This is a genomic window from Photobacterium sp. 270122K, from assembly GCF_059941365.1.
Genome location: NZ_JBPOEN010000001.1, coordinates 634,385 through 692,055 on the forward strand (window position 1 = coordinate 634,385; position 57,671 = coordinate 692,055).

At 50.1% G+C, this 57,671-nt stretch carries 43 protein-coding genes and 2 pseudogenes (2 of these 45 running past the window's edge); 25 read left to right on the plus strand and 20 right to left on the minus strand.

Features of this window, described 5'->3' with window-relative positions; translation table 11 throughout:
• Positions 1–200: the final stretch of an RluA family pseudouridine synthase gene (locus ACSF8W_RS02810; protein WP_500844834.1), read on the plus strand. Its footprint begins 559 nt before the window's first position; the window shows 200 of its 759 coding nt (coding positions 560–759); its start codon lies off the left edge, out of view; its stop codon occupies positions 198–200.
• Positions 201–401: 201 nt separating this feature from the next.
• Here ACSF8W_RS02810 and ACSF8W_RS02815 read toward each other — a convergent pair whose 3' ends face one another.
• Positions 402–1,607 carry a hypothetical protein gene (locus ACSF8W_RS02815; RefSeq protein WP_500844836.1) on the minus strand — a complete coding sequence of 402 codons (1,206 nt, stop codon included), beginning with the start codon at positions 1,605–1,607 and terminating at the stop codon, positions 402–404.
• A gap of 447 nt (positions 1,608–2,054) precedes the next feature.
• Between ACSF8W_RS02815 and ACSF8W_RS02820 the strand changes: the two are divergent.
• Positions 2,055–2,195 (plus strand): annotated as a pseudogene (locus ACSF8W_RS02820) (alpha/beta hydrolase); the annotation flags it as partial.
• Between the two features lie 113 nt (positions 2,196–2,308).
• Here the strand turns inward: ACSF8W_RS02820 and ACSF8W_RS02825 are convergent.
• Genes ACSF8W_RS02825 through ACSF8W_RS02835 form a run of 3 tightly spaced genes read right to left on the minus strand, consistent with a single transcriptional unit; the run spans position 2,309 to position 6,213 of the window.
• On the minus strand, positions 2,309–3,250 hold the full coding sequence (locus ACSF8W_RS02825; RefSeq protein ID WP_500844837.1) for a carbohydrate kinase family protein: 942 nt from the start codon (positions 3,248–3,250) through the stop codon (positions 2,309–2,311).
• A 22-nt stretch (positions 3,251–3,272) separates the two neighbouring features.
• Positions 3,273–4,649: a PTS transporter subunit EIIC gene (locus tag ACSF8W_RS02830; RefSeq protein WP_500844839.1), complete on the minus strand. Its 1,377-nt coding sequence runs from the start codon at positions 4,647–4,649 to the stop codon at positions 3,273–3,275.
• Between the two features lie 10 nt (positions 4,650–4,659).
• Positions 4,660–6,213 carry a glycoside hydrolase family 32 protein gene (locus ACSF8W_RS02835; RefSeq protein WP_500844840.1) on the minus strand — a complete coding sequence of 518 codons (1,554 nt, stop codon included), beginning with the start codon at positions 6,211–6,213 and terminating at the stop codon, positions 4,660–4,662.
• A 214-nt stretch (positions 6,214–6,427) separates the two neighbouring features.
• On the opposite strand from ACSF8W_RS02835, the gene ACSF8W_RS02840 reads away from it, so the two are divergent.
• Positions 6,428–7,495 (plus strand): LacI family DNA-binding transcriptional regulator, encoded by a 1,068-nt coding sequence (locus ACSF8W_RS02840; RefSeq protein ID WP_500844842.1) that lies wholly within the window; start codon positions 6,428–6,430, stop codon positions 7,493–7,495.
• Positions 7,496–7,612: 117 nt separating this feature from the next.
• Here ACSF8W_RS02840 and ACSF8W_RS02845 read toward each other — a convergent pair whose 3' ends face one another.
• From ACSF8W_RS02845 to ACSF8W_RS02855, 3 genes are all read right to left on the minus strand, one after another.
• Positions 7,613–8,794 carry a YgeY family selenium metabolism-linked hydrolase gene (locus ACSF8W_RS02845; protein ID WP_500844844.1) on the minus strand — a complete coding sequence of 394 codons (1,182 nt, stop codon included), beginning with the start codon at positions 8,792–8,794 and terminating at the stop codon, positions 7,613–7,615.
• A 455-nt stretch (positions 8,795–9,249) separates the two neighbouring features.
• A complete protein-coding gene (locus tag ACSF8W_RS02850) occupies positions 9,250–9,795 on the minus strand; it encodes a GNAT family N-acetyltransferase (RefSeq protein ID WP_500844845.1) in 546 nt (181 codons plus the stop codon).
• A 207-nt stretch (positions 9,796–10,002) separates the two neighbouring features.
• Positions 10,003–11,478, minus strand: a complete 1,476-nt coding sequence (locus tag ACSF8W_RS02855) for a glutathione synthase (RefSeq protein WP_500845001.1) — start codon at positions 11,476–11,478, stop codon at positions 10,003–10,005.
• A 543-nt stretch (positions 11,479–12,021) separates the two neighbouring features.
• Between ACSF8W_RS02855 and ACSF8W_RS02860 the strand changes: the two genes are divergently transcribed.
• The 3 genes from ACSF8W_RS02860 (at position 12,022) to ACSF8W_RS02870 (ending at position 15,562) form a co-directional block, all read left to right on the plus strand.
• Positions 12,022–13,179 carry a cystathionine beta-lyase gene (locus ACSF8W_RS02860; protein ID WP_500844847.1) on the plus strand — a complete coding sequence of 386 codons (1,158 nt, stop codon included), beginning with the start codon at positions 12,022–12,024 and terminating at the stop codon, positions 13,177–13,179.
• A 178-nt stretch (positions 13,180–13,357) separates the two neighbouring features.
• The gene (locus tag ACSF8W_RS02865) at positions 13,358–14,524 is read left to right on the plus strand and encodes a M24 family metallopeptidase (protein ID WP_500844849.1); all 1,167 of its coding nucleotides are present in this window, start codon (positions 13,358–13,360) and stop codon (positions 14,522–14,524) included.
• A 63-nt stretch (positions 14,525–14,587) separates the two neighbouring features.
• A complete protein-coding gene (locus tag ACSF8W_RS02870) occupies positions 14,588–15,562 on the plus strand; it encodes a DMT family transporter (RefSeq protein WP_500844851.1) in 975 nt (324 codons plus the stop codon).
• 555 nt (positions 15,563–16,117) lie between these two features.
• Here the strand turns inward: ACSF8W_RS02870 and ACSF8W_RS02875 are convergent.
• A complete protein-coding gene (locus ACSF8W_RS02875) occupies positions 16,118–16,600 on the minus strand; it encodes an Lrp/AsnC family transcriptional regulator (RefSeq protein ID WP_500844853.1) in 483 nt (160 codons plus the stop codon).
• Positions 16,601–16,703: 103 nt separating this feature from the next.
• On the opposite strand from ACSF8W_RS02875, the gene ACSF8W_RS02880 reads away from it, so the two are divergent.
• The 6 genes from ACSF8W_RS02880 (at position 16,704) to rarD (ending at position 23,272) form a co-directional block, all read left to right on the plus strand.
• On the plus strand, positions 16,704–17,861 hold the full coding sequence (locus tag ACSF8W_RS02880; protein WP_500844855.1) for a cystathionine beta-lyase: 1,158 nt from the start codon (positions 16,704–16,706) through the stop codon (positions 17,859–17,861).
• Between the two features lie 165 nt (positions 17,862–18,026).
• Positions 18,027–19,190 carry a M24 family metallopeptidase gene (locus tag ACSF8W_RS02885; protein ID WP_500844857.1) on the plus strand — a complete coding sequence of 388 codons (1,164 nt, stop codon included), beginning with the start codon at positions 18,027–18,029 and terminating at the stop codon, positions 19,188–19,190.
• A 70-nt stretch (positions 19,191–19,260) separates the two neighbouring features.
• Positions 19,261–20,037 (plus strand): maleate cis-trans isomerase family protein, encoded by a 777-nt coding sequence (locus tag ACSF8W_RS02890; protein ID WP_500844859.1) that lies wholly within the window; start codon positions 19,261–19,263, stop codon positions 20,035–20,037.
• A 24-nt stretch (positions 20,038–20,061) separates the two neighbouring features.
• A complete protein-coding gene (locus ACSF8W_RS02895; RefSeq protein WP_500844861.1) occupies positions 20,062–21,045 on the plus strand; it encodes a DMT family transporter in 984 nt (327 codons plus the stop codon).
• A 76-nt stretch (positions 21,046–21,121) separates the two neighbouring features.
• Positions 21,122–22,288 (plus strand): M20 aminoacylase family protein, encoded by a 1,167-nt coding sequence (locus tag ACSF8W_RS02900; RefSeq protein WP_500844862.1) that lies wholly within the window; start codon positions 21,122–21,124, stop codon positions 22,286–22,288.
• Between the two features lie 87 nt (positions 22,289–22,375).
• The gene (gene rarD, locus ACSF8W_RS02905) at positions 22,376–23,272 is read left to right on the plus strand and encodes an EamA family transporter RarD (protein WP_500844863.1); all 897 of its coding nucleotides are present in this window, start codon (positions 22,376–22,378) and stop codon (positions 23,270–23,272) included.
• Positions 23,273–23,339: 67 nt separating this feature from the next.
• Here the strand turns inward: rarD and ACSF8W_RS02910 are convergent, their stop codons facing one another.
• Positions 23,340–23,804, minus strand: a complete 465-nt coding sequence (locus ACSF8W_RS02910; protein WP_500844865.1) for a nuclear transport factor 2 family protein — start codon at positions 23,802–23,804, stop codon at positions 23,340–23,342.
• Positions 23,805–23,986: 182 nt separating this feature from the next.
• Between ACSF8W_RS02910 and ACSF8W_RS02915 the strand changes: the two genes are divergently transcribed.
• On the plus strand, positions 23,987–24,904 hold the full coding sequence (locus ACSF8W_RS02915) for a LysR family transcriptional regulator (RefSeq protein WP_500844867.1): 918 nt from the start codon (positions 23,987–23,989) through the stop codon (positions 24,902–24,904).
• Positions 24,905–25,042: 138 nt separating this feature from the next.
• On the opposite strand, the gene melB is transcribed toward ACSF8W_RS02915, so the two are convergent.
• The gene (gene melB, locus ACSF8W_RS02920) at positions 25,043–26,416 is read right to left on the minus strand and encodes a melibiose:sodium transporter MelB (protein ID WP_500844869.1); all 1,374 of its coding nucleotides are present in this window, start codon (positions 26,414–26,416) and stop codon (positions 25,043–25,045) included.
• 503 nt (positions 26,417–26,919) lie between these two features.
• Positions 26,920–29,037 (minus strand): alpha-galactosidase, encoded by a 2,118-nt coding sequence (locus ACSF8W_RS02925; RefSeq protein WP_500844871.1) that lies wholly within the window; start codon positions 29,035–29,037, stop codon positions 26,920–26,922.
• A gap of 527 nt (positions 29,038–29,564) precedes the next feature.
• Here ACSF8W_RS02925 and ACSF8W_RS02930 point away from each other — a divergent pair.
• Together ACSF8W_RS02930 and ACSF8W_RS02935 are read left to right on the plus strand one after the other, a co-directional pair.
• Positions 29,565–32,729, plus strand: a complete 3,165-nt coding sequence (locus ACSF8W_RS02930; RefSeq protein WP_500844873.1) for a beta-galactosidase — start codon at positions 29,565–29,567, stop codon at positions 32,727–32,729.
• Between the two features lie 242 nt (positions 32,730–32,971).
• On the plus strand, positions 32,972–33,976 hold the full coding sequence (locus ACSF8W_RS02935; RefSeq protein ID WP_500844874.1) for a substrate-binding domain-containing protein: 1,005 nt from the start codon (positions 32,972–32,974) through the stop codon (positions 33,974–33,976).
• Positions 33,977–34,019: 43 nt separating this feature from the next.
• On the opposite strand, the gene ACSF8W_RS02940 is transcribed toward ACSF8W_RS02935, so the two are convergent.
• A complete protein-coding gene (locus ACSF8W_RS02940) occupies positions 34,020–34,841 on the minus strand; it encodes a hypothetical protein (protein WP_500844875.1) in 822 nt (273 codons plus the stop codon).
• Between the two features lie 278 nt (positions 34,842–35,119).
• Here ACSF8W_RS02940 and ACSF8W_RS02945 point away from each other — a divergent pair, with 278 nt between their 5' ends.
• Both ACSF8W_RS02945 and ACSF8W_RS02950 read left to right on the plus strand, forming a co-directional pair.
• Positions 35,120–35,908 (plus strand): SDR family NAD(P)-dependent oxidoreductase, encoded by a 789-nt coding sequence (locus ACSF8W_RS02945; RefSeq protein ID WP_500844876.1) that lies wholly within the window; start codon positions 35,120–35,122, stop codon positions 35,906–35,908.
• Between the two features lie 103 nt (positions 35,909–36,011).
• On the plus strand, positions 36,012–36,740 hold the full coding sequence (locus ACSF8W_RS02950; RefSeq protein ID WP_500844877.1) for a MipA/OmpV family protein: 729 nt from the start codon (positions 36,012–36,014) through the stop codon (positions 36,738–36,740).
• A gap of 41 nt (positions 36,741–36,781) precedes the next feature.
• Here the strand turns inward: ACSF8W_RS02950 and ACSF8W_RS02955 are convergent.
• Positions 36,782–36,982 (minus strand): annotated as a pseudogene (locus ACSF8W_RS02955) (YibE/F family protein); the annotation flags it as partial.
• A 250-nt stretch (positions 36,983–37,232) separates the two neighbouring features.
• Between ACSF8W_RS02955 and ACSF8W_RS02960 the strand changes: the two are divergent.
• Together ACSF8W_RS02960 and ACSF8W_RS02965 are read left to right on the plus strand one after the other, a co-directional pair.
• Positions 37,233–39,068: a hypothetical protein gene (locus tag ACSF8W_RS02960; RefSeq protein ID WP_500844879.1), complete on the plus strand. Its 1,836-nt coding sequence runs from the start codon at positions 37,233–37,235 to the stop codon at positions 39,066–39,068.
• Positions 39,069–39,253: 185 nt separating this feature from the next.
• Positions 39,254–39,649: a hypothetical protein gene (locus ACSF8W_RS02965; RefSeq protein ID WP_500844881.1), complete on the plus strand. Its 396-nt coding sequence runs from the start codon at positions 39,254–39,256 to the stop codon at positions 39,647–39,649.
• A 103-nt stretch (positions 39,650–39,752) separates the two neighbouring features.
• On the opposite strand, the gene ACSF8W_RS02970 is transcribed toward ACSF8W_RS02965, so the two are convergent.
• Positions 39,753–40,634, minus strand: a complete 882-nt coding sequence (locus ACSF8W_RS02970) for a LysR substrate-binding domain-containing protein (protein ID WP_047874033.1) — start codon at positions 40,632–40,634, stop codon at positions 39,753–39,755.
• A gap of 208 nt (positions 40,635–40,842) precedes the next feature.
• Between ACSF8W_RS02970 and ACSF8W_RS02975 the strand changes: the two genes are divergently transcribed.
• Positions 40,843–42,036 (plus strand): MFS transporter, encoded by a 1,194-nt coding sequence (locus ACSF8W_RS02975; RefSeq protein WP_500844883.1) that lies wholly within the window; start codon positions 40,843–40,845, stop codon positions 42,034–42,036.
• Positions 42,037–42,167: 131 nt separating this feature from the next.
• Here ACSF8W_RS02975 and ACSF8W_RS02980 read toward each other — a convergent pair whose 3' ends face one another.
• Complete coding sequence (locus ACSF8W_RS02980) at positions 42,168–43,238, minus strand: LacI family DNA-binding transcriptional regulator (RefSeq protein ID WP_500844885.1); 1,071 nt, start codon at positions 43,236–43,238, stop codon at positions 42,168–42,170.
• Positions 43,239–43,464: 226 nt separating this feature from the next.
• On the opposite strand from ACSF8W_RS02980, the gene ACSF8W_RS02985 reads away from it, so the two are divergent.
• Positions 43,465–45,570, plus strand: a complete 2,106-nt coding sequence (locus tag ACSF8W_RS02985) for an alpha-galactosidase (protein ID WP_500844887.1) — start codon at positions 43,465–43,467, stop codon at positions 45,568–45,570.
• A 137-nt stretch (positions 45,571–45,707) separates the two neighbouring features.
• Positions 45,708–47,417, plus strand: a complete 1,710-nt coding sequence (locus ACSF8W_RS02990) for a solute:sodium symporter family transporter (RefSeq protein WP_500844889.1) — start codon at positions 45,708–45,710, stop codon at positions 47,415–47,417.
• A 145-nt stretch (positions 47,418–47,562) separates the two neighbouring features.
• Here the strand turns inward: ACSF8W_RS02990 and ACSF8W_RS02995 are convergent, their stop codons facing one another.
• Entirely contained in the window at positions 47,563–48,507 is a 945-nt protein-coding gene (locus ACSF8W_RS02995) for an FAD:protein FMN transferase (RefSeq protein WP_500844891.1), read from the minus strand.
• A gap of 126 nt (positions 48,508–48,633) precedes the next feature.
• Complete coding sequence (locus ACSF8W_RS03000) at positions 48,634–51,648, minus strand: flavocytochrome c (RefSeq protein WP_500844893.1); 3,015 nt, start codon at positions 51,646–51,648, stop codon at positions 48,634–48,636.
• A 1,016-nt stretch (positions 51,649–52,664) separates the two neighbouring features.
• Here ACSF8W_RS03000 and galE point away from each other — a divergent pair.
• From galE to galK, 3 genes are all read left to right on the plus strand, one after another.
• Positions 52,665–53,675 (plus strand): UDP-glucose 4-epimerase GalE, encoded by a 1,011-nt coding sequence (galE, locus tag ACSF8W_RS03005; RefSeq protein ID WP_500844895.1) that lies wholly within the window; start codon positions 52,665–52,667, stop codon positions 53,673–53,675.
• A 76-nt stretch (positions 53,676–53,751) separates the two neighbouring features.
• A complete protein-coding gene (locus tag ACSF8W_RS03010) occupies positions 53,752–54,807 on the plus strand; it encodes a UDP-glucose--hexose-1-phosphate uridylyltransferase (protein ID WP_500844897.1) in 1,056 nt (351 codons plus the stop codon).
• A gap of 104 nt (positions 54,808–54,911) precedes the next feature.
• The gene (gene galK, locus ACSF8W_RS03015) at positions 54,912–56,075 is read left to right on the plus strand and encodes a galactokinase (protein ID WP_500844898.1); all 1,164 of its coding nucleotides are present in this window, start codon (positions 54,912–54,914) and stop codon (positions 56,073–56,075) included.
• Between the two features lie 106 nt (positions 56,076–56,181).
• On the opposite strand, the gene ACSF8W_RS03020 is transcribed toward galK, so the two are convergent.
• From ACSF8W_RS03020 to ACSF8W_RS03030, 3 genes are all read right to left on the minus strand, one after another.
• Positions 56,182–56,949 (minus strand): hypothetical protein, encoded by a 768-nt coding sequence (locus tag ACSF8W_RS03020; protein ID WP_500844900.1) that lies wholly within the window; start codon positions 56,947–56,949, stop codon positions 56,182–56,184.
• The gene (locus ACSF8W_RS03025; RefSeq protein WP_500844902.1) at positions 56,946–57,083 is read right to left on the minus strand and encodes a hypothetical protein; all 138 of its coding nucleotides are present in this window, start codon (positions 57,081–57,083) and stop codon (positions 56,946–56,948) included. Before ACSF8W_RS03025 ends, ACSF8W_RS03020 begins: the two co-directional genes overlap by 4 nt.
• 287 nt (positions 57,084–57,370) lie before the next feature.
• Positions 57,371–57,671 carry the final stretch of a LysR substrate-binding domain-containing protein gene (locus ACSF8W_RS03030; RefSeq protein ID WP_500844904.1) on the minus strand. Its footprint extends 638 nt past the window's final position, so the window shows 301 of its 939 coding nt (coding positions 639–939); the start codon falls outside the window, past its right edge; its stop codon occupies positions 57,371–57,373.

Below are 57,671 nucleotides of genomic sequence, written 5' to 3' on the forward strand. Positions count from 1 at the left end.
AACTGCGGATCCACAGCCTTGAGTTTGGCCATCCTATTTTAGGCTGCGATCTTTATAACACCCCAGAATCGCGTACCTACTTGGATGCGGATAACACACTTTTCCATACCACGCGGTTAATGCTGCATGCCAGTGAGATTGACTTTATTCATCCGGCGACCGGCGAGCCTATGCATGGGCATTGTCCGAGTCCGTTTTGAATGATCGGCAATGTGATTTAACCTACAACCGACATGCACCCACGCATTTCAACCTTGATGATATGCTGGGTGGGATGTCGGAACATCAACACTACGTGGCCGCAAGGTGTACCTGTCATAAAAGAAGAGGGGTTGGTCGCTGGCTTCATTTAGAGTGACAGGCAAAAGGCAAGATGCGACCCTATTGCTTGTTGTTGAATGTTAAGGTAATTGTGGCAAAAAACAATCTCTGAAACTAACATCAATTACTTCTTCCTTAGTGCAAAGCTCATAACGTTTTTCTAATAATAAAGCGAAGTTTTCGATGCATGAACATGACAATTTCATTGTGTAAATCAGTTCAGAAATGGTCACAATATTGATGATAATATTGTGTTTCTCACTAACTTCTTTTAAATATTTAATAATGTCCCCCCAATCATTAGAGTGACGATATTCATCAATTAAAACGATGCCATAACACTTAGATTGAGCATTGAAAGTAAGAGTTTCACTTTTATCAGTATAAACGTTTTCACCACGTTTTATAGCCTTATAACTCCCTTCAATCTGACCAATTGCTTTCTTACAATGCTTGATTAAATTTGACGAGGTCTTTACTAGGTTTTTAGATAAGCTATCAAAATTCATTTGAAGACATTTAGACTCTAAAACAATCACACCACCGTTATCCATAATAGTTAAGACATCAGTCAATTCACGTTCTTTCGAACCAATTTTCACCAAAGGAGAAAGATATGTCTGCGAATTTCTCATCAAACAAAGAGCCTGATAAGTCTGTCGCTCTTGACGTGTACCATCGATATCCGACATTACATCATAGCTAGTAAACCCTTGTTCATTTAAATGATATGTAAGCATAGATTTTATTTGTGATAGAGAAACTTTAAATTTAAACGTTGTAATAGCTGTTGGGGAATTATCAGTAATTGTTGAACAAATTAAATCCATAAAACGATTCGTTTGCGTGAAATTATCTGACGACTCAAGTTGAAAACTTTCTAATAAATGTAACAAACGCTTATTCTTGAAATTTGTCTCTATCCGAATATTGCCATTTAGCACAGAAGCGTCAGTATCGTCAAAAATGGATATTTCTAATTCTTTGTTAAAAAAACCAGAAGTGAACATGTTGTTCTTATTTTCCCACCTTAACGGTAAAATCGCATGAAATGGATTGCCTACCACATCGTATACCTTCAGGGCTAAGGCAATATATCGTGAATTCATAGTATATTCGCTAAGAAAGACCAAAAACTCCACCTTGGCGCCTAGAGCTATAGCTTTGATTGTTGATGTAGGCAATTTAGCAATAATCGCTTTATCTCCAATAGAATTTGACTCACAAAATACACCCACTTTTTCCGATACTATTTGTTGGAACAGAAACCTTGAAGGAATGTACATATTGTCTCCATGACGATAATCGAATCTGAGTAAGAAGATGCAAGTGTATATCGTAAATTAGCTAGTTCAAAATTTTAGCATGTGTTTATATTTATAAAGTCACGAGCAGGGAAGGAAGTTTGCAAAAGATTGATAATTTAGTGGATAGTCCCCCTTCCCCGAAATACAACACGTGGATTCACAACGAGCTACATTAGAAAAATGGATAACTTTTAGTAATGTAAAAGCTCATAAACCAGGTGTGAATGAGTAAAAAGTCTAGCTTACAACGGAGCAAAAACCACGTAGCACCCTCCATCACCTACCATCAAATTCGGCGTACTGGTGACTCGCGCCTCCTGACTCTGTTTTCTGCTCACAGACATCACTCTTTTTTTACTGTGTTTATATACAAGGATTACCGTTGCTATACCCTACGCGGCGAAAAATAGTCCTTAGAGCAAACGAATGATCAATCACTTAGAAGCGGGTATTCGACCATTGGTCGAAGGGTTCATTGCCGATGGTAAGCCTTGTCCATCAAACCAGAGCATTGCGGATCGACGTGCCGGATATCTTGGCAGTACCGTACTGGCCGGCGTGAGCCCTACCGCACAACGCTGTGTTTCGTCGATTGCACGACAGCTGATTAAATAAAAACCCGCCTCACGGAACATGAGGCGGGTTGTCTTTTTCATGTTAGCGGGGGAACACCAACATCGTTATAAGTGTGCGAGCAATGCCAATTGCGTTGGCAAGGCGGTCATTGCGCCTTTTTGGGTGGTCGCTAACGCACCGCAAATGTTGCCCCACTGAATGGCGCGAGTAATGATTGCCGCCTGCTGCCAATCGCGGTGTTGCGCAAGATACGCCAGCACACCGCACACGAACGCATCACCGGCACCGGTGGTGTCCACCACATCCACCGAAATCCCCTGAATCACGGTTTGTGATTCTTTACGTTCGGCAATGGCATCACTCATCACCACCAAGGCTCCTTCCGCACCCAAAGTGATCATCACCAAGGGGATCGCCAATGGTGCTAAGGCAGCAAGGCCCGCTTCTCGGCTGTCCGTCTCGGTCAAAAACAGCAGCTCTTCTTCAGAGAACTTCACCACATCGGCCTGCGCCACGCCTTGCATGACCACGTCGCGAAGATCCGCAGGTTGCTGCCACACTTCTTCGCGCAAGTTAGGGTCAAAACTCACAAAGCCCCCTGCCGCTTTCATGGAAGCCAAGGCCGCTAAAGTGGTACTGCGGCTTGGCTCATTCGCCAATGAAATCGAACAGGTGTGTAACCACTCACCGTGTTTAAATGTCGGTGTGTCTTGGGGTTGCATGAACTGATCCGCGCTCGGTTTCACCATGAAGGTAAAGGTGCGCTCGCCGCTTTCATCCAAATCCACCAACACGGTCGAAGTGCGTTGCTGCGCATCCAATATCAGGTGATCGACATTGACGTTTTCACCCGCCAAAGTATCACGCATAAAGCGACCAAAAGGATCATTGCCAACACGCCCGAAAAACCCACACTCCCCTTGCAGACGAGCGATACCGACTGCCACGTTCGCGGGTGCACCACCCGCACACTTTAAGTACGTGTCACTGTTATGGGCAGGGATCAAATCCACAACGGCATCGCCGGTTAACCATACTTTTGCCATGATTTTGTCCTCGTTATGCGTCTTACTGCGCGACATTTTTGACTGGGTTAAACAGGCGCGTCAGTACAAACGCGGTCATAAAGGCACTGATAATCACGGCCAAATAACCCGCCGCAGCGCTCAACGACTGTGAGTACAACAAGATACCCGGCAGGAAGGTAATACCCATGCCTGATGCCGTCACGTTCAGCAGGTAAGTTACCAAGCCGCCGACCGCACCACCAACCATGCCGTACACGAAGACTTTGCCGTATTGCAGGTTGACACCAAACAGTAGCGGTTCAGTGATACCAAACAGCGACGACATTGATGCACTGTAAGCATTACTCTTCTTCACTTTGTTTTTCAGCAAAGTCGCCACTGCAATCGCTGCACCAAACTGACCGGCCATTGAAGCAGTCAACAACGGTTGTAGCGGGTTCACGCCTGTGTCATTCAACAAGCCGATTTCAACCACACCCAATGCGTGATGCAAACCGGTGATCACAATCAACTGCTGCACTGCACCAAACAACATGTAGCCCACGCCCAGTGGCAGATCCAACGCGGCACGGACCAGTAAAGTACAACCGTGTTCGATGCTTTGTAACAGTGGACCAAAAGCAAACAAAATCACCGCAATCGCAATGGTGATGGTCACAAACGGGGTGACGATTAAGTCCATGCTGGTTGGCACAAATCGGCGCAAGTTACGCTCAAGGTACGACACAAACCAACCGGCAAAAATCGCGGGTAACACCGTGCCCTGATAGCCAATTAACGGGAAATTAAACCCTAACAGCGATACCATCATCGGCTCTGCGGCACCACTGGCCACCGCCCAGGCATTCGGCAATTGTGGCGCCACCATCATCAAACCGACAACGATGGCAATAATGGCATTCCCGCCAAACTTCTTTGCGGCAGAATAGGCAATCAACACCGGCAAGAAAGCAAATGCGGTGTCAGTCAACATGCTGAATAACGCCAACGTCTGCGGCGAGAATTCCACGCCCGAGTGCAGCAACATGCCACGCAGACCCATCAACAGACCGGTGGTCACCAATGCCGGGATCAGTGGGATCAGAATATCTGCCAAGGTGCGCACCACTTTCTGACCGAGATTCAGGTCAGCAAAGGCGTCTTGTTTGAAATCCTGATTGTCTAACTGGCCGCCCAATGCTTGTTTCATTGCCTCGAATACGTGGCTGACTTTGCCCGTGCCGATAATGAACTGGTGCTGGCCCGACTGATAAAAGTACCCACTCACCTTATCGATGTTTTTGGCTTTCGCCACATCAACAAGTTCATTGTCATTAAGGATGATGCGCAAACGGGTCGCACAGTGTTCCGCATTTTTGATATTGCTTACGCCGCCGATACTCTCAAGAATATCTTTTGTAATTTGGATATAGTTCATGCCATGTCGCCTAACGAGATTGATGTAAATAGTGCAGATTCAAGGTGATTGCTGTATCGGATGCCATATTCACCGACAAGTGATGCGCACAATCCTGCGGGAAGAAAAGCGCGGTAAACACCGCTTCACCGTCATTAATAAAGACTTCAAGAATGCTTTGGTCACACATAATCAGCACCTGATCACAAGGACGCTCCAACACCGTGCTGCGCACGTGGCCAAAAGTCCAATCCGCTTCATGGTGAGCGTATTCCAGGCGATCCAGCGTCACCGTCTGAGTGGCGTTATCCACTGTCAGCACCAACTGACGCCCCTCGGCATCCTCTAACGCTAAGCTCATTCGCCCCGACAGAGCGTGACAATCCACATCCAGTAAGAAAGACAGACTGTCCAACGGCAGTGTTTCTGTATCTGTCACTGTTTTTGTTACCATCTCAGTGACATAGCGATCCACATTGACCAGACGCTGGCATAAACGACCATTTTCTACCCGCAGCGTGCGCGGGGCGGTCAGGCAGTTAATCCATCCATATTGCGCCGAGGGCAAATCGTCATCCGTCCCCGCCCACGCCATCAAGGTTGGGTGCTCCGGTGCGTTCGCCATCGTCTGAGGTGCGTAAAAATCAAAACCGCGATCCAATTCATCCCAGTGACCGACGCTGAAGGTCAGGCTGTCCCAATCCATCACACCGGTGCAATACACCACATGGTAACGGTTGTGGAAACGGTGGCCGTCTTTCTCCATCCCTTGCGGTGAGAAAATCAGCACGTCATGGCCATCAACCTGCACGAAATCCGGGCATTCAAACATGTAGGCTTGTGAAAATGACGCTTGGGTCGGGCGCAACACACTGGCCTGATCGGCAATGGTCAGCTCGCCTTTAAACGTCCAGTCGAGCAAATTCTCCGAGAAATACACCACAATGGTACCGCTCAGATCCGCTGCGCGCTGGGCACCCAGCAACATGTAATACCCGCCATCGACCTTCACCACTTTCGGATCACGCACATGGCCGGTGTAACCGTCCGGCACCGCTGGGATCAGCGGGTTCAGTCCATGCTTTTGCACCTGATTATCCGCACCAAGCAGCGCCATACACTGGCTGGCTTCACGCGTGGCATCGGGCTCTGGGCCACTTTTGATATTGCCGGTATAGAACAGATACGCCTGATCGTTTTCCACCAGCGCCGCCCCTGAATAAGCACCGTGCGATTCATAGGCTTCGGTTGGGGTAATTTTGCATCCCTGCTCCTGCCACTGATACAAGTCGGTGGAGGTCACATGCATCCAATGCTTCATACCGTGGAAGGTATCGAACGGAAACCATTGGTAGAACAAATGGTACGTCTGATTGAAATAACAGAACCCGTTAGGATCATTCAATAAACCGTGCGGCGGCGTGATATGTAAGCGCGGGCGCAGGGTGTCAATGTGGCGAATCGCATCGAACTGCAACTTGTCTTCTGTGGTTGCGCGATTCAGCGTTTTATATTTATCGATGGGCACAAGATCACTCTCTGTTTTGGCCTTCATTGCGGCAAATACTAATTCGCCACTTGGCAATGTACAGACTCCCTCCAGGAGCAAATGCCATAACTTGAAAGTATTCCTACGCGATTAACAACAAACTGTGATGTAACACAGAATCTTGTTACATAACTTCAGGGTATGATGGCGCGCAACGTGTGATGCCCTTTTCTGAAGCAGATCAGAACGAAAAATCACTGACGCTGACAGTTCTCCACACACTTTTGCCCACGACACAGGAAAACAAGGAATGACGATTCGGGATGTTGCCAAACAGGCGGGTGTGTCTATCGCGACCGTATCACGGGTCATGAATGGCAGTGATAAGGTGTCTGACACGGTAAAACAGCAGGTAGAAGCGGCTATCGAGGCGCTCAACTACCAAAAGCCTGCACCAAAAAAGAAAAAAGCGACCAAGTTGTTTGCTGTGATCGTGCGTAATCTGAGTAATCCGTTCTTCACTCAGTTGTTAGATGTGCTGGAAGAAGAAGCCTTTAAACACGGGCGCAGCATTTTGCTGTTCAATAGCCGCAACAACCTGCAACTGGAAAAGCTCTTCCTGAAAGAATGTGAAAACCACCATGTGGATGGCGTATTTTTGGTGCCGCGCTCCATCAAAGAGCAGCACATTCAATCGTTGCACGAACTGCCTTTTCCGGTAGTCTTGCTGACCGTCACGACACCGGCAATGTTAAGTGTCGGCACCGATCACCACTTGGGTGGCGAACTGGTCGCCCAACACTTTTTACACCACGGCCACCGCCGCATTGGCTACTTGGGTGCCAGTGATTTACGCTCGGATCGCTTTATCGGCTTTCAAACCACGCTCGCCAAAAACGGTATCATGCTTGATAGTGACCATATCCTGACCGGTTATGATGAATCTGCGCTCGATCGCTATATTTCACAGCATATTATCGACAACAGTGATAAGCCGCTGACGGCGATCTTCTGCTCCGATGATATCGCAGCCAGCCAGTTGCACACGCAATTACAGGCCCAGCTACAAGCTCATTTACAAACACAATCAAAGGCACACGCGCCACAACACACACGCTCTCTACCTATCACCATCATGGGGTTTGATGACACCTATCTGGCTCGTACGCTGGGCTTTTCCAGTGTGCATCAACCTATGCGTGATATCGCTCTGCAAGGCTTTGAACTGATGCTGCGTCAATTGCGCGAACCCACGACCACGGCGCCCCCTGACAACCGTGCGAACAATCATGCGATCAGTCTGGCGCCAAACTTAGTGATCCGCCACGCGCCCCATCAGGGGATTACTGTGCGTCAGGCGGAGATATTAAAAGAATAAAAGAAATGTCATAGGCGGTGCTACCCGTTACAGCACCATCCAATTTACGTCAGTCGCTTCCCCCTAAAACGCAAAAACCCCTCACAAGAGGGGTTTTGTTTTCGTGCCTATCGGCAATCAGATATTGCGTGCAATGTGGGCGTAAATTTTCGCCGCTGCTACGATTTCTGCTGTGTCACAACGCTCATCTTTCTGGTGCGCTAGACGCAAATCACCCGGGCCAATACCGATGGTTGGCACTTGGTATTTGTCGTTGGTTGCGAAACCATTGGTGCTGAATTCCCACTTGAATACTTCACCGTCACGCTGCAACGTTTCTTTCATTGCCACCTGACCGGCTTCCACCAATGGGTGAGAACGATCCGTTTCCCATGCAGGCAGGAAGGTGTGCAACACGACTTCTTTACCGGTGTAAGCGTGGCCCACTGCATCATAGATTTCCCATGTTGCATCGGTGCCTTCAACGATACGATCCATCTCTTTTGCGACGATGTCTTCGGTTTCACCCAGTGCCAAGCGACGATCAAGGTAAATCGTACAACGGTCAGGAACGGCATTCAGTGACGCTGAACGGCATTCGATATTCGACAATACCACAGAGCCTTTTTCGCTCACGCCTACTAGTGCATCAAACTCTTGCTGCTGACGTTCAACGTTCGCAATAATTTGGTTCATCTTGTAGATGGCATTCACCCCGTTCTGCGGCTGAGAGCCGTGGGCAGATTTACCGGTAGTGGTCACTTTGTACATCGCACGACCACGGTGACCCACAGCAAGGCGCAAGCTGCTTGGCTCACCAATGATGCAGTACGTTGGGTTAAGATCGTTTTCTTTCAGTGCTTGGTAAAGCAACTCACCATCAAAATCTTCTTCCATTACAGAAGCCGACACCAACAGGGTTTTGCCTTCCAGCAGACCGCAATGCTTCATCGCATGCGCACCGTACACCATCGCACAAACCGATGATTTGGTGTCAACACTGCCGCGCCCCCACAGTACGCCATCTTCAATGTGGCCACTGAATGGTGGGTGCGTCCAATCGGCTTCATCCTTCGCATCAACGATATCAATGTGTGCATCGTACATGAATACCGATTCACCATTACCGATACGACCAAGCACGCTGCCGTAAGAATCCACACGGATTTCATCGAAACCCAGTTTTTCCATTTCACGGATCACACACTCGGCGGCTTCACGCTCATCACCCGTCAAGGTTTTGCATTGAATGAGACGGCTGGTGAAGTCAATTAAATCGTCTTGAATACTATCCAGATATTCGTTGATAGGATTTGTCATTTCTGTTTTTCCATTACATAAAACTGGCGCTAATGTAGTGGGAAATTCAAAACTAAAACGTGATTTCTCTCACGACTATTTGAAAGCAATCAAGAAAACCTTAAAAATATTTTAAATCATCAACTTGTATGTTAATCCATCAACATGAAGCGCCCTTACTCACACGCCACGCAAACGATTGATTTTCATTGCAATAAGAAAAAATCGCCCCCACTCACGCCGTGATATACTGCACAATTTTGGGATGTTCCCTCTCTGTGATGACTTTTCGCGAACGCGAGTTTGAAATAAAAACAAAATACCTATTTGGAATAAATATCACGGTATTTCCAACCGTGTGATTCCGACCCCTTAATAACGACAACACTATTTCAGTGTCATAAAGAAGGGCTGCCCTTTTCAGCGACAGCCCTATCATGGACATGCGATTATTATGTGCTTTGTCAGTGTTTATATTAAAACGGCACGCCCACCAACTGTACGTCACCGGTTGGCCACGTCTGGTTCAGCTCGGTATACATGCCATAGCTGATCGGCACCCACTCCCCTTGCCGGTTGATCATCTGTAACCGGTCGGCGCTGCGATAACCACTGCCTTGGTAAAATTGTGCGTCGCCAAACAGGAAGGCAAAGGCATCTCCCGCCGCCTGTCGGTCATGGTGGATCCGCTGCAGCATCTGTTTCACCCACCCTTGCTGGCGGTACGCCGGTAGCACGCACACTTCGGCGATCCCACCGATGGCATACGGCACCCCGTCACTGACCACAGTTTTTTCATATACTGCGGCTTGGCCGACTAACTGATTGTCGGTACTCCACAATAAATAGCGGTGCTGCGGTATATCGCGAACGTAACGCTGCGTTTTGAAGATTTTATCTTCCTCGCCGGTAAAACACGTACTGAGCAAGATGCGCAGTTTTTTATCCAGCACTTCATCTATGTCTTCATCACGCTTGTATTCAATAAACAACGATTCCACATCCATACACGCTACGTACATCGCCAGTTTTCCTTCTCTCCAGCCATTATGACTCAGCGATATCACATTATTCTCCGCCTACTCAATGGGCAGTCAGTCATTCACTGGCCAGCGTCACAATTTTCAGCTCAGTAATAGAAAAGAGAGAAAAAAGCAGCGTGTGAGTGTCCTCATACACGCTGCTGTCTGTGACGCGCTTGAGAGGCCAATACGCCCCATCAGGCCAAATTAATCAATCAAGGTTAGCGAGTCTAAAATGCCTTTGCCGCTATGGATGCCGCCTTCGTTTTCACTGGCCGGTTTACTGCGGATCAAATAGCCCGCATAGCCGTCCAGTTCAGTGACGGCCTCACCGTTGTAATACGCGGTGAACAAGCCGATTTCACTGACCAAATCGGTCACCAAGCTTGGCTGGCTATCACGGACAGCAACCGTCGGGACGTCACGCTCGTGTGGGTATAAACGTTGCATCAGCGCCCATGCGTCATGATCTTCAACGGGTAACTGACGGAGTGTGTCCGCAATATCCGCTCCAAACACGCAATGGCCACCGCCTTCCCCTTGGTTTTTCAGCACCCACTCCGCTTGGTTGGCCTGCGTGGTAAACCAGTGGATCGTGTCGGCATTCACCGGCTTCATCTCGGCCAACACGCTTTTGATCAACACCGCGTCTTCCAAGCTGATATCCCAACGGGCATAGTCGGCGGCAGGCATCATGGTCAACTGCATTTGCATTGACTTACTGGTGGCCAATTGCTGGCTGATGGTCGCGTTCACCGCCACGTGATGCTGCTCAATGAACAGGCGTGTTTGGCTCAACGTGTGACAGCAAACCGGCTCATTCAATTCCGGCGCGCAATAGTCGCTGTACTGATAACCGGCGCGAAGATACACCACGTCTATCGGGCCGATATCTGCCAACAACAACCGCTGATTTTCGCCCGTGGCTAATTGGCTGCTTAATTGTTCAAAGGTACGACGCACCGTGCGCACACCCAATTGCTGCAACGCCACTTCCAGCAAATGCTGGTCATACACATTGTCTTCGTTCTTTTGTACCACCATCAAGAACGTGGGCTTGCCCTCGCCATTAAAATCGGCCTGCACCTGTTTCGCCGCCGTGGCAATCGCAAATGCCAATTGGGTTAAGCCTTGGTTTTCAGCCGGAGTCGCCGTTTTATCTTCCAACCAGTTTTGATACACCTGCGGCCATTGGTCTTGCAAGTACGCGTGAAATTCCGTGGCGCGCTGGCCGAACGGCCCCATGCCTGCTGCGATGCCGTTAAATTCAATCACTTTCGCCCCGTGCTGGCGATCATCCATAAAATCGGTACGCATCAGCAACAGCGGTTGACGCGCAGGATGCAAACGCGCCGTGGCGTTCCCGTGCGCTTGCTGATGCAGCGCCATTAAACGGCCAAAAAACGGATCCGCCTTGGCCATGTCGCCCAAGGTGGCTTGCAGAAAATCATGATCGTCTGACACGCGGCTGATCAGTTTGGTGATCAGGGGCGTCACGCGGCGCAGATGATCGAACACGTCGCGCTCCATCGTCATCGGCGCCAAACTGAACGGACAGTGGCGCGCGGTATTGTCGGCCTGGCGAAATGCCACCCCATGCATGATGGCCCACTCACAGGCGTCTTCAATCATGGACGCAGCCGGCAGTGATATCGTCTCGTTATTCGTTGTGTTGTTTTTCATCATCGTACTATTCGTTATGTCGTTATGTCTTTACCTATCAAGACGCCTCGCGAGAGAAAAAGACGAAAAATAATTCTGCTTTTTTGGAAATAATAGTCCGAGAGGGCGAAAACACGATCAATGACGAAGGCCTCCCCAAACAAAACGTGATGCAGGTTTGTCGCCACGTCTAAAAAGCCACGCGTCTTCCATGAAGTTGAAAAAAATATCGCCATGGGGTGAGAATTTTTCTCGCACCCTACTCACACTTCTCTGTCGAAAAATGGCCTTGATGGCTCCCTCTTTCAGCACGCGTATTCTTATGCCCTCTTTGGCGACAAGCCCCAGCCAGCGTGGTCTGGCACCTGTTTTATACCCGCGAGCACCCACGAATTCAGACAATCACGCCACTGTGATCCAGGCCGCTATTTCTCTTCGACACACCAGAAGGCTGGCGATAAATTTTCTCAAAATCACGCCCTTTTTCGAGCGCCATTCTCACGTTAAGCCAAATAGTATAGTCAGCATATTCACTATTCAGCATGACCGATTTGGAGCAAACACATGCATTGGCAGAGCAGACTTGTACAACCACAAACGTTAGCCGCACCGGGATTTGAATCGCTAGCGACCCCAACGTACCGCGGTTCAACGGTCTTGTTTAATAAACAAGCCGATGTGGTTGATGCTTGGGACCAAGCAAAAGGCGGTTACAGCTACGGCCTGTACGGCACCCCTACCACACTGGAACTGTCTGGTCGTATTGCACAGCTGGAAGGCGCATTGCACAGCTTCGTGGTACCTGGCGGCCAAGCCGCGATTGCACTGGTGTATTTCGCACTCTGTAAAGCAGGCAGCCACGCACTGGTTCCTCACAACGCTTATGGCCCGAACAAAGAAATGGCACAAGGCTTATTGAAAGGTCTGGGCATTGACGTTGAACCGTACGACCCACTGATCGGCGCAGGCATTGCTGATCTTATCCGTGACAACACCGCGTTGATCTGGGTGGAAAGTCCGGGCTCTGTGACCATGGAAATTCAAGACGTACCGGCAATCTGTGCGGCGGCGCATGAGAAAGGCGTAATGGTCGCGATTGATAACACTTACGCCGCAGGCGTGCTGTTTGATGCGTTCGCCCACGGCGTCGACATCAACATGCAGGCACTGACCAAATACGTAGGCGGTCATAGCGACCTGCTACTCGGTACGGTATCGGTGAACACTGAAGCAATGAAAGCCAAAGTGGGTGACACCTTCAAACAGCTTGGCCTCGCCGTTTCTCCGGACGATTGCAACCTTGCCCTACGCGGCCTGCAAACTCTGGCAATTCGTCTTGCACACCTAGAGAAATCAACGTTGGAAGTGGCGGAGTGGCTATCTAATCACCCAGCTGTGGCAGATGTATTCCACCCAGCATTCCCGTCTTGCCCAGGCCATGAAATTTGGAAACGTGATTTCACCGGCTCCAGCAGCGTGTTCTCTTTCATGTTCACCGAAGACTACAGCGCCGAACAAGTGGAAGCCTTCATCAACACCCTTGAGATGTTCAAGATCGGCATGAGTTGGGGCGGCGTCACCAGTCTTGCGCTGGTGTACCCAAACATTGAACGTCCGGGCAAAGATTACGCGGGTCGTTTAGTGCGCTTGAACATCGGCCTTGAGCACACGCCAGAACTGATTGCGGATCTGGAACGCGCCATGGTCGCTATCACCCAGTAACCGCAGGTTACAGCCATACCGATACACCGCCTTGGTGACGCCACTCCCTCAATCGGCGTCATCAAGGTCCCCCTCTCCATTTCAAATCGACACGAATTCAAATGGGGTCAGCGGGGCAAATAGCATCAAAGCAAAATAATTATAAAAAACCAAAAAATCCATTTTTATAAGGTAGAAGATGATGACAACACCAATGCGTGGTTTTACCCAACAAGAATTTGAACACCGTACCGAGCGTGCGCAGAAAGTGATGCATGAGATGAAACTCGATGCGATGATTTTCACCACGGAACCAAACGTACGTTACTTCACCGGCTTCCTCTCGCAGTTCTGGCACAGCCCGACGCGCCCTTGGTTCGTGATTGTACCCGCTGAAGGCAAACCCATTGCGGTCGTGCCGGAAATCGGCGCCAAAGGCATGGGTAACACATGGCTTGATGAGGTCATTACCTGGCCAGCACCACGCCCAGAAGACGACGGCATCAGCTTGGTTGCTAACGTACTGAATACCCTGCCAAGCCGCCATGGCCGTGTGGGTGCCACACTGGGCATCGAATCGCACCTGCGTATGCCCGTAAATAACTACCTGAAACTCACCACCATGGTGAACAAAGAATTCGTTGACGTCGCGCTTGCCATGCATGGTCTGCGTCAAATCAAATCCCAAGCGGAAATCGCCAAAACCCGCGAAGTCTGCCGCATCACGAATATCGGTTTCAAACGCATTCCTGAGTACGCCCGTGTTGGCATGACAGAGCGTGAGATTTGTAAGCAGTTCGGCATCGACATGCTGCAAGCCGGTGCGGATGCGTGTCCGTTCATCATCGCGGGTTCAGGCCCAGACGCGTACGACGACATCCTGATGGGGCCAACGGATCGTGTAATTGAACACGGTGACGTGCTGCTGATTGATACGGGCGCAGTATGGGATGGCTATTTCTCTGACTTCGACCGTAACTGGGCCTTCGGTACCGCGAGCGAGCAAACCAAAGCAGCCTACCGCGCGACGTATGAAGCCACCACCAAAGGCTTTGAAGCGGCTCGTCCGGGTGCCACGACTACCGACATCTATAACGCGATGTGGAAAGTGCTGGAAGCCAATGGCGCACTGGGCAATGACATTGGCCGTGTCGGCCACGGCCTAGGTATGGAGCTAACAGAGCGTCCGTCTAATACCGCTACCGACAACACCGTCTTGAAGCCAGGCATGGTGATGACGCTTGAGCCGGGCATGGTGTACGCGCAAGGCAAAACCATGCTGCATGAAGAGAACATCGTGATCACTGAAGATGGCGCGGAATGGCTGTCTGAGCGTGCGGAACCAGAGCTGATCATTATCAACTAATTTAACACAACCTACCTGCCCCTACGCCCATGTAGGGGTATTGTGATGCAAAGGAATTATGTCATGAACAATACGAATAAAGATGTCGTTTTAGGGTGGATTGCAGCTATCTCGGTCGCGGTGATTTGGGGTGTAACGGGCGTGGTGTCGAAACCGCTCTCTATGGCGGTTGACCCAATGACGTTGGTATTTTTCCGCTATGTGACCGCCGTTATCGGCTTGTCGGTCATTTTTATGCTGACCTACAAAAACACCAAGGTAAATAAAGAACTGGGCACATCACTGAAAATTGATAAATCCGATATTTTCAAAATCGCCATGTGTGGCATTGTCGGCCAAGGGCTATTTTCACTGTTTAACTTCCTGTCACTGGGGCATATCGGCGCGACAGAAAATGGCGTGGTACAGGGAATGAACCCGTTCGTGACCGTCTTCTTTGGCATGATGTTCATGAACTTCCGCATGAACAAGATCCAATGGGGGGCGTTCATTGTCTCTGCGCTGTGTATTTACGTCATGAGCGTCGGACCAACGAATGATGTCGAAGGTGGCACACCGTGGTTAGGTTTCTTGTTTGTGACCTGTTCTGTGTTGTCTATCGCATGTACCGCTCACCTACGTGCCAGCCTTGCGGACAAATACGGTTCGGTTGTATCGATGCTGATGCAGTACATTTCCGTGGCCATTTTTGGCCTCGTCATGGTTATCGCGATGGGGCTGGATCTGTCTCAAATCACCATCATCCTGTCTGATCCGCTATTGCTGAGCCTACTGGTTTTCTTGGGTACCGGGATCTCAGGCCTGAGCTACGTGATTCAGCTGTATTCGTTTAAGAAAATTGGCGTAGAAAAGTCGTCATTGTCACTGAACCTGATGCCATTGGTGGGTTATGTGGTCGCCGTTGTGGCGCTGGGCGAAGACTTGTCCTTCTTCAAGACAGCGATTGTTTCCACCATCGTTGTGGCACTGTATGTCTTTAATGCGTACGAAACCAAAGATGAAAAGCCGGTTATTGATGCCAAACCTGTTAATGCGTAATACCGCTTTGAGGCTCACTGACGGTCACTTCCCGTCAGCCTAAGCCTGAGTGTGCCTAAACGATAAGACATTCCCTTGCTTATTTGGCACCTGCCGCAAGCAACGCCGCTCTCCCATTTGGTGAGCGGCGTTTTTTATCTGTCGTTCACTCCCGCTGATACTCTGCCTTCTCATGCCGCCCACGCTGCCACGATCATTTAGCGACAGGTCTCAGTCTCAAGCCCCTTTCCTTCAACCGCAGCCTCGCAACGACCGTATAACGATGAGAGAGTGCCTTCCCAACACATCGTTCGGCGGCATTTTTTCTCATCGTGAAGCAGTAAGCGCCCCTCTTTTTTTCGTCCTTTTAGGCATTCAGCGAGACGTAAAGCCACCAGCGTCGATGATCGCCAGAAGTAGTGTGATAGAGGTTTGCGGCAACCTCAAAGAAATCAGACTTTCTTACAGTGGGAGGGAAAAATGATGTCTTTCGGTGAGAAATTTTCTCGCGGGTGAATCGGGAGGAAGGTCACTAAAGCCCGTCAAACGGGCTTTTTGTGCATATGCCGAGTGCGCTTAACTTTCTTGTTCAAGCAGTGGGATCGGGGTGTCCAGTGTGGCTTTGACACGATCCATCACCACGATGGTACGGAACCATTTCACGTTCGGATTGTTGTAAAACAAACGCCCACTGATCGCTTCATATTCCGCCATGTTGGCGACAGTTAATACCAGGATAAAGTCCGCTTCCCCTGTGACGTAATAACACTGTTGGATTTCCGGCCCTGAGAACGAACGCTTAAGGTCTTCCATATCAGATGCTTGCGTACGCACCGCGTGCACCTCGACCAAGATGGTGATGATTTGCCCCACTTTTTCCGGCGCAATCACGGCGGTATTGGCCTGAATCACCCCGTTTTCTTCTAACCGCTTAATCCGGCGCTGTACCGATGCGGTCGACAAGTGCACTTGCTCGGCGACAATGCGCAGCGGGGTGGTGTTGTCTTTTTGTAACAGAGAAAGAATGGCGCGATCAAAGCTATCAACTAACTGGTTCATGTGAAAAATTTTCTCAAAAGCGCCCGTGAATACGAGCGCAATTATCAAGGTCAACGGAATAAAATTGCCAGCATATTCAGCTCACTACCTATTTGGAGCACACATGCATTGGCAGAGCAGACTCGTACAACCACAAACATTGGCAGCGCCAGGGTTTGAATCATTAGCTACCCCAACTTACCGCGGTTCGACGGTACTGTTTAATAAGCAAGCCGATGTGGTGGATGCGTGGGACCAAGCAAAAGGCGGTTACAGCTACGGCCTGTACGGTACACCAACCACGTTGGAATTATCGGGACGTATTGCACAATTAGAAGGCGCACTTCACAGTTTTGTCGTCCCTGGCGGCCAAGCAGCCATCGCATTGGTGTATTTCGCCCTTTGTCAGGCAGGCAGCCACGCGTTAGTGCCACACAGTGCTTACGGGCCAAACAAAGAAATGGCGCAAGGCCTATTAAAAGGTCTAGGCATTGACGTTGAACCGTACGACCCACTGATCGGCGCAGGCATTGCTGATCTTATCCGTGACAACACCGCGTTGATCTGGGTAGAAAGCCCGGGCTCTGTGACCATGGAAATTCAAGATGTGCCAGCCATTTGTGCGGCAGCACATGAAAAAGGCGCATTGGTCGCCATCGATAACACTTACGCGGCCGGCGTACTGTTTGATGCATTCGCCCACGGCGTCGACATCAACATGCAAGCACTAACCAAATACGTAGGCGGTCACAGCGACCTGCTACTGGGGACGGTATCGGTAAACACCGAAGCCCTGAAAGAGAAAGTCGGAGCCACTTACAAGCAACTTGGCCTTGCGGTTTCGCCGGACGATTGCAACCTTGCCCTACGCGGCCTGCAAACCCTTGGGCTGCGCTTAGCACACCTCGAAAAATCGACACTGGAAGTGGCGGAGTGGCTATCCACCCACCCTGCTGTGTCGCAAGTCTTCCACCCTGCATTCCCGTCTTGCCCGGGCCATGAGATCTGGAAACGTGATTTCACCGGTTCAAGCAGCGTGTTCTCTTTCTTGTTCAGCGACGACTACACCGCCGAGCAAGTGGAAGCCTTCATCGACACCCTTGAGATGTTCAAGATCGGCATGAGCTGGGGCGGCGTGACCAGTCTTGCGCTGGTGTACCCAAACATTGAACGTCCGGGCAAAGATTACGCGGGTCGCTTGGTGCGCCTGAACATCGGCCTTGAGCACACGCCAGAGCTGATTGCCGATTTGGATCGTGCGATGACGGCCACCCTGCGTTAATTCGCCGACGTGACAAATAAAAAAACCAAAACCAGCAACACCAAGCGTCAAGCGCCAAACAAACAAAATAACAAGGGTGATGCCGCCCCTCATTCGGCATCCCCCTTGTGCAACGCACAACCTAATAAAAACAACATCATACAATGTGATACAAGGTAAAAGACAATGACAACACCAATGCGTGGTTTTACCCAACAAGAATTTGAACACCGTACCGAGCGTGCACAGAAAGTGATGCATGAGATGAAACTCGATGCGATGATTTTCACCACGGAACCAAACGTACGTTACTTCACTGGCTTCCTCTCGCAATTCTGGCACAGCCCGACGCGCCCTTGGTTCGTGATTGTACCCGCTGAAGGCAAACCCATTGCGGTCGTGCCGGAAATCGGCGCCAAAGGCATGGGTAACACGTGGCTTGATGAGGTCATTACATGGCCGGCCCCTCGTCCGGAAGATGACGGTATCAGTTTGGTCGCTAACGTCTTAAACACCCTGCCAAGCCGCCATGGCCGTGTGGGTGCCACACTGGGCATCGAATCGCACCTGCGTATGCCCGTGAATAACTACCTGAAACTCACCACCATGGTGAACAAAGAATTCGTTGATGTTGCCCTTGCCATGCATGGCCTACGTCAAATCAAATCCCAAGCGGAAATCGCGAAAACCCGCGAAGTCTGCCGCATCACCAACCTCGGTTTCAAACGCATTCCTGAGTACGCCCGTGTTGGCATGACAGAGCGTGAGATTTGTAAGCAGTTCGGCATCGACATGCTGCAAGCCGGTGCGGATGCGTGTCCATTCATCATTGCGGGTTCAGGCCCAGACGCGTACGACGACATCCTGATGGGGCCAACGGATCGTGTCATTGAACACGGTGACGTGCTGCTGATTGATACCGGTGCGGTGTGGGATGGCTACTTCTCTGACTTCGACCGTAACTGGGCCTTCGGCACCGCAAGCGAGCAAACCAAAGCGGCCTACCGCGCGACGTATGAAGCCACCACCAAAGGCTTTGAAGCGGCTCGTCCGGGTGCCACGACCACCGACATCTATAACGCGATGTGGAAAGTGCTGGAAGCCAATGGCGCACTGGGCAATGACATTGGCCGTGTCGGCCACGGTCTGGGTATGGAACTGACGGAGCGTCCTTCTAATACCGCGACCGACAACACCGTTTTGAAGCCAGGCATGGTGATGACGCTTGAGCCGGGCATGGTGTACGCGCAAGGCAAAACCATGCTGCATGAAGAGAACATCGTGATCACCGAAGACGGCGCGGAATGGCTGTCTGAGCGTGCCGAACCTGAACTGATCATCATTAAATAACGTGAAAAAAATGCCCCCGCGTCTTCCCTCGCGCGGGGGCAAAAAAAAGAATAACAACAAGGAAAGAAAGATGAACTTTGAACAATTTGATGCTTTTGAAGTAAAACTGGATTTTGAACCTGCCCCTCGCCCTGAACGTGTCCACATTGGTTTGGTGCAACTGGCGAACGACCACACCCTTGAAACCGATTGGTCTCACCTGTTACGTGAACAAGCAGCCCTGTTCAGTACCCGTATTTTTAAAGAAAACGGCATGACACCGGAAGCCTTGGATGCGGTTGCGGCCAGCATCAGCGACGGTGCAGTACTGGTGGGTGATGGCCTGCCAATGGATGTGATGGCGTTTGCCTGCACATCGGCGTCGATTGTGATCGGTGAAGATAAAGTGGCAAAGCTGATGACCAAAGGCCGTGGTGACATTCCATCGACCAACCCATGGACAGCCGCCCAAGCCGCGTTCAAGCACCTTGGTGCGAAACGCATCGCGGTCTTATCACCGTACCCAACCGATGTGAACTTCCCACTGCGTGAACAACTGATTGATGCCGGTTTTGATGTGGTGTCCCTTGCCGCTTTCGGCATTCTTGATGACAACATCATCCACAAAGTCCCTCTGCAATCGTTCGAAGAAGGGATTGAAATCCTCCTGAAAGACAACAATGTCGACGTCATTTTCATGTCGTGCACCAGTTTGCGTGCCGTCGAGAAGATCCAGCACCTAGAAGACAAATTCGGCGTGCCAATTGTCTCTAGCAACTCAGCATTATTCTGGCATTCCATGCACCTGTGCGGCAAAACAGCGGTTTGCCCAGGTTACGGAAAACTACTTTCAGGCACTGATATTTAATCTCATTCAAAGGACGGATTCATCATGTTAGAAAAACAAAAAGGTTGGGCGGCAGCCATCTTCATCGGTTTCTTATGGGGTACACCGTGGGTTGTAGGCACACCACTAATGGAAGTCATGGACTCCAAAATGCTGGTTTGGCTGCGCTATGTCGTGGCGTCAATTACCCTGTTCGTGATTTTGCAGGTTATGCGCAAGTCGATTGCCGCTGAAGGCTACAAAAAATTCAGCTACTCGTGGGATAACCGCGTCGATGTCGTCAAAACGTTCGCGTGTGGTTTTATCGGGCAAGCGTTGTTCAGTTACTTTGCTTTCTTGTCACTGGACTACATCACCGCGTCTGAAAACGGCGTGATCATGGGCCTGATCCCGATTCAAATTCTGGCCGTGGGTTTTGTGACCCGTGGTGAGCGTTTCACCCTGATGCAAATGGGCGCAGCCTGTTTGGCGTTCGCCGGCGTTACCATGCTGGTTTACGATCCAGCGTTGAACTCTGACGGCTTTAGCATCGGTCACTTGATTGCCTTCATGAGTGCGTTTGCCTTTGCTTCAACGGCCTACACCCGTGCAGATTTGGCGAAGAAATACGGTTCTATTTCTACCATGTACCACCAGTTCATCTTTGCGGCAGTGGGCTTCACTTTCGTCGTGATGTTCTACGGTCTGGATTTCACCACAGCACTGGGCGCATTTACTGCACCATCACGTATCCTGAGCATCTTCATTCTGGGTGTGTTCATCTCAGGTATCAGCTACTTGATCTACATCTACGGCATCACCAAAGTCGGTGTAGACGGTACGGGTATGGCACTGAACCTGATGCCTTTGGCCTCGTTCGTGCTGGCAGCCATCGTCTTGTCTGAGCCAGTAACGCTGTGGAAGTGTGCGGCTATCGCTATCGTTGTGGCGGCATTGATGGTCTTCGTGAAAGCGACCGCAAACCGCAACAAAGCCGCATCGGCGCAACAAGCGGCAAATGCCGCTGTCGCGACTGACATGGCGAACTAATTTTTCCTTCTTCTATCAACAGAGCAAGGTCATCCCGTGATCTTGCTCTTTTTTTGCCTAAGTGAATGTGATGACTATGAATACGCAAACTATTAGCACCAAAGATATGATCGAATGGCGTCAATTCCTGCATACCACCCCAGAAATTGGCTTTGAAGAAACCGTCACCTCGGATTTCATTGCCGACAAATTGAACAGCTTTGGCATTGAGGTCCACCGTAATATCGGTAAAACCGGCATGGTCGGCATCTTAAAACGTGGCACGTCCGATCGCTCAATTGCCTTGCGTGCCGACTTTGATGCGATTCCTGTACAAGAACAAAACACCTTTGGTTATGCCTCTCAACATGCTGGCATGATGCACGGCTGTGGTCACGATGGGCACGTCGCCATGCTGCTGGGTGCGGCATACCAACTGTCACAAGATACCGCGTTTGACGGCACGGTGTACTTTGTATTCCAGCCCGCAGAAGAGCAAGGCACTGGTGCCAAAGCCATGATTGAAGATGGCCTGTTTACCCGCTGGAAGATGGATGCCATTTACGCCATGCACAACCTGCCGGGGCTGGACGTGGGCAGCTTCCTGATCAGCCCGAACTCGGTCATGGCCAGTGAAAACCACTTTTCGATTGAGATCCACGCAGCAGGGGGGCATGCCGCCATGCCACATCTGGGCAGTGATCCGGTACTGGTCGCCTGTAATGTGGTGTCTACCCTGCAAGGCATCATCACCCGCAACTTGGATGCCATCCATGAGCCTGCGGTGTTGTCGGTCACCGACATTAAAACCAATGGCGGTGCCAATGTGATCCCGACTGTGGTGACGTTGTCTGGCGATACCCGTTGTTTCTCTGATGAGACTCAAGCCTACATCAAACAAGCGATGGAACGCGTAGTCGCGGGGGTCACGGCAGCGGCTGGGCTGGACTACCGCTTTACGTTTGAAAACTGCGTGCTATCTACCGTCAACGACAGTGAAAAATCAGACATCGCCGTGCGTGTGGCGAAGAAAGTCGTGGGCGACGCCAAGGTAAACGACAAGTGCAAACCCTTCTGTATCTCGGAAGATTTCTCGTTCATGCAGCGTGAAATCCCAAGCAGCTACATTCTGGTCGGCAATGGCGCCACGGGCGAAAAAGGCGGCGTGCCTTTACACCTGCCGCATTACGACTTTAACGACGATCTCTTGATGATCGGCGTCGATTTCTGGGTGGAATTGGTGCGCGATCAGCTCGCTGACTAACCCAAACGCAACATCTCATTGATGGGACTTTTACTATCAGGCAGACGCTTTTCATGGTCTGCCTCTCTGTGTGCTGAGGGACGTAATATGATGTTATCCGGTAATGGCCTGGCGGTGGTTGCCTTCTTAGTGTGGGGCTTACTGCCGCTGTATTTTCAATACATTCCCAATGCGAATGTGCTCGAAATTCTCTCTATTCGTGTCCTGTTTTCGATCCCCTGTGTGTACTTTCTACTGAAAGCCTTACGCATACCTATGGGGAAAATATGGGCCGCCATGCGCAACAAAAAAACCGTCTTACTGTGTTTTCTCGCAGGCATGTTTAACTTCCTGTCGCTGTACAGTTTCACGTGGGCGGTCACTCACGAGCAGGTGCTTGCCGCCAGCTTGGGGTATTTCATTAACCCGATTTTTTCCATTATTTTGGGTGTGCTGTTCCTCAAAGATAAGCTCTCCACTTATCAATCCATTGCCGTGGTCTTGTCAATTGCGGGCATTGGTTGCCAAGTCTATTACTACGGGGAATTGCCATGGCTGTCGCTGATCATGGGCGGGGCGTTTGCGCTTTACGGCTTAATGAAGAAGTTTGTCCATCTCGATGCGCTCAGCATCATGATGATCGAGCTCATCACGATTCTGCCGATTGCGCTGTGCTTTTTGTTTGGGGATTTATGGCAGCAAACATCCGTCTTCCAATCCGGCGATAGCAGCAAAATCATGCTGTATTTACTCTCGGCGCCGGTTACGTTAATTCCCTTGGTGCTCTTCTCGATGGCCGTGGAACGCACGAACTTGGTGATGATTGGTTTCATTCAATACATTGAACCAAGCATCCAGTTTTTACTGGCAGTCTTAGTATTTGGCGAGGTGCTGCTACAAGTGAAAGTGATGAGCTTTGGTTTGATCTGGCTCGGCTTGCTGTTGTGCATCATCGAAATGACGTTCAGAAAAAAACAGCCACCGATGGAAAAAGCATTGGGATAATCCCTTCTTCCTTTTACCAACAGCCATCAGCCCAGTCTGCACAACATGGGCTGATGGCACCGTGTTATTACTCGGTATCCTGAGTAAATGGCACGACGAGATATTCATGGATCAACACCTCCCCCGCTTCATTCACGCTCACACGCCACGTTTCATTCAGTAAAAAATCCACCGGCTCGCCACCCATTGGAGACGTTGAATGGGTCTGCGCTTGCAAGCGAATACGCATGGTCACGTCATACGCAGTGCGCCCCGCTGAAGGTGCCGTGACTGCTGGCTGTACTTCCACCCGCTCAAGCTGATGCTGGCAGTCTGATTTAAATAGGCTCAGCGCGATGGCATACCAATCACGGAAACCGTCATGCCCATGAAACGTCCCTTCCGGCATGCTGATCACCACATCGTCGGCTAAGAACGGCGTAAAAAAGCCACTCTCTTCACTCAAGCGGTCAAACGAACCAAACCAATGCGATACAAACTGACGGATATGACTTTCTGAACCGTCATTCACACTCTCTAGCACATGATTCATAATGTTTCCTTTGCTAATACTTAACATGCTGTTTCTATTAATAGCGCTAGCATACATTGCCCGACTCGTTACGTTTAGCTGCTGTTCACTTAAATCATTATTAGGCAGAGCTTAACAATATACCTATACTGCCTCCCAGATACTGGGCGTTATCACATCCCCGCTTTAACGGAGACCGTCTCATGAACGGCACCACCTATAACCAATTAACGATATTTCACGCCATTGTGCAAGCCGGTAGCCTCGCGCAAGCCGCTCGCCAATTAGAAATCACCCCCGCTTCGGTCAGTCAGGCACTGAAAGCACTTGAAAAGCAACTCGGTTTACCGCTGTTTACCCGTTCCACCCGCCATATCGAGCTGACTGAAGCAGGACAATTGCTGCATGAACGCACCCTGACGTCCATGTCAGCACTGAATCTGGCGGTGGAAAGCATCAGCGATCTCAGCACCCAGCCATCAGGCAAAGTGCGTATCACCATGCCACATTTTGTCTACCAACTGCTGATCAAACCGGTGTATGTGGAATTCTGCCAACGCTATCCGGCGATTGAATTAGAAATTTCGTTATCAGACGCAACGGTCGATATCCTACGGGAAGGGTTTGACATGGGGATCCGTTTTGGTGAGAAAGTGGAGGCGGGTATGGTGGCGCATCCGTTAACACCGCCGATGGACAGAGCATTGGCCGTCTCGCCAGCCTATGTGGCGCAATGGGGCCTACCGCAGACTCCAGATGATCTGAAACACCATCGCTTGGTGCAATACCGTTATATCACCTCCAACCAACTGGCGCCGGTTGAAGTGATCCAAGATGGCACACCAATGACGGTGGAAATACCACGCGCTCTGGTGGTCAACGACACTTATCTGGTCGTTGACGGAACATTGAATGGATTGGGGATAGGACAATTGATGGCCCCAGTGTTTGAGCCTTATTTTGCGTCGGGTGAGCTGATCCCGGTGTTACCTGACTACTGGTCAACCATGTCAGGCGTGCATGTCTATTTCCACCAGCACAGCCAAAAGGCCAAGCGGGTGCGCGCCTTGGTGGATTTTTTATTGGAAAAGCGGGATGAAAAAAAGAGCCAGACCGCATGATCTGACTCCAAGTGACTTGAGAGAATGTTATTTGTATTTTTGAGGTGTTGAGATACTGACTGTTTAGATATGAAATATTGACGCCGGGCGGCCAGAGAACACCGCACGGCTTTTTACCTATTTCAATATTCTAAAAGATTACGCGTCAACCGGTGTGCCTTGCGTGTTTTCGCTACGCTCAGCGGCTGCTTTATCAAAGCCATCATGCAAGTGATAGTAACGACGGTATACCAAGCCACTCACTGTCATCAAAATCGCTGGCAGGCCAACCATCATGAACTGTAGACCCATAATCGTACTGTCAGATTGCTCTACGTTTGGCACATAACCCACTACAGACAGGCCCACACCCACGATGAAGCCACCGGCTGCGCCCGCAAATTTCACCAGCATGGTTTGTACTGAGAAAATCACACTCTCGCTGCGACGACCGGTTTTGTATTCCCCGTAGTCCACCACATCTGCCAGCATGACCGTTTGCAGTGCGTTCGCAATGCCCACACCAAATTTAATGGCCGCACCCGCTGCGCCAATCAATAGTGCATTACCCGGTGCAATCACACCCATCACCAGCAGGATCACACAAGACAGCACCGGGAAACCACTCGCCATCAACCACAGGTACTTACGAGGCAGCAACGCCGCGATACGAGGGAACAGGAACACACCCGCCACTTCCGCAATACCCGCCACCATCATATACACTGGGAACAAATCGGCGTTACCCAACGCGTAAGAGAAGTAGTAAATCGCAAAGCCACCGACCAACAGGTTCGCAATCTGGAATGACAGCACAGTACCGATCAGTGCTTTTAGCTGGTCGTTCTGACCGATAATCACCAATACATCTTTAAAGCTGAATTTTTCTGCCGGTTTGGCATTGGCAGGCGCGGCTTTTTCTTTCACGTTACGGGCGATAAGGAACGCACTCATCACAAACAGTACCGCAATCAGCATCGCGACATTGAAGAAGCCGTCACCTTGATCACCGTTACCCAGTTTGCCGACAATGTGCAGGCCGTAGGTACCGGTAATGAACCATGCCAAGCTCGCAAACAAACGCGGCCATACCACCAACTTTTCACGCTCCTGACGTGAGCTCGATAGCGCAGGGATCATTGACCAATAAGGGATATCCATAATGGTGTAGGTTAAACCCCACAGGATGTACGCCGCCGCCGCGTAAATGTACAGCGCCGTGCCTTCAAACATGTGCGTACTGAACAAGCCCACCAGCACGATGGCATTGAGTAGCGTACCAATCACAATCCAAGGGCGGAATTTACCGAATTTTGAACGGGTGTTGTCCACCACCACACCCATCATCGGGTCAGTAATGGCATCAATAATACGAGCGGCAAGGAAAATGGTACCAACGAACGCGGCTGACAAACCCGCCACATCCGTGAAATAGAACATTAAGAAAATGTAGATAGGCGCACAGGCAAAGTCTTTGCCCAGCGCACCTAACCCGTACGATAACTTGGTTTGTAGCGTAATTTGATCAGACATATTCTATCCTTCCGGTCCGTTCCTGCTTTTCCCTCGCACGGGTTTGCAACACTGACCTTGTGTTTTTAATGGTTATGTCCAGTGTTGCTGCGTTCACCTAACGATCGCGCATTGCCGTCACTGCACCTTCAGTCCGACGACAAATGTACCCACTCTTCCCCGTAGATTCTGTGATCCACCACCTCCTTATGGAAACGTTTACAATCAGATCGGTAAAGTGAGATCTTGGGCATCTTTTTTATGCAGTTACTACATGAAATAAGCGTATTTTCTTATTTTGATGCTATTTTAAGCACGAAATGCATTGAAAACGATTTCATAGCACATTCCCTCACCGCTGCTTATCGAATAAGGCACCGCAACCAGACATAAGCACCACATAAAAAACGCATAAAAAAAACGCACCGGCTTAACACCGGTGCGGTCGTAAAATACAAACTGAGGATGAAAGAGAAATAATGGGCCCGCTTATCACGATAAGCGGGAAAATAATGAGGGGTCTATCAATTAACCTTTTCGCACTTGATCAACATGGCGGTTTCCGCATCCAAAATCGGCATGGTTAAGCCCACAGATTCACACCATTCACCGGTCAGCTCACAGCCCGATTCTGTCCACGGCGGCTGGTAATTAACGATATCATCGTAATTACTTGGCTTATCCAACACCGTAATGCGGTAGGTCGCTTGCGGATCCAGCCCCGGAATGCGCAGATGCCCACTCAAGGCATGGGTCGGCATCGCCAATTGCGCCACCAGCACCACCGCTTCGCTTTGATCGTTCGCCACCACAGCATGAATTTGATGGGCAAGATCATCGGTCGGCACACGCCAGGTACGGCCACCGTGCAGCAACGGGCGCAGCATTTTGTGCAGCTTGATGTAATGCTCAAACCCTTGTTTTTCTTCGGCCGATTCTTTAACCGGATCCAGCTCAATGCCCATGTGGCCGCACAATGCCGTCAAACCACGGAAGGCAATGCTGTGCTGGCGACGGGTGCTGTGACAATGGCTGGCACCAATGTGGCTGCCCATCACTTCCGGCGGGAAGAAGTAGCTCATGCCGCGCTGAATGGCCTGGCGTTCCAGTGCATCATTGTTGTCTGACGCCCAGAAACGATGGGTACGTTTGAGCACCTCAAAATCGATGCGACCGCCGCCTGCCGCGCACGATTCAATCTCGACCTGCGGGTGCTTGGCACGCACTTTATCGACCAATTGATAATAGCGTTGGGTTTGCTGATGCGCGGCCGCTTGGCCGAGGTGTCCCGGCTGCACCACCTCGCGGTTCATGTCCCACTTGATATAGGCAATGTTGTACTGGCTCAGGAAATGATCCAGACGCTCAAACAGGTAGTTGAACGCTGCATCATTTTGTAAATCAATTACATACTGATTACGCCCCGTCGGCTGCTCATAACCGTCAACGGCCAATAACCAATCGGGATGGGTTCGGTACAAATCAGAATCTTTATTGATCATCTCCGGCTCAAACCACAAGCCAAACTCCATTCCCAGCGCATTCACGTGTGCCACCACAGGCGCTAAACCTTGTGGGTATTTTTCACGATCCAAGAACCAATCGCCCAGCCCTGCTTTATCGCCGTTACGGCCATTGAACCAACCATCATCAATGATGAAACGCTCAACCCCCATGTCGGCAGCTTGGGTCGCCATCGCCATGATGTAGTCAGGATCATGGTCAAAATAGATCCCTTCCCACGTATTCAGATGGATAGGACGCGGCTTCTGCGCAAACTCTCGCGGCAAAATAGAACGGCGCACGTGTGAGTGGAATTGGTGGCTCATGCCATTGAGGCCCTGATGGCTGTAACTGGCGTACAACCACGGCGTCGTCAGGCTTTCACCCTGCTGAAGACTCACTTCGCCCGGCAGGTAAATCACTTCTGCCTGCATCAAACGGCGACCGTCCGCTTTAACGTCTACGCGCAAACGGTGGTTGCCGCTCCATGCAAAGTGGAAACCCCACACATCACCCTGCATTTCATTGAAATGTGCGGTACCGACGACTAACGCCGGATAATGCTCATGAGAGGTACGGCCACGGCGGTTTTCCTGCTGGTAACCCCCTTGTGGCAGCGCTTGACGCTCGGTTTGAAATTCTTTGACCCAACGCCCGTAGTAAGTCATTAACTCGTTCGCACGAGCAGGCAGCGGCAAGGTGTTCGCCAAGCGGTTGACCTGATAAGCACCGGCTTTGAGGTTAGTCAGCGTATGGCGAGTTTTCACCACATCAAACGCATCCAAAAACAGCTCAGTGGTTAAACGCAGGCCCGCTTGCGCATCTTCACTGACAATCACGGTGCCTTCTTCGTGTGACGTGATCGCCGTGATCACAAACACCGGCGCCCAATCTTGTCCGTCACGATGCCCTTCTAAGCCCGGGCTGCTGAACACACCACGCCCTAACTCTGGGCTTAACGTCATCGCCACATCGTTGTCTAAACGGCCATACGGTACCGGACGGTGCAAAGCAAGACGACTGCGGGCCATATCACCACTAACAGGCAGACCCCAATAAAAAATTTCTGCAAAATCACCCGTTTCAATCATCAATTGGGTTTGGGTTCCGACTAACTCAATCAGGGCTTTTTCCGTCATCTTACTTTACCTTACGCTGTCTCTTGCATGCGCTTCACTGCCTTAATAGAAGGGGAAGTCGCCACGCCATGGGGTCATGTTATGGGGCGTATCATAGAAGAATCCAACAGAATTACTGTGAACTACACCGTATTAATGAAAACGTTTTCACTCGATGCGTAATTTTTGATGCTTTCTACTCATCATCTCAACGGGCACATACACAATTGCCCTGAAAATCTCCCATAAAATCGGCTTCACTCACAGCATTCATACCTATTCATCATAAAACCGCGCATCCGTCGCCCAATTTTACGGGGTCACCCTCACAGAGCATGCGCCCCTAACACCTAAAACCCACCTAAAACCGCCCAAAACGCGAGTTAACCGTAAAAATGCCAACTTCGTCATGAAAACGTTTCCAGTTTTATTTTACACTCCAGAAAAAGGTCGGCGGGCGAACGTGACAATCACCATCAACGCCAGACCCAACAAAAAGAGTGCACCCACACTGCCCCTCACAACAAAGAGAACAGAAGTAGGAAACCATGACGGCATTTCTAAGCATTATTCAGCGACGCGACTGGGAAAACCCACAATCAGTGAACATTCACTGTTTAAAAGCACACAGCCCACTGGCGAGTTACCGCCAACCTGAACACGCCCGCGATGGCCGTCATGCCCAACGCCGCTCTCTTAACGGGCAATGGGCGTTCAAATTGTTTGATGCGCCAGAGCAGGTCGACGGTACCTTCATCGACCCGCACTTTGATGACAGCACGTGGGATCGCATGACGGTACCGGCTAACTGGCAGTTACAAGGTTATGACAAGCCGATTTACGCCAACGTGAAGTACCCGTTTGACGTGAATCCGCCATTCGTGCCGGCAGACAACCCAACCGGCTGTTACCGCACAGAAATCACGTTAACCGACGCCGATCTGACGCAAACCCAACGCATCATTTTTGATGGCGTGAACTCAGCGTTTCACTTGTGGTGTAACGGCCAGTGGATCGGTTACAGCCAAGACAGCCGCTTACCGGCAGAGTTTGATCTGACGCCACACCTGAACGTCGGCACCAACAGCTTGACCGTGATGGTGATCCGCTGGTGTGACGGCAGTTACTTGGAAGATCAGGACATGTGGTGGATGAGCGGTATTTTCCGCGACGTCACCCTGTTGAGCAAACCGCAACACTGCATTGAAGATGTGTTCATCACGCCAGATTTAGACGCCTGTTACCGTGACGGCTCCCTGTCGATTGTGACGCACTTGAACGCGCCAGATTCGTACCATGTACAAGTGCAGTTGTTTGACGGAGAAAATGCGGTCAGCGAGCCGCGTATCGACCGTCCACACAACCGCCGCATTGACGAGCGTGGCACGTATGACGATGTGGTGTTCCAGACGCTACACATTCGTGAGCCGAAACAGTGGAGCGCCGAAACCCCGAACCTGTATCGCTTGGTCGTATCGCTGCTGGATGCTGACGGTAACCACATTGAAAGCGAAGCCTACCCAGTCGGTTTCCGTAAAGTGGAAATCAAAGACGGTCAGTTGACACTGAATGGCAAGCCGCTGTTGATCCGTGGCGTGAACCGTCACGAGCATCACCCAGAATTAGGGCATGTGATGACAGATGCCGATATGATCCGCGATATCTGCCTGATGAAGCAGTACAACTTCAATGCGGTGCGTACTGCCCACTACCCGAACCACCCACGTTGGTATGAATTGTGTGATCAATACGGCTTGTATGTGTGTGATGAGGCCAATATTGAAACCCACGGCATGCAGCCAATGAATCGTCTGTCGGCGGATCCGCAGTGGGCGCACGCTTACATGAGCCGCTATACCCAAATGGTGCTGCGTGATAAGAACCACCCGTCGATCATCATTTGGTCACTGGGTAATGAATCCGGCCACGGCAGCAACCACAATGCGATGTATGCATGGTCAAAACAATTCGACCCATCCCGTCCGGTTCAGTACGAAGGCGGCGGTGCCAACAGCACGGCCACCGACATCATTGCGCCGATGTACGCGCGCGTGAACAGCACCATTGACGATGAAGCCGTACCAAAATGGCCGATCAAAAAATGGATTTCACTTCCTAACGAGCACCGTCCGCTGATTTTGTGTGAATACGCCCACGCCATGGGTAACAGTCTGGGCAGCTTTGATCAGTACTGGAACGCGTTCCGTGAGTTCCCACGCCTGCAAGGCGGCTTTATTTGGGACTGGGTTGACCAAGGCTTGAGCCAGAAGGATGCCAACGGCACGCATTTCTGGGCCTACGGTGGCGACTTCGGCGATGAAATCAATGACCGTCAGTTCTGTATTAACGGCTTGGTCTTCCCGGATCGCACCCCGCACCCGACACTGGAAGAAGCCAAGTTCTGCCAACGTATGATCACGGTTGCACTCGCTGAGCACATTCAGGTATCGCCATCACAGGCTACCTGCCAGTTAACCGTGCATAACGAGTACCTATTCCGCGCGACCGATAACGAAATGCTGCATTGGTCGCTATTGGAAAATGGCGTGGTGATCCAAACCGGTCAGTACCCGCTGGATATTGCCGCTGAGAGTGCGCAAACCCTGACACTCACTTTGGACTTCACACCGAAGGTCGATGCGCAGTACCACCTGAACACTGACATTCGCCTGATCTCGGCAACTGCATGGGCAGACGCCGAACACTGCTGTGCCAGCGAACAGTTTGCGCTGCGTAACCACTCTGGCTTGGTGTTACCGACACTGAACACGCAAGCGGCACCGCAATTGCTGGTTGAGAACGACACCCTGACCGTCACCAGTGACGATGCGCGTCACCAGTGGCAGTGGAACACCACCACAGGCCAGCTGACGCAATGGACGGTGGACGGCAACGCACAATGTGTCCGCGCCCCTGAAGATAACTTCTTCCGTGCGCCGCTGGATAATGACATCGGAGTGAGCGAAGTGGATAACGTCGACCCGAATGCTTGGGTGTGCCGTTGGGACATGGCCGGTATAGGCCGCTGGGAACGTCAATGCGTACAGTGTGACAGCCAAACCCAACGTCAGGCTGTATTGGTCACCGCCATGTTTGCTTACCATTTTGGTGGCGAGATCCAAGCCATCACCACATGGAGCTACACCCTGCATAATGACGGTAAGATGGATATCGATGTGGATGTGAAACTGGCGGATCACCTGCCGCCAATGCCACGCATCGGGATGGAAATGGTGCTGCCGCTAGCAGCGAATGCGCATACACCATCAGATACACAGCAGCCGGAACATGAAGACTGCCTGATCACCTGGCAAGGTCTAGGCCCGTTTGAGAACTATCCTGACCGTCTGGCTGCAGCGCGCGTTGGCCGTTACACCCAACCGCTGAGCGCCATGCATACGCCATACATTTTCCCGACTGACAGTGGGCTACGTTGTGGGACGAAATGGCTGCAACTGGGCAACCTTGAAGCCTTAGGCCAGTTCATGTTTAACGTGAGTCGCTACAGCCAGCAGCAACTGGCTGATGCCAAGCATACCAATGAACTGACAGCGGAAGACGTGGTGTATCTGCGCCTTGACCACCAGCACATGGGTGTAGGCGGCGATGACTCTTGGAGCCCTAGCGTGCATGCTGAATACCAATTGACGGATAAAGCCTATCAATACCGCGTCACCTTGCACCCGCAGCCCGCTAATGCACTAATGCACTAATGCACTAATGCACTAATGCACACCGTTAACTGACCGATAAACATCCCCAAGCTTCCTTCGCGAAGACTTGGGGATTTTTTCATCGCTTGCGCTTCACGCCTTTATCAAATGAATTAAAAACCATCAAAAATCACTTAAAACCTTGAAACCGTACACTTAACGCCCGTTTTCCGTTTGAGTTATCACGCTAACTATTGTTAGATGCAGGCTGTTACCAAAAACACATCAACCACGAGGGCTCTATGGCTACCATTAAAGACGTTGCGAAAGAAGCAGGGGTTTCCATCGCCACGACTTCCCGGGTGATCAACAATGCCCCGAACACCAGCCAGACAGCCATTGCCGCCGTACAAGCCGCGATGAAAAAGCTGGGCTATCGTCCGAATGCCAATGCCCGCGCGCTGGTGAGCAAGTCCTCCAACACCATTGGTGTGCTGGTCAATGATGTGTCCGCCCCTTTCTTCGGCACTATGGTCAAAGCCATCGATACCATCGCCAGTGAGCAGGAAAAACAACTGCTGATTGGCAGCGGTTACCACGATGCCAACAAAGAACGTAATGCCATTAACCTGCTGATCAACAGCCGTTGTGAATCCCTGGTGGTACACAGTAAAGGTTTGAGTGATGACGAGCTCACCACGCTGGCGCAAGAAATCCCCGGCATGGTGATCATCAACCGCACCGTGCCAACCATTGCTGATCGCTGTATTGCCCTCGACAACCATCGCGGCGCGTATCTGGCGACTGATTATCTGATCCGAAACGGCCACCGCGACATCGGCTATATCTGCTCAAGCCATGATATTGAAGATGCGCACGACCGCCTTGCCGGTTACCTTGATGCACTGCGCGATAACGGCATTGAACCCAAAGATCACTACATTGAATACGGGGAGCCGGATGAGTGCGGCGGCGAACAAGCCATGGTGAACCTGATTGCCAAGAACACCCCAATCACCGCGGTCGCCACCTACAACGATGACATGGCCGCCGGTTGCTTGGCATTACTGCAAGAAAACGGCATTCGCATACCGGAAGAAATGTCGGTGATCGGTTTTGATGATAGCCACATTGCGCGCTATATCTACCCGCGCCTCACCACCATTCGCTACCCGATCCAAGTCATGGCCAGTGAAGCAGTGAAGCTCTCGTTGATGCTGGCGAACAATGTGCCTGTCGAGCGCGGCGAGCAAAAACTGTTTATGCCGACACTGGTGCGTCGCGCCTCGGTTTGCCAGCGGCAATAAGCGCGGATAGCGAGATCAACGCATAAAAAAGAAAGCGCCGAATTTACGGCGCTTTCCCATTCGTAAAGTGATCCAACAATCCCTGCCTGATCGTGATCACCGGATCCGTATCCGAAAACACCCTTGTCATGCGTTTACCGTCATGCATAAAGGTTGCCTCACATACCTGCCTGTATTTCACCTCTCCCCTGAAATTGTATTTTTCGGACTGACACGGGCTAAACGTGACCTCCCTAATCTCTGTTTTAGGGTAAGGAAATGTCGCCTCAACCAAGGCAAAAATAAACAAGCCAGCGACCCACTTACTGCATCGCGGCAAATTGCAAGACAACCACGCATCAATAGTGGGTGGTGAAGCCACCACCACATAGCACACACTCACGAAATACAGGCCATAAAACACCTTCATTGCCAACATGTACGCATCTGAATAGACGGTATGTAACATCGCAAACATCAAGGCTATTGGAAGCGGGATGAGTATAAACATCAAGGTACAAAGAACCCGATCTTCCCGTATCGCGCCAAACAACATCACCAGAAAACCGCCGACGCCAAACCAAAGCAACACGAAAAGAAGTGGAGAAAACAGAATTGCCAAGCCCCACCACTCTGCCGCACCACCCAATAAGAACAAGCACACACTCAAAATGGCGTATGCCCATGGGAATACACGCCAAATAACACGGTTTACGACATGCGTCAGTCGCCCCAACCACCCACTAATCGGCATTTTCATCAACAGACGTTGTTTCACATTGCCTTGTACTTCGAGGTTGTCGGTTTCCAGCTCGTGTTTGGCTGGAAATGGCTGTTTTATACGGTTCGATTGCATTTGGCGGGATTTTTTGCGACCTCGTGTCATGCCTTATCCTTGGTATTTGCTTCGTGCTTTCTGAATGTTGCTTGGTTTGATCACAAGCGTATTAAAGTCACCACCGAGAAAAAAGGAATGGACTTTCAATTAGTTTGTGGTGCTTCGCATTCCCTTCAAAAAGCCAATCTGTGCACCTTGGCGCAATTTGCATATCACCCGTCATCATTGAGTCTCTCATGTCGCTATCAGTAGGCATATACTGTCCCTGTCAGCAAAACAACGCAGCATTCCGACGCGGAAAAACAAAAAAATCAAGGACCGTTATCATGGCAGCGACTCTCAACAGCACCGCATTAATCACGGGTGCATCAAGCGGTATTGGTATGGAATTAGCAAAAATTCATGCCAGCAAAGGGGGCGATGTCGTTTTGGTCGCCCGCTCTGAAGACAAGCTCAATACTTTGAAAGCAGAGTTAGAAGGCCGATATCCGATTAAGGCAACCGTCATCACCGCCGATTTATCTCAACCTGATGCCGCCCACACCGTCTACAAGACGACATTGGATTTAGGCATTCATATCGACACGCTGATCAACAATGCAGGCTTTGGTGGGCACGGGAAATTCTACGAACGCGCACTGCGTGATGAACAAGCCATGATGCAAGTGAACATGGTGACATTAACAAACCTGACCCACCTTTACCTCAAAGAGATGGTGGAACGCCAACACGGACGCATCCTGAATGTTTCATCCACTGCCTCTTTTCTGCCGGGGCCGCTGCAAGCGGTGTACTACGCAACCAAAGCGTATGTGACCTCTTTCAGCCAAGCCATTGCCGAAGAGGTGAAAGACCAAGGCATTACCGTCACTGTGTTATGTCCGGGTACCGTGGCAACAGGTTTTGTGGAAGCGGGAAATTTAGAGGGGGTGGATATCTGGAAGCTGGCAAAGTCTGCGGAATCCGTCGCGGCCTGTGGCTATCAGGCGATGGAAAAAGGCACATTGGTGGCCTTTAATGAACGTCCATTACAATTTTTACTGAACTGGGTAGTGCCTTTGCTCCCACGTAAATGGGTATTGGCTATTTCCCGTAAAACCATGGAAAAAGCCTGATTGCCGTTCAGCTTACTACTGGTCATATCACTGCCCGTCACCGATCCCTTGCAATAAATCCGGGCGCGTCCCGTTCTTCTTTGGGTAACAAAGGAGAATAAAAATGAAAAATCAGCCTTCACACGTTTTGATCGGATTGGGGATGGGCTTTGCTACCCTTGGTGTTCATGCTGAAGATACCTTCAAACACACCACCTTTGTGGGTGCTGGCCTCTCCACCGGTCAATCTGTTTTTTCCGATAACGGGGCTCATCTTGGTCTGGAACCTTACCTGTTCCATCACAGCGAATATGGATTTATCGACGGCAGTTTAGCCAATCTGACGCTTCTGCCCTGGGTGGGTATTTCTGGGAATGTGCGTATTGCAGAAGTCTCTGATGATTTTGATGACATTCCTGCTGGCATCAATAATCGAGACAGTAATGGGGAACTCGGCGTCACGATCGGCACGTTGGGCGCGCGCCTCACCTACTTACATGACGTCACTGACCAGCACAATGGGTATGAGATTCAACTTCATCTCGGTCAGGTTTATGACACACCCTTCGATCGCTGGTACCTCTCTCCCTATGTACAGATCAATTACCGTGATGCCAAGCTCTCTGATTACCTCTACTCGATTTCTCCCAGCGAATCAGAGGCATCGGGTTTACCTGCTTTTTCTTCCGGCGATACATGGGTTTATCAAGCAGGCATCATTAACCTCTATGACTTTACTGATTCGCTTTTAGGCATCGCCAAACTGGAATTTGAACACCATGACAATGACAGTCCGCTGGTTCAACATGATCTCAGTTGGAAGGTCAGTATGGGGGCTGCCTATCGATTTTAGGAGGCATCTCTCGATTTAAAGAAGCGGCGAATCCAACAATGTTAGCCCGAAAAAAAGAGGAAATTTTCACTTAAAAGTCTACCGCCATTTTTGGGCGGTTCTGTGAGCACTTGGATCCGACTATTTCCTCGAATCACAAAGAGCATAATAAGCGTTAAGAACCCACTCGCATTGGTGAGCAACAAAGTGGTCGTCATGGTACCAATCATGCCATGACCGACTTTAAACCCCGAGACCAGTAACTCATCACGACTCTCGACTGTCTGTTAAGCAAATGCTAACAGTGAAACACTTTGAAATACTTCGACCCTGCATCAGGAAACAATCCTAATGTACAATCCACCAGCTTCATATGTAATTAATTTCAATAGATTTCACCTTCTTATGAAAAAGCTATTTTCACAATCTTTTCAAGTCTCGTGATTTCAAATAAGCCTATTCAAACACTCGTTTTCGACTCCCCCTCTCGCGGGGAGCGCAGTAGACATAACAATGAAAAAATCTTTAATTTCCACGATCCTTATTGCTAGTTTCTCGTTAATAGGGTGTGGCAGTGACTCCAGTTCATCCACTCAACCAGACGTAAAACCTGTACCTCAAGACACAATTCAAGGGCTCGCCTCATTAGGTGGCGCTATCAAAGGACAGATCTCGCTACATCAAGCGACCGCCGACAATAGCAAGAACAACACTCACTCAGCGACTGCATTACTTGAAACTAATAGTGGTGAATTCACCGTTACCCATGCGGACACATTGCACTACCCTGTTCTGCTAAAAATTAATGGTGTGCACGGCATAAAAGCCACTGAAGAATTCTCGCTGCTCTTAGATAATACGGACTCGCGCATTAACTTATCGCCACTTACTCGTCTAATCATTGGTCGTGTTGCGGGTGTTGATGCGAATGAGGTCTTTGACAACTTCGATGCCTATCAGGCGAAGTTCACTCAACATGCGCTTGATAATGCCCAGCAAGAACTGAAATCGGTTATTGAACCGCTACTCATTGCGGCTAATTTACCTGAAAATATCGATGTGTTTTCAGCCAAGTATTCAGCTAATGCTACGGATTTAGATAGCGTACTTTCGACACTGCATGTTGAATACAAACATGACAAAGCAATTATCCGCTATCTGCCTAACAGCCTGTATCGTGTAGAGTTGCCATATGGTGAAAATTGGCAAAACAAATCGCTACTACCTCATGGCAGCGATCAAGAGCAGCTTAAACAAGAACTATCCTTGATCCACAAAGCAAGTGCATTACTTGAAACAATGATTTTGCTCCGCGACGATCATGATGCATTCAATGCACTTATTGCACCCGATGCACATTGGTTTGGTTCACCTACACAAGCATTGCATGAAACCTACTTTACTATTTTGCCAGCAGAAAATGATCCAACGTTACAACGCTACCGAGACGTCGTGCTTCTAGACAGTCAGCCTGAAAAAAACCGTTACTTGGTCGGCTACACCACCGCGTTTGAAGCCAGTAAAACATCAAGCGTTTCGCGTGATCAGGCATGGTTTGAATATGTCGATGGTGAGCTTAAATTCTTAGGGGACGATCAGCCATTCCCGACGTCGTTCTACGCGCTGTATAAGCTCAATGCCGCCGAGGCCGACTACAACTGGTACCAAGCAGAAGAGTTTCAATGGATTTTCGAAACCACCGGTTTTCTTGCTGCCAAAGATTGTGCAAAAGTGCCAGAAAAAGGCGATTGGCAATGGGGAGAGGATGGCTTTATTGATGGGCTGACACCGGTGAGTGATATCTTTACCGGACTTCAACATGTTTCCGTCACGTCACCCACTCAGCAAGCAATCAAATTCGATAAGGTGTTTCGTGATGCAAAGGATAACACCTGTCACCTTGTCGATAGCCAAAACCAAGTGAGCGGCATGCTGGATGGATATCGTATTGATCCTAAAACGGATGTTATCAAACCCAACCAAGCGTATACCGTGAGCTTTGTGTACACTGATCATCAACTCGATAAAACCCTTTACCTGACGCAACCACCAGAAGCGAAACCGCTCGTCGCCCCATACATGGCAAAGATGTCGGTAATTAATGGTGCACAAGAAGACTTTTTCTATCAGTGGCAGCGTGACTCTCATTTGGTCGAGGAAGGGGATCTGTATGTGTACTTTGCTGATGATTCAGCGAGTCAGCGTATTACTATTAAGAAAGGCCAAACGCAGGTATCCGAGCATTTAGGTAAAGATGTGGTGCGCGTTTTCCACAATGCCTTTGACCCTTATGGCCGAATCATCACGAATTACTATGTTTCTCGTGATGGCATCACGCCACTGAAGTAACGCAGCACAACCATTAATATCATGCCCCTAACCATTACGTTAGGGGCCTTCTGTCTACCCGATAACATGGCTACAAAAGAGGAAATTTTCACTTAAAAGTCTACCGCCATTTTTGGGCGGTTCTGTGGTTACAATGGAAAAAGAACAAACGCCATTAACCCAGATAGCCCCCCAACGAGGCCGTGATGAATGACGAAGCGAAACACCTTTTTCATTACTTGTGTGCGCAATATGATCAGATATCAGAAAATCTCGACACGCGCCCCTTTCCTGAGTTTTCAGAAACCATCCACCACCCGCTAGGGAGCTGCTTTGTGCGTTGCCCGGTTGGCAGTCAGCGTTTTTCCATTGTGTCTGTCCACTTTGATCCCTCGGTAAGAGGACAAGGGGTTTTCACTCAGTTCCTTGATTATGTCAAAAACCATCCGCACCACTACCAAGGCCTCGAAGTGGCGATCATTGAAAATAAGCACCTAGCCCATCGCCTGTTACATCGCGGATGGCAATACAAATCACTGTTCAGCAAGATCTTCTTTTCCGAAAAACCGACGCTCATTAGCGATTTTCAGTCTTCCTCTTGATAAGAAAAATCATAGGAAGTGAGCGTGGCTGTACCCATTACAGCTCTACCTGTTCTTGAGACGCTTTCTTTTCAAACGGCATAAAAGCACTGGCATTTACTGGCTACAACGTTAATTGCGGTTGAATAAAATCAATAAACGCGGAAATGCGTTTCGCCACATTGGAGGATTTGTAATACACCGCATTGACTTGCTCTCGGCCCGTGTTCGTCAGTTTGTCATGCTCAAACAACGGGATTAGCCGCCCTTCTTCGATATCTTTTTTCACCATGAAACCGGAGAGACACGCAATGCCATTCCCCGCTAACGCTAACTGCCTGACTGTCTCTCCGTTACTGGATGTCAGCACAGGTTGTAGCGCTTGAAACCCTTTCAATGGCCAGTGATTAAGCACTTTAGGGCCTGAAAAACCGATAGTTTCATGCTGCGTTAAGTCTGTCACTTTTTCCGGGACACCCCGTTTTGTCAGGTAATTCGGCGAGGCGACGATATACAACAGGCTGCTCCCGAGAGGCCTTGCATGCAACGTAGAATCACTCAATTGACCAATGCGGATCGCCAAATCGGTCTTCTTTTCCAGCAAATCCACAAACCCTTCATTCGACGTCAGTTCCAATTCAATGTCAGGGTATGCCTGCTTAAACGCTTTCACTAACGGAATGAGCTGATGAAACACAAATGGACTCGCCGCATCCACCCGTAGCCGTCCCTTCGGTAATTCTCCCCGAGCGATGATGTCTTCTTCAGCCCGTTGAATGTGCTGCAAGCCTTCTCGCACCGATTCAATAAACTGACGCCCTTCATCCGTCAATTCTATTCGGCGCGTGGTGCGATTTAATATCGAGACACCTAGCTGCTTTTCGACTTTGCTTACCGCACGAGAGACACGAGCTACTTGCACATCTAACAACTCTGCCGCCGCAGAAAACCCACCGCTATCCACCACCGCCAGTAACATTTCTAAATCATCCGACCGTGTCAACATGTCATATTCCTCACACAACGTCATTCAAATGGGCTAATGATACCGCCACTGTCAATTATTGCATTTATAACAAATATCATTTGTTAAATAGCCCGTTTTTCACAATAAACGAACTGCGCATAATGCCTCCCAACGAAACGCAGACGGTATGGCGCACTCAACGCGACCGTGATGCAAACCTAATAACCTGACAACAGTGAGTCATCGTATGCCTGTCGCCCTTCTTGCATTGACGCTCAGCGCCTTTGCTATCGGAACCACAGAGTTTGTCATCGTGGGATTAATCCCCACAATGGCGGCCGATTTACACGTATCTTTACCTTCCGCAGGCTTGTTAGTGAGCCTTTATGCGCTTGGCGTTGCCATTGGCGCCCCCGTTTTAACGGCGCTGACCGGTCAATGGAACCGCAAACATGTCTTGCTTGCCGTGATGTCATTATTTGTCATCGGCAACGTATTAGCGTGGCAAGCGCCGGGGTACAACACCTTGATTGTGGCCCGCATTTTAACGGGCCTTGCACACGGTGTGTTTTTCTCCATTGGCTCCACCATTGCCACAGGCTTGGTGTCCAAAGAAAAAGCCGCCAGCGCGATTGCGATCATGTTTACCGGCTTAACCGTTGCACTGGTGACTGGCGTGCCGCTAGGAACCTACATCGGTCAATCTTTTGGTTGGGAAGCCACCTTCTTAACCGTTGCGATTCTGGGTTTAATAGCCTTAATTGGCAGCGCATTTTTGGTGCCCAGTAACCTCAAACAGCCACCTGCAGCAAAACTCTCTGCCCAGCTAAAAGTATTAACACAACCCCGTTTATTGCTGGTTTATGCCATTACTGCACTGGGTTACGGCGGCACCTTTACCGCGTTTACCTTTTTAGCCCCCATCTTAGAACAAGTGGCCGGCTTCAATGCTAATGCCATCAGCCTGATCATGTTGGTGTATGGTGCGTCAGTGACCGTCGGTAATATCTGGGGCGGTAAAATGGCCGATAAAATGGGGCCGATTAAAGCACTCACCATTATCTTTTCCGGTCTCGCAGCGGTGTTGCTGGTGTTTAACGTGACAGCCGTTCACCCTGTCGCAGCGGTAGCCACCATTCTGGTATGGGGCGCCTTTGCATTCGGCAACGTTCCGGGGCTGCAGGTCTATGTGGTGAAACTGGCAGAAAAATATACACCAGATGCTGTCGATGTCGCTTCCGGCTTGAACATTGCCGCCTTTAACGTCGGTATCGCACTGGGATCTTGGGGAGGCGGTATGATTGTCGCCAAAGCTGGGTTGATGAATACGCCTTGGGCTGGTGCGGTTATTGTGCTGATTGCGTTAGGTTTAACCCGCTTCAGTGGTCGATTAGATAAACACGAAGATACCGTAGACGCCCTGTCGTCTAACGCGATGTAATCCACAACAGAGTCACAATCTACGTAACAATTTACGTAACAATTTACGTAACAACAAAGAGGCCAATGTTTGCATAAACATTGGCCTTTCTTTGATGACTCTCGCCTTATGATGTCACCGTGATGCTTGTGCTACAACAACCGCATGGCTTGTTCGAGCAATTGCTTGGCTTGGACCACGTTATCGCTATTAGCGACATTCACAGAAGGTGCAGCGCTGTTCATCGAACTCACGCGGGTGATCAACGCCACATCCAATTCCACATCCAACGGCTGACCATCATCGACCAAGTGCAATACCTGATCGACCGCGATACGGCCATGTTCAGTGAAGTTTTGTTTCACCGTCGTCAATGGCGGCAAGAAAAATTCACTGTCTTCAGTGCCATCAAACCCGACCACGGCCACCGTATTGGGCACATCAATGCCGTGTTCGTGTAACGCGCGTAAAACGCCCAACGCCATCTGATCGTTCGCCACCAGCACCGCATCAAAAAAGCGGGTTTGCGCCAATGCTGCACACATGGCTTGATAGCCGCCTGCCGCCAACCAATTCCCTTGCTGAATGCCCACAATGGTCGCATTCGCCGCCGTCAGTACCGCTTGCCAGGTTTCGCAACGTGCACTGGAGGCATAGGACTCAGCCGGGCCGGTGATCAGCAGAAAACGCTGGCGGCCTTGTGCCAATAAATGCTCCGCCCCTAACGTTGCTCCTGCACGGTTCGCACTGCACACACGGTGTACGTTGGCTTGTTTAGGCACGTCAATAAACAACAAATCATACTGGCTGTATTTTTGTGTCAGTAGCTCGGCAAACGCGGCAGATACCGGTATGTTCAATACAACTGACGACACTTTCTGACCAATCAATTCCCTGACGGCAGATTCAATTTCCTGCTCGCACACATTATCAACCGCTGCAATGGCCGTGGCATAGCCCAATTCATGGGCGCGTAAACGGATACCGTTGTTGATCATCCCCGCGCCGTGGAATGACATATTCAACGACACCACCCCAATCAGGTTTTGATTGGCTTTCAACGACTGCGCCGCCTTGTTGGGTACATACCCCAACTGCTCAATGGCTGCCATCACTCTGATTTTTGTCTTTTCAGACACATTGTCCGACCCATTGGTCACACGCGACACGGTTTGTGTCGATACCCCCGCCAAATCAGCAACGTCTTTAAACGTAACGGTCATGCACACTCCACCATGCACTCATAACATTCTTGTCGCGCAGTGTAACACGACATGGGAATTGTTTTCGGTTGACATAAATGTTTTTGAAAACATTTGGTGATCACACGCACAAAAACCCATCAAAACGCTGTATTAGATCACATTTAGTACAGATTTCGCTATTTGATACACGAATATTTCCGATACCGTAATGATCAAATGTTATCGAAAACAATTTAGGATCATCATGGCTACTTCATTACTGCACCTACACAGCAAAAACCTGAGCGTTGTGTTCAAGTTGGGTCGGATCCCAGAGATCATCCACTGGGGCAATAAGATCACCCATATCGACGAAGACTTACTGCTGGCAACCGAACGTCCTATCAGTCAGGCGCGTTTGGATGTGGATGTCCCACTGAGCATTTGTCCTGAATTGGGCGCGGGTCACTTCAACGCCCCTGGGTTAGAGGGTCACCGTAATGGCAAAGATTTTGCGCCGGTCTTCCAGCTAGAAAAGCACACCGTCACCGACAACAGCGTGACCTTTGAGTTGGCCGACCGCATCGCCCAATTGGCACTGACGGTCACCTTCACCTTGGATCACGACAGCGACGTACTGCAACAGCAATTGCATATCGAAAACATCGGCGACACGCCTTACCAGTTAGACAAACTGGCGTGCACCATTCCACTGCCTTACCACGCAAAAGAGTTAATGACGTTCCACGGCCGCTGGTGTCAGGAGTTTCAAACCCAGCGTTTGGGCTTTGAACACGGTGGCTTCGTGCAGGAAAACCGTCGTGGCCGTACCTCTCACGAAAACTTCCCGGGCTTGTTTGCCGGCGCGAAAGGCTTTAGCGAGCAAAGCGGTCAGGTATGGGGTTTCCATTTAGGTTGGAGTGGTAACCACCGCTTGCGTGCTGATGTGCGCAGTGACGGTCGCCGTTTCATTCAGGCCAGCGAATTGTTGCTGTCCGGCGAAATGCTGCTTGAGCCAAACGCCACCTACACCACACCTGTGCTGTACAGCACCTTCAGCGCAGAAGGCTTGAACGGTATTTCAACTCGCTTCCACCAGTTTGTCCGCCAGCAGATTGTCACGTTCCCGAACAACAAAGTACGTCCGGTGCATTTGAATACCTGGGAAGGGATCTACTTTGAGCATAACCCTGAGTACATCATGCAAATGGCGACAGAAGCCGCCAAGATGGGTGTAGAACGCTTCATTATCGATGACGGTTGGTTTATCGGCCGCGATGGCGAACGTACCGCACTGGGTGACTGGTACTTGGATGAAAACAAATACCCGAACGGCCTCGAACCTGTAATTGCCCACGTGAACGCACAAGGCATGGAATTTGGTCTGTGGGTAGAACCTGAAATGGTCAGCCAAGATTCTCGTCTGTTCCGCCAGCATCCGGATTGGGTTCTGGGTGTGGATGGCTATCAGCAGCCTTCTGGTCGCTGGCAGTACGTGTTGAACCTGCAACATGAAGACTGCTTCAACTACCTGTTTGAGCGCTTGGATGATCTGCTGAGCCGCTACGACATCGGCTACCTGAAGTGGGACATGAACCGCGAACTCGTGCAGCCTGCCCACCAAGACAAAGCCGCCGTGCACGGTCAAACCAAGGCGCTTTACCGTCTGTTGGATACCCTGCGCGCCAAACACCCTGACGTGGAAATCGAGTCGTGCTCTTCCGGTGGTGGTCGCATCGACTTTGAAATTCTCAAGCGTACCCACCGCTTCTGGGCGTCTGACTGTAATGATGCCCTTGAGCGTCAGACCATTCAGCGCGGCATGAGCTACTTCTTCCCGCCGGAAGTGATGGGCGCGCACATTGGTCCGGCAGAGTGCCATTCCACCAACCGTAAGCACCACATCAACATGCGTGGTGTAACCGCCCTACAAGGTCACATGGGGGTAGAACTGGATCCGGTGAAAGAGTCGGATGAAGAAAAACAAGCGTTTGCCAAGTACATCACCCTGCACAAAGCGCACCGTGACTTGATCCACAGCGGTCGCAGCTTCCGTCTGGATGCCGCTGACGAACGCCAGTTCATCTATGGGGTGGAAAATCACGATGAAATGCTGATCACCGTGTGTCAGTTAGCCATGCCATCACACGCTTTGCCTGCACCCGTTCGCATCAGCTGCGTGGAACCCGATGCGACCTACGCCGTACGCATTCTGGAAATGCCACAAACATCGTTCCAGCTGATGAAACAACGCCCGGCATGGTTGGATAAAACCATTGTACTGACTGGCGACAACCTGCGCGAAATCGGCCTGACCCTGCCGATCCTCGACCCGGAAAGCGCCCTGATCCTGCTCCTGAAAAAGCAATAACTGCACCATTTTTCCTCGCCGTGTTACACCCAGCGGCGAGGTAAACGACACAAGAAAAAGAAACAAAAACAGCGCCATAGTAAGTGATCCATAACCCGGTGGTACCGCTCGGTGCCACCGACTACAAGGAACGAAAGATGGAAATGACAATAATTACATTCTTGCTGTTCACCGGATTTGTCATCTGGTTTACCTACAACAAAGTCAAAAATTCGAATAACGATTCACACGATGGTTTCTTCTTAGGCGGTCGCTCGCTGACTGGCCCGATGATTGCTTCGTCCCTGATCTTAACCAACCTCAGTGCCACCAGCTTTGTTGGCATGTCAGCACAGTCTTACACCCACAACATGTCGGTGATGGGCTGGGAAGTAGCCAGTGGTGTCACGCTGGTGATGATCGCCCTGTTTCTGGTGCCTCGCTATCTCAAACAAGGGATCACCACCGTGCCGGACTTTCTGGAAAGCCGCTACGATTTGGGCGTGAAGAAGTTCGTGACCCTGTTGTTCCTGTGCCAGTACATCATCAACATTTTGCCAACCACCCTTTATGCGGGCGCGGTCGTACTAACTGGTATCTTTGATATTCAAGGCATTCTGGGCATCACGGAATTCCAAGCTATCGCCCTGATCAGCGCCACCATTGGTCTGCTGGGCTTCTTCTACGCCATTTACGGTGGCCTGAAAGCGGTGGTGATTGCCGATACCATTAACGGTGTAGGCTTGATCATCGGCGGGATGATGATCCCGGTATTTGGCCTGTTTGCACTGGGTAACGGCAGCTTCATGGCGGGTCTGGATACCCTGCTATACGCTGCGCCAGAGAAACTGCAATCAGTCGGTACTGACAGCGATCCCCTACCGTTCTCGACCCTGTTTACTGGTCTGCTACTGGTGAACCTGTACTACTGGGGCACAGATCAATCGATCATCCAGCGTGCACTGGGCGCGAAGAACCTGAAAGAAGGCCAGAAAGGCGTAATTTGGGCAGGCGCGATTAAAGTAATTTCACCACTGTTCCTGATCATTCCGGGCATCATTGCCTTCCACATGTTCGGTGCCAATGCCGGTAACCCAGATGTGATGTACACCCGTTTGGTGAATGAAGTACTGCCTAAGCCGTTGGTGGGCTTCTTCGTAGCGGTTATGTTTGGTGCGATTCTGTCTACGTTTAACGGCGTACTGAACAGCTCTACCACGCTGTTTGCCCTGAACGTCTACAAACCAATTTTCGCCAAAGAAGGCCTGAGTGACCAAGCATTGGTCGCGAAAGGTCAGGTATTTGGTGTGGTGATTGCGATTATTGCGATTTGTATTGCCCCATTCATCATGTACGCCCCAGAAGGCTTGTTCCAATACCTACAGATGGTTGCGGGCTTCTTCAGTGTGCCAATCTTCACTATCGTGTTTGTGGGTTACATTTCTAAGCGTGTACCGGCTATTGCAGCCAAAGTTGCTCTGGTGGTGTTCGTGAGCTCTTATGCGTCAATGCAGTTGATTTTCGACACCCCTATTCACTTCCTGCACCAACTGGCGATTCTGTTTGTGGTATGTACCACGCTGATGTTCATCATTGGTCACTTTGCGCCACGCGAGTCTGACTACGTGATGCCGGTGAATGAAAGCATGGACGTGACACCGTGGGAATTCCGCTTTGAAGCCTCTGCTGTGATCCTGTACATGGTGCTGGGCGCTTACGTGATGTTCAGTAATGTAGGCTTTGTGTCTGACGACCCAACCTTCATGCAGGTATACGGTCTGTGTGGCTTGGTGATGCTTGTGGGTATCATTCACCAATACAAAAAGAAGAAAGGCACCCAAGCGCTGGCTACGGCCAACGCGCAGTAAGTCATAGGCGATAAGCCATACGCGGTAATTTATCCGCAATAGACAAATCAGTCCTTTCAGTTGGCTCATTTCACGGCCTCGCCTTTCGGTGAGGCCGTTTTTTATTTGTGAAATAAGCGAGCATCACATCTACATCACACCTACATCAGACCAAGACAATTGCCCCGCCGTGATCCACCAGCCCGTGGGTAACATGCACTTCTTTTTGTTTCGACACGGCCACCGCCTCGATGCCCGGTTGCTGATTGATGTACTCAATCGCTTGTGTGATGGAAGGTAAGAAGCCTGCCGTACTCCAAATTTCCCCGTCCACGGAGTGCTGAGAGATGATCGTCAAACTCGCCATGTCTGTTTCAATCGGCATGCCGGTTTGCGCATCCAGCAGGTGATGATAGCGCTGTCCGTTAGCGTGAAAGAACCGCTCATTAATACCAGAAGTCACCATCGACATGCCTGTTAATGGCACCACGCGCAGGATTTCACCACGCGTCCCGAAAGGATCCTGAATGCCAACATTCCATGCCTGATTGTCGTTCTTCGGAGAATGGCCAATGGTCAATACGTTGCCGCCTAAACTGATGAAGCCGTTTTCGACACCGGCTGCGACCAGACGCTGTTTCACTTGATCCGCAAAATAGCCTTTGGCAATCGCGCCCAAATCAATCTCCATCCCCGCTTGTGCGAGATAGACCGTGTGATGCTGCGCATCAAGAATGATGTTTTGCGGATCAACCAGTGTGAGCTTTTCCGTGATCGTCGCGACACTTGGCACGTGAGCATCTTTAAAGCCAATGCGCCACGCTTTCACCAACGGGCCAATGGCGATATTGAACGGATTGCGCTGATCGGCACTGTGCTGTTGGGCAAGGTAGATCAGGTTAAACAGATCCGGTTGCACCTTTACCGGGGCGATCCCCGCTTGCTGATTCACCCGCATCAATTCAGAGTCCGGCTGATTGACGGTAAAGCGCTGTGTATACTGAGCCAATTGCTGATAAGCCTGTTTGATCAGCTGCTCACCATCCGGGTGATACACCACCAGATCAATGAAAGTGCCCATCATATCAAACCGCGCGCGATAGTTGGTCATGTTCATGCTGTTGATTGTCCGGTTTTCAATACGAAAAAAGAGGGAAGCATGGCTCCCCTCTCTCACCTTTTCCTATTCAGAACGTTAGTTCATGCCCCTTGTTCATGACAGGAGCTATCACCGACATTAATGACGCTCAGCGGCACTGTTACCGGCAATACGGCCGTAAGTGAAGATATCAATCAAGGCATTACCGCCCAGGCGGTTACCGGCGTGGATACCGCCCGTCACTTCACCCGCAGCGTACAGACCTTGAATGATGTTGCCATCTTTGCCGATCACGCGCGCTTGGGTATCAATCTTCAAGCCGCCCATGGTGTGGTGAACCGAAGGCTGACGCGGTGTCGCGTAGAACGGTGCTTGATCCACTTTCAAACCAAATGCGCTCTTACGGAATTCCGGATCGTGGCCTTGGTCAACATAACCGTTGTACTGCTCGATGGTGTCCATCAGTACGTCTGCCGGCACGCCGATTTTCTCTGCCAGTGCTTCCAGCGTGTCTGCCTGAATGATGATACCTTCTTTGATTTCTCGCTCGATGGTTTCATCGGAAGTATTCGCCGCTGTTTGACGGATCTTCTCATCGGCAATCATGTAGATCAGGCCGCCGTTATCAAAGAACGCATCAGACAACACATCGCGGCTACCGCATTCATCCACAAAGCGTTTGCCTTGCTGGTTCACGAAAACAAAGTTCTCTGGCGGCACAATCAAGCCGGTCAGCAATGCACCCGATTTCGGATCGCCCACTGGCATTAACTGCACAAAGCCCATCCCCACCAGTTCCGCACCGGCTTTTTCACCGATTTCAATACCGTCACCCACCAAGGCTGGCGAGTTCGTGGTTTTGATGTCGTCCGCGATTTCTTTCCAGTACGTGTTGTACTTTTTGATCATCTGCGTATTGGCACCGAAGCCGCCAGAGGCCATAACCACACCGTGATTCACGCGCAACACCAGCTTGGTGCCGTTCGCTTGTACCGCGTTGATGCCGACCACTTTGCCGTCTTCCACGATCAGATCGGTCGCACGGGTATCGGTAATGATACGGCCATTTTGCTCTTTAATGCGCTGTTGCAGTTTGTCGACAAACTCCACGCCTTTCGGACGTTTTGGTTTGTGGGCACGACGCCACAGGGCACCGACCGGAATTTCCACCACGCTGCGGTCAAAGTCGATGCCTTTTTCGCTCAACCAATCGACTGACTCCATCGCACGGGATGTCAGTGTTTCCACCAAGTCATACTGACCGTAAATCGACTCACCATTCAGATCGGTACGCTTACCGCCCAAGTAGGTTTGAATGCGGTGCAGCTCGACAGAATCAAACAGGTACTGTTTACCTGCCGCCATATCGGTGAAGTAATTGTCTAGCTGAGATTTTAGTACGTTGAAATCATTGAGGTATTCACCCACAAACTCAGATACCGGCGTTTTCGCCAATTGCATCAGGGTTTCTTTTTCGCCCGCCAGTGCAGGGAAATCGTTTTGCCATTCCGGCTCCGCCGCGTTCACCCAGCCGCCAGTACGCACGGTATTACCGCCAATGGCAGGGAATTTTTCAAGCAGGATAACTGACTTGCCGTTGTCCAGCGCAGTCAGTGCCGCACTCAAACCGGCACCGCCGCCGCCCACTACAACAATGTCTACGGTCTCCTCAATGGTTTTCGATGACCATTCCACCGCTTCTTTGGCTTTGCAGCGCAAGGCTTCAGCGTTACCGCCCGCGAGATCGACCGCGTTCGACACGCCGTCAATCACCGCTTGGCTGCTCACGGTCGCGCCCGAGATCACGTCAATGTTCAGGGTTTGCCCTTCAAGGATCTGCTGTGGAATACGCTCAAACGCAGGGTTGGCAATGCCGTCAGACTCTTTCGACGAATCGACAAAGATCTCCAGAATTTGATCGTCAGAGAACGTCACCGTCACCGGTAAATCCCCATTGTGACCACGACCATAAGCCGTGTACTCGCCAGCATTGAACTTGATTGGCACGTTTTGCAGTTCTTTAATGCGCTGGTGCTTCAAGGCTTCCGCCGCACTGTCGACAATCATGTAATCCATGATTTCCCACAATGGCGTTGGGATGTGCAAGGCATGTTGCTGAGCGATATCGGCAAACTCTGCGCAGGTTTCATCGCTCAGTGCTTTGGTCGCCCACGTTGGTTCAACCAAGTACCCTTTACCGACACTCACCATGTCGTAACCCTGTGCCAGCGCGTTTTCGGCGTCGGCACGTTGGGCAATGCCACCCACCCCGATCACCGGGACTTTGGCTACATTTTCAGATTGCAGTGTGCGGTATTTTTTGATCAACAACTCGGCATCTTCTGGCGTGACAATCGAGTTACGCGCCCAGCTGCCCATCGAGAAATGGAAGTAATCCAGACCGTGCGCGGCCAATTTATCCAGCAGGTACATGGTCTCATCAAAGCGAATACCTGGCTGTTCAATTTCTTCCGGAGAGAAACGGTAGCCGATGATAAAATCAGTCTTACCGTGCTCGCGAGCAACATCTTTGGTTTTGGCAAGAATCGCCAATGGGAAACGAGTGCGGCGTTCAATGTTTCCGCCCCATTTATCATGACGACGGTTAGAGTGTGGAGAGAAAAATTGCTGGATCAGATAAGTGTTGGCACCGTGAATTTCAACGCCATCAAAACCGGCCTCAATGGCACGGCGCACGGCCTGACCGAAGTGGTCGATCATCGCCTCGATCTGATCTTTGGTCATTTCCAGTGGGGTTTCAGCGTTATCACGCAATGCCGCAACGGGGCTGGCTGAAATCGGTTGATGACCACCGTTAAATTCCGGGTTCGCCATACGGCCCGCGTGGTAAATTTGCAAAATAGCTTTTGAGCCGTTGGCTTTGATCGCCCCAGCCAGTTGCTTCAAGCCGGCCACTTTGCTGTCGGTATCAATACCTAATGCGCCAGGGAAAGCACGACCGTAATTTTCTACAAACGCACTTTCTACGATAATGGCACCGGCATCACCGGAACGCGCCGCGTAGTAGTTGACCATTTCTTGCGTCACACCACCGTCAAAAAACGCAGATTGAATCGTCATGGGTGCCATCACGATGCGGTTCTTTAACGTGACCCCTGATTGAAATACGATTTCATCGACTAACTGAGCCATCAAACTTTCCTTCTTACAGATTAATTCTCATAGAAAAATCATTGGCAATAAACACCCATGCCTTTGCTATAAGATCAAATACACATTCCGTCGATTACGCGTGACAACGCCATAGGATGTGAAATACATCCTTGCGATATAGAACAATGAAAATAGGGTTATCCTTGCGTACGTTTAAAAATATCTATCAAGATAAAAAATACGCTTAAATAAATAACCCTAAAAATACTAATGGTTTGAGCGCATGAGTAAAATGAATCCTTTGCATTTTTTGTATGATGAAAATGCATTAACTCCATTTTTGCTGCATATCAGACATAAATCTTAACGATTCAATCACTTACTCAGAAGGTGACAGACTGAGTAATAAAACATAGCAACAGCAATAAAAACAATAATTTATAGACATAAGCAATAAAAACCAGAAGGGCGTACTCTGGCCGTATATTTAACAACCCACCTTCATTAACTGCACTTTTCTGCTAAATAATCGATCCATCAGAATGTGCACTGGCGCACATTTTCCTTCTGACGAAAATTAATCATCCCATTCAGCGTAAAAATAAAACGTCAAAATAAAGCATGCTTTTGTGACCTTTCACTCACTAAGAATAATGAACAATAGATATATGAGAAATAATACGTTCACTCACACCTTTTTATTTCATCAATATGTCCATCAATAACCCACACGGATTAAATAAAATGATCCATTAATTTCTAAAAAAGGTTTCTTTAAGTATCACACATGGGCAGTAGCGCTTTCTTTCACATGCTCTGTTCTCTTTCTTCTTCGCTTTTCCTCGATACTCGCCCCTCGCAAACTCGCCTCCCCCCCTCACTTTGATGATTTTGTGTAAACGTTTACACCAATGTGACTACAATCACAGTCAGCGGAAATCGACCTTGTTACACTGCCTGCAAGTTAAGGATCCGCAGAGCGTGAAATCGATGTCGACTCTGCCATCACGATCTTTGTTATCTCGTTTCTGTTACCCAGATAAGGTGAGCGAACAGTGAAAGTATTAGTTACAGGCGGTATGGGTTACATCGGCAGTCACACTTGCGTACAGATGCTGGAAGCAGGCATGGAACCGATCATCGTTGATAACCTGTGCAACGCTAAGGCAGAAGTCCTCTCGCGTATCCACGCCCTGACGGATCGCACGCCGGTGTTTTATCACGGCGATATTCGTGATGAAGCCTTTCTCGATCAAGTATTTGCAGAGCATGACATCAAAGCTGTTATCCACTTTGCGGGCCTGAAAGCGGTCGGTGAGTCGGTCGAAAAACCGCTGGAATACTACGACAACAACGTGAACGGCTCTTTGGTATTGGCCCGTTCGATGCGTAAAGCGGGCGTGAAAAGCCTGATTTTCAGCTCATCGGCCACGGTATACGGCGATCCTGAGATCGTGCCAATCACGGAAGATTCCCCGACGGGCGCAACCACGAACCCATACGGGCGCAGCAAATACATGGTGGAAGAATGCCTGTCTGATCTGTTCAATGCTGAAAATGACTGGAGCATTACCCTGCTGCGTTACTTCAACCCAGTCGGCGCACACCCGTCAGGCACCATGGGTGAAGATCCGCAAGGGATCCCCAATAACCTGATGCCATTTATTGCGCAAGTGGCAGTCGGTCGTCGTGAAAAACTGTCGGTTTATGGAAACGATTACCCTACACCGGATGGCACTGGCGTACGCGATTACATCCACGTGATGGATTTGGCTGACGGCCACATTGCGGCGCTAAAAGCAGTAGGCGAAAAAGCCGGCCTGCACATTTACAACCTGGGCACAGGTAAAGGCTCCAGTGTGTTGGAAATGGTCGACGCTTTTGGTCAAGCCTGTGGCACCCCAGTACCGTATGAACTGTGCCCTCGTCGTCCGGGTGACATCGCAGAATGTTGGGCCAGCACTGACAAAGCCGAGCGCGATTTGGGCTGGAAAGCCACCCGCACAGTGGCGGAGATGACCGCCGATACATGGCGCTGGCAATCCACCAACCCAAGCGGCTACTGATTCGTAAAACACAAAAGCAGCCACGCCGACACCGGCAACAGAAGACTTTTATTTTGCGCACATTGAGAACACGATAATGGCAAACATTGAATTTAATCCCGTTGATCATCCGCACCGCCGTTACAACCCACTGACCGGTCAGTGGATCTTAGTTTCCCCACACCGTGCCAAGCGTCCTTGGAGCGGTCAGGATGAAAAACCGTCTACCGAGCAACTGCCAAGCTACGATGAGCAGTGCTTCCTGTGCCCAACCAACAAACGTATTTCCGGTGACGAAAACCCGGATTATCAGGGCACTTACGTATTCAGCAACGACTTTGCCGCCCTGATGGTGGACTCACCAGAAGCGCCGCAGTCAAGCAATCCTCTGTTCAAGACGCAGGGTGTACGTGGCCTGAGCCGTGTGATTTGTTTCTCTCCGGATCACAGCAAAACGCTGCCAGAGTTGTCTGTGCCGCAGATCCGTGGTGTGGTCGACACTTGGAACGAGCAAATCGAAGAGTTGGGTAAAGACTACATCTGGGTACAGGCGTTTGAGAACAAAGGCGAAGCCATGGGCTGTTCACAGCCGCACCCACACGGTCAGATCTGGGCAAACAGCTTCCTGCCAAACGAGATTGAGCGCAAAGAACACAACCTGAAAGCGTACTACCAGGAGCATGGTCGCAACCTGTTGGTGGATTACGTGAACGCTGAGTTAGAAGACTGCTCGCGCACTGTAGTAGAAACCGAGCATTGGATTGCGGTCGTGCCTTACTGGGCAGCGTGGCCATTTGAAACCATGCTACTGCCAAAAACGCACGTACGCCGCATGAACGAACTGACTGACGCACAGCGCGATGACTTGGCACTGGCGATTAAGAAACTGACCAGCCGTTACGACAATCTTTTCCAGTGTGCGTTCCCGTACTCAATGGGTTGGCATTACGCACCGTTCTTTGAAGCGGGCACCGATATTGAACACTGGCAGCTCCACGCCCTGTTCTACCCGCCACTGCTACGCAGCGCCACGATCCGCAAGTTCATGGTGGGCTACGAAATGCTGGCTGAATCTCAGCGTGATTTAACCGCCGAACAAGCGGCACAACGCCTGCGTGATGTGAGCGACGTACACTACAAGACCGAAGCATAACGGTACGTAAAACATATCGCTAAACCGGCTTATTTTTTCCGTCGCGAGCGGGTTCTCCCCCTTCTCGCTTGCGACAGACCCCAATTTGAAGACGAGAAACAACCATGACGAATGCACTTATCCAAAACGTAAAAACCGCTTTTGAGCAAGTACTGGGTTATGCCCCAAGCCACATCATTCAGGCACCGGGCCGCGTGAACCTGATCGGTGAGCACACCGACTACAACGACGGTTTCGTACTGCCTTGCGCCATCAACTACCAAACGGTTGTGGCAGCGAGCAAGCGTGAAGACAACATCGTGCGCGTGGTGTCGGTAGATTACGGCAACGCAGTGGATGAGTTCGACCTGACCCAAGCCATCACTTTCCAAGAAGACAAGATGTGGGCCAACTACATTCGTGGCGTGGTGAAGTGCCTGTTGGCGCGTGGCTACCAGTTCAGCGGTGCTGACATTTCTGTGAGCGGTAACGTCCCACAAGGTGCGGGCCTGAGCTCTTCGGCAGCACTGGAAGTGGTGATTGGTCAAACCTTCAAAACCCTGTACAACCTAGAGATCAGCCAAGCCGAAGTGGCACTGAACGGTCAGCAAGCTGAAAACGAATTTGTCGGCTGTAACTGCGGCATCATGGATCAGATGATCTCTGCCGAAGGCCGTGAAAACCACGCGCTACTGTTGGATTGTCGCAGCCTAGAAACCCAAGCGGTTTCTATGCCGGAAGACATGGCGATTGTGATCATCAACACCAACAAGAAACGAGGCCTGGTCGACAGCGAATACAACACCCGTCGTACACAGTGTGAAGAAGCGGCGAGCATCTTTGGCGTGAAAGCCCTACGTGATGTAACCATTGAGATGTTCAATGAGAAAGTCGACACGCTGGACCCACAAGTGGCTAAACGTGCACGCCACGTGATCACGGAAAACGACCGTACACTGGCAGCCGCTGACGCACTGCGTGCGAACGATCTGAAGCGCATGGGTGAGCTAATGGCTGAATCTCACGCGTCAATGCGTGATGACTTTGAAATCACCGTGTTTGAAGTCGACACACTGGTTGAGATCGTGAAGAACGTGATTGGCGAACAAGGCGGCGTGCGTATGACCGGCGGCGGCTTTGGCGGCTGTATCGTGGCACTGGTTCCACCAACAATGGTTGATGAAGTAAAAGCCGCAGTTGAAGCACAATACGAAGCGGCAACCGGCCTGAAAGAATCCATCTACGTGTGTCAGGCCAAAGACGGCGCTGGCTTGGTAGAAATGCTGTAAGGCTCGCGATACTTCCTCGATAAGCGATAAAGCAAACAAAACACCGCGCAGACGAAAGTTTGCGCGGTGTTTTTTGTTTTGGGGAGTGAGAGATCAGAGCTATCTGTTATCTCCTGCTGTTCTCCATAAAGTACAACGAAGGTTCCCTTACTAAAATTGAGTCTTCACTTTCAACTGAATATGTCTTGTAATTCAAACTACTGCTACCTATCACCCAATATCTATGCAGTCGTTCCGATGGATCACGTCGGATAGAATTAGCCAAGTAACCTTTGTCCTCCACTTTAGAAATCAAACTGATACTTTGTAGAAAACCTATAGCACCATCAATAGCATCCAGACTTATACCAGTCTTTTTTGCTATAACTCCCCGACTCAAATCAACATAAGTTTTGCTGTTACTTCGGCTAGCTAGTATGTACAAAAAGCATTTGAGGGCATCACGTTCATGACTATACCTATTAAAAAAAGCTTTCAATGCTGGAATTTCTTCCTCATTTTTAACAAGCGCTCTCTTGGGAAGTTTGCACCACCCTCGGTAAACACCTTGAGTAAAAGTATAGTTTTTTGTTCGAACACCAGTAGATGATAACAAACCAACTATTTGTAATTTCTTTAAGCCCCTCGACACCAAAGAACGACTAAGTGAACACATGTCTGTAAGCTGATCATATGTCGCCCTAACTTCCAACACATCATGCACCGCCCTACCCCCACTTGAACGGTTAACTTGTTTGGCAAGAAGGCACAGCACAATGAACAATTTCAAGGCTGCGATATCATCACTAACCCCCTTTCCAGCACTAAATGACTCTTTTAGTGACCCCTCTGTAATCCATTTAGAGGGCATTTTGGACCAGAGCATTAAAGTCATTTCAACACCGTCTTAAAACCATTGATAAAAACAATCAAATCGCCACCGAATAAAGCTAGCATTAAAATAAGAATCGTCAGTTGAGGCTGTATTTTCGCCAGCCTTTCCAAATCACTTAAAATACGATCTAGCATCACAAGCTCCTGAAAACAGTACAATTCGTAGAACATGTTTACTTTTTACATGATGCTTTGCTGTCTTTAAATAGCTTTTGTCGTAATCTTTCTAGAAAATATAGAACTGTGATAATCATTAAATCATTGATATAAAACAAGTATATAAAACAAGAAAATCACCCATTAGTTCATGGCAATACTCTATTAGTTCATGAGAAATGGATTTCCACGCATTAAGCAGTACCACATTCTGCTTAAGTTAAAGTCAAAAACGACTTAATGCAGAGCATCAAGGCTGTATCCCATCACACATACGACTGCTTCACTATCAGCTCCCGCAGCCATTTATGGCTTGGGTCGTTATCCAGTTGCTTGTTCCATATCAGGAACAGACCACCGGGTGACAAATCTAACGGCAACGGCTTCAGTTCGATGTTTGGGTTGTCGGCAAACTCTTGCAGGCATTTGCTTGGGTAACTCAAAATCAGATCGCTGCTTTCACATAACCGCACGGCACTGGCAATGTTTGACATGTTCACCGCATAGTCGAGCGTGAGGCGTTGTTGGTCCAAGACTTCATGCAATAACCAACGGGCGATCCCGCCT

Coding starts and splice junctions, on each gene's coding strand:
- ACSF8W_RS02815 (WP_500844836.1), bottom strand. CDS start 1,607: ATGTACATTCCTTCAAGGTTTCTGTTCCAACAAATAGTATCGGAAAAA.
- ACSF8W_RS02825 (WP_500844837.1), bottom strand. CDS start 3,250: ATGGCAAAAGTATGGTTAACCGGCGATGCCGTTGTGGATTTGATCCCT.
- ACSF8W_RS02830 (WP_500844839.1), bottom strand. CDS start 4,649: ATGAACTATATCCAAATTACAAAAGATATTCTTGAGAGTATCGGCGGC.
- ACSF8W_RS02840 (WP_500844842.1), top strand. CDS start 6,428: ATGACGATTCGGGATGTTGCCAAACAGGCGGGTGTGTCTATCGCGACC.
- ACSF8W_RS02845 (WP_500844844.1), bottom strand. CDS start 8,794: ATGACAAATCCTATCAACGAATATCTGGATAGTATTCAAGACGATTTA.
- ACSF8W_RS02850 (WP_500844845.1), bottom strand. CDS start 9,795: ATGTACGTAGCGTGTATGGATGTGGAATCGTTGTTTATTGAATACAAG.
- ACSF8W_RS02855 (WP_500845001.1), bottom strand. CDS start 11,478: ATGAAAAACAACACAACGAATAACGAGACGATATCACTGCCGGCTGCG.
- ACSF8W_RS02860 (WP_500844847.1), top strand. CDS start 12,022: ATGCATTGGCAGAGCAGACTTGTACAACCACAAACGTTAGCCGCACCG.
- ACSF8W_RS02865 (WP_500844849.1), top strand. CDS start 13,358: ATGATGACAACACCAATGCGTGGTTTTACCCAACAAGAATTTGAACAC.
- ACSF8W_RS02870 (WP_500844851.1), top strand. CDS start 14,588: ATGAACAATACGAATAAAGATGTCGTTTTAGGGTGGATTGCAGCTATC.
- ACSF8W_RS02875 (WP_500844853.1), bottom strand. CDS start 16,600: ATGAACCAGTTAGTTGATAGCTTTGATCGCGCCATTCTTTCTCTGTTA.
- ACSF8W_RS02880 (WP_500844855.1), top strand. CDS start 16,704: ATGCATTGGCAGAGCAGACTCGTACAACCACAAACATTGGCAGCGCCA.
- ACSF8W_RS02885 (WP_500844857.1), top strand. CDS start 18,027: ATGACAACACCAATGCGTGGTTTTACCCAACAAGAATTTGAACACCGT.
- ACSF8W_RS02890 (WP_500844859.1), top strand. CDS start 19,261: ATGAACTTTGAACAATTTGATGCTTTTGAAGTAAAACTGGATTTTGAA.
- ACSF8W_RS02895 (WP_500844861.1), top strand. CDS start 20,062: ATGTTAGAAAAACAAAAAGGTTGGGCGGCAGCCATCTTCATCGGTTTC.
- ACSF8W_RS02900 (WP_500844862.1), top strand. CDS start 21,122: ATGAATACGCAAACTATTAGCACCAAAGATATGATCGAATGGCGTCAA.
- rarD (WP_500844863.1), top strand. CDS start 22,376: ATGATGTTATCCGGTAATGGCCTGGCGGTGGTTGCCTTCTTAGTGTGG.
- ACSF8W_RS02910 (WP_500844865.1), bottom strand. CDS start 23,804: ATGAATCATGTGCTAGAGAGTGTGAATGACGGTTCAGAAAGTCATATC.
- ACSF8W_RS02915 (WP_500844867.1), top strand. CDS start 23,987: ATGAACGGCACCACCTATAACCAATTAACGATATTTCACGCCATTGTG.
- melB (WP_500844869.1), bottom strand. CDS start 26,416: ATGTCTGATCAAATTACGCTACAAACCAAGTTATCGTACGGGTTAGGT.
- ACSF8W_RS02925 (WP_500844871.1), bottom strand. CDS start 29,037: ATGACGGAAAAAGCCCTGATTGAGTTAGTCGGAACCCAAACCCAATTG.
- ACSF8W_RS02930 (WP_500844873.1), top strand. CDS start 29,565: ATGACGGCATTTCTAAGCATTATTCAGCGACGCGACTGGGAAAACCCA.
- ACSF8W_RS02935 (WP_500844874.1), top strand. CDS start 32,972: ATGGCTACCATTAAAGACGTTGCGAAAGAAGCAGGGGTTTCCATCGCC.
- ACSF8W_RS02940 (WP_500844875.1), bottom strand. CDS start 34,841: ATGACACGAGGTCGCAAAAAATCCCGCCAAATGCAATCGAACCGTATA.
- ACSF8W_RS02945 (WP_500844876.1), top strand. CDS start 35,120: ATGGCAGCGACTCTCAACAGCACCGCATTAATCACGGGTGCATCAAGC.
- ACSF8W_RS02950 (WP_500844877.1), top strand. CDS start 36,012: ATGAAAAATCAGCCTTCACACGTTTTGATCGGATTGGGGATGGGCTTT.
- ACSF8W_RS02960 (WP_500844879.1), top strand. CDS start 37,233: ATGAAAAAATCTTTAATTTCCACGATCCTTATTGCTAGTTTCTCGTTA.
- ACSF8W_RS02965 (WP_500844881.1), top strand. CDS start 39,254: ATGAATGACGAAGCGAAACACCTTTTTCATTACTTGTGTGCGCAATAT.
- ACSF8W_RS02970 (WP_047874033.1), bottom strand. CDS start 40,634: ATGTTGACACGGTCGGATGATTTAGAAATGTTACTGGCGGTGGTGGAT.
- ACSF8W_RS02975 (WP_500844883.1), top strand. CDS start 40,843: ATGCCTGTCGCCCTTCTTGCATTGACGCTCAGCGCCTTTGCTATCGGA.
- ACSF8W_RS02980 (WP_500844885.1), bottom strand. CDS start 43,238: ATGACCGTTACGTTTAAAGACGTTGCTGATTTGGCGGGGGTATCGACA.
- ACSF8W_RS02985 (WP_500844887.1), top strand. CDS start 43,465: ATGGCTACTTCATTACTGCACCTACACAGCAAAAACCTGAGCGTTGTG.
- ACSF8W_RS02990 (WP_500844889.1), top strand. CDS start 45,708: ATGGAAATGACAATAATTACATTCTTGCTGTTCACCGGATTTGTCATC.
- ACSF8W_RS02995 (WP_500844891.1), bottom strand. CDS start 48,507: ATGACCAACTATCGCGCGCGGTTTGATATGATGGGCACTTTCATTGAT.
- ACSF8W_RS03000 (WP_500844893.1), bottom strand. CDS start 51,648: ATGGCTCAGTTAGTCGATGAAATCGTATTTCAATCAGGGGTCACGTTA.
- ACSF8W_RS03010 (WP_500844897.1), top strand. CDS start 53,752: ATGGCAAACATTGAATTTAATCCCGTTGATCATCCGCACCGCCGTTAC.
- galK (WP_500844898.1), top strand. CDS start 54,912: ATGACGAATGCACTTATCCAAAACGTAAAAACCGCTTTTGAGCAAGTA.
- ACSF8W_RS03020 (WP_500844900.1), bottom strand. CDS start 56,949: ATGACTTTAATGCTCTGGTCCAAAATGCCCTCTAAATGGATTACAGAG.
- ACSF8W_RS03025 (WP_500844902.1), bottom strand. CDS start 57,083: ATGCTAGATCGTATTTTAAGTGATTTGGAAAGGCTGGCGAAAATACAG.